This window comes from Polynucleobacter sp. 86C-FISCH (genome assembly GCF_018882415.1).
Classification (GTDB): Bacteria; Pseudomonadota; Gammaproteobacteria; order Burkholderiales; family Burkholderiaceae; genus Polynucleobacter.
This window is the reverse complement of sequence record NZ_JACVOL010000001.1, coordinates 396,253-453,370: the sequence shown is the minus strand read 5'-3', so window position 1 is coordinate 453,370 and position 57,118 is coordinate 396,253. Positions and strand designations below refer to the sequence as shown.

Annotated in this window: 55 protein-coding genes and 1 pseudogene (1 of these 56 cut by a window edge); 36 read left to right on the top strand and 20 right to left on the bottom strand. The window is 45.4% G+C overall.

Annotated features, from left to right (window positions below):
• The 5 genes from ICN10_RS02140 to ICN10_RS02120 form a co-directional block, all read left to right on the top strand.
• Positions 1-367 carry the 3' end of a histone deacetylase family protein gene (locus tag ICN10_RS02140; protein ID WP_216212037.1) on the top strand. Its footprint begins 554 nt before the window's first position, so the window shows 367 of its 921 coding nt (coding positions 555-921); its start codon lies off the left edge, out of view; the stop codon is at positions 365-367.
• Between the two features lie 42 nt (positions 368-409).
• Positions 410-2,062, top strand: coding sequence for an acyl-CoA synthetase (locus ICN10_RS02135; RefSeq protein WP_216212034.1), 1,653 nt, complete (start codon positions 410-412; stop codon positions 2,060-2,062).
• Positions 2,063-2,117: 55 nt separating this feature from the next.
• Positions 2,118-2,873 carry an electron transfer flavoprotein subunit beta/FixA family protein gene (locus ICN10_RS02130; protein WP_216212031.1) on the top strand — a complete coding sequence of 252 codons (756 nt, stop codon included), beginning with the start codon at positions 2,118-2,120 and terminating at the stop codon, positions 2,871-2,873.
• Positions 2,874-3,809: an electron transfer flavoprotein subunit alpha/FixB family protein gene (locus tag ICN10_RS02125; protein WP_216212027.1), complete on the top strand. Its 936-nt coding sequence runs from the start codon at positions 2,874-2,876 to the stop codon at positions 3,807-3,809. It abuts the gene before it with no gap.
• 62 nt (positions 3,810-3,871) lie between these two features.
• Entirely contained in the window at positions 3,872-5,659 is a 1,788-nt protein-coding gene (locus tag ICN10_RS02120; protein WP_216212024.1) for an acyl-CoA dehydrogenase, read from the top strand.
• 68 nt (positions 5,660-5,727) lie between these two features.
• On the opposite strand, the gene ICN10_RS02115 is transcribed toward ICN10_RS02120, so the two are convergent.
• Positions 5,728-6,174 (bottom strand): hypothetical protein, encoded by a 447-nt coding sequence (locus tag ICN10_RS02115; RefSeq protein ID WP_068324290.1) that lies wholly within the window; start codon positions 6,172-6,174, stop codon positions 5,728-5,730.
• Positions 6,175-6,200: 26 nt separating this feature from the next.
• Positions 6,201-6,725 carry an META domain-containing protein gene (locus ICN10_RS02110; protein ID WP_216212021.1) on the bottom strand — a complete coding sequence of 175 codons (525 nt, stop codon included), beginning with the start codon at positions 6,723-6,725 and terminating at the stop codon, positions 6,201-6,203.
• Between the two features lie 224 nt (positions 6,726-6,949).
• Here ICN10_RS02110 and rpsP point away from each other — a divergent pair, with 224 nt between their 5' ends.
• From rpsP to ICN10_RS02080, 6 genes are all read left to right on the top strand, one after another.
• On the top strand, positions 6,950-7,195 hold the full coding sequence (rpsP, locus tag ICN10_RS02105; protein WP_011902362.1) for a 30S ribosomal protein S16: 246 nt from the start codon (positions 6,950-6,952) through the stop codon (positions 7,193-7,195).
• Positions 7,196-7,287: 92 nt separating this feature from the next.
• Positions 7,288-7,854 (top strand): ribosome maturation factor RimM, encoded by a 567-nt coding sequence (gene rimM / locus ICN10_RS02100; protein ID WP_216212018.1) that lies wholly within the window; start codon positions 7,288-7,290, stop codon positions 7,852-7,854.
• A gap of 25 nt (positions 7,855-7,879) precedes the next feature.
• Positions 7,880-8,626: a tRNA (guanosine(37)-N1)-methyltransferase TrmD gene (trmD, locus tag ICN10_RS02095; protein ID WP_216212015.1), complete on the top strand. Its 747-nt coding sequence runs from the start codon at positions 7,880-7,882 to the stop codon at positions 8,624-8,626.
• A gap of 133 nt (positions 8,627-8,759) precedes the next feature.
• On the top strand, positions 8,760-9,155 hold the full coding sequence (gene rplS / locus ICN10_RS02090; RefSeq protein ID WP_068324277.1) for a 50S ribosomal protein L19: 396 nt from the start codon (positions 8,760-8,762) through the stop codon (positions 9,153-9,155).
• A 62-nt stretch (positions 9,156-9,217) separates the two neighbouring features.
• Positions 9,218-9,955: a CoA pyrophosphatase gene (locus tag ICN10_RS02085; RefSeq protein ID WP_216212012.1), complete on the top strand. Its 738-nt coding sequence runs from the start codon at positions 9,218-9,220 to the stop codon at positions 9,953-9,955.
• Positions 9,952-10,911, top strand: a complete 960-nt coding sequence (locus ICN10_RS02080; protein ID WP_216212009.1) for a CobD/CbiB family protein — start codon at positions 9,952-9,954, stop codon at positions 10,909-10,911. Before ICN10_RS02085 ends, ICN10_RS02080 begins: the two co-directional genes overlap by 4 nt.
• Here the strand turns inward: ICN10_RS02080 and rsgA are convergent.
• A complete protein-coding gene (rsgA, locus tag ICN10_RS02075) occupies positions 10,856-11,869 on the bottom strand; it encodes a ribosome small subunit-dependent GTPase A (protein ID WP_216212006.1) in 1,014 nt (337 codons plus the stop codon). The genes ICN10_RS02080 and rsgA overlap by 56 nt on opposite strands.
• A 2-nt stretch (positions 11,870-11,871) precedes the next feature.
• On the bottom strand, positions 11,872-13,125 hold the full coding sequence (locus ICN10_RS02070) for a M48 family metallopeptidase (RefSeq protein ID WP_216212003.1): 1,254 nt from the start codon (positions 13,123-13,125) through the stop codon (positions 11,872-11,874).
• 15 nt (positions 13,126-13,140) lie between these two features.
• Between ICN10_RS02070 and orn the strand changes: the two genes are divergently transcribed.
• The gene (gene orn / locus ICN10_RS02065) at positions 13,141-13,737 is read left to right on the top strand and encodes an oligoribonuclease (RefSeq protein ID WP_216212000.1); all 597 of its coding nucleotides are present in this window, start codon (positions 13,141-13,143) and stop codon (positions 13,735-13,737) included.
• A 75-nt stretch (positions 13,738-13,812) separates the two neighbouring features.
• On the opposite strand, the gene mog is transcribed toward orn, so the two are convergent.
• Positions 13,813-14,436 (bottom strand): molybdopterin adenylyltransferase, encoded by a 624-nt coding sequence (gene mog / locus ICN10_RS02060; protein ID WP_216211997.1) that lies wholly within the window; start codon positions 14,434-14,436, stop codon positions 13,813-13,815.
• Between the two features lie 26 nt (positions 14,437-14,462).
• Here mog and pmbA point away from each other — a divergent pair, with 26 nt between their 5' ends.
• Positions 14,463-15,809, top strand: coding sequence for a metalloprotease PmbA (gene pmbA / locus ICN10_RS02055; protein ID WP_216211994.1), 1,347 nt, complete (start codon positions 14,463-14,465; stop codon positions 15,807-15,809).
• Positions 15,810-15,880: 71 nt separating this feature from the next.
• On the top strand, positions 15,881-16,963 hold the full coding sequence (locus tag ICN10_RS02050) for a TRAP transporter substrate-binding protein (RefSeq protein WP_216211991.1): 1,083 nt from the start codon (positions 15,881-15,883) through the stop codon (positions 16,961-16,963).
• Between the two features lie 86 nt (positions 16,964-17,049).
• Here ICN10_RS02050 and ICN10_RS02045 read toward each other — a convergent pair whose 3' ends face one another.
• The gene (locus tag ICN10_RS02045) at positions 17,050-17,712 is read right to left on the bottom strand and encodes an alpha/beta hydrolase (protein ID WP_216211988.1); all 663 of its coding nucleotides are present in this window, start codon (positions 17,710-17,712) and stop codon (positions 17,050-17,052) included.
• 33 nt (positions 17,713-17,745) lie between these two features.
• Positions 17,746-18,387 carry a hypothetical protein gene (locus ICN10_RS02040; RefSeq protein WP_216211985.1) on the bottom strand — a complete coding sequence of 214 codons (642 nt, stop codon included), beginning with the start codon at positions 18,385-18,387 and terminating at the stop codon, positions 17,746-17,748.
• A 133-nt stretch (positions 18,388-18,520) separates the two neighbouring features.
• On the opposite strand from ICN10_RS02040, the gene ICN10_RS02035 reads away from it, so the two are divergent.
• On the top strand, positions 18,521-19,765 hold the full coding sequence (locus tag ICN10_RS02035; RefSeq protein ID WP_216211982.1) for a dicarboxylate/amino acid:cation symporter: 1,245 nt from the start codon (positions 18,521-18,523) through the stop codon (positions 19,763-19,765).
• 136 nt (positions 19,766-19,901) lie between these two features.
• Positions 19,902-20,276, top strand: a complete 375-nt coding sequence (locus tag ICN10_RS02030) for a hypothetical protein (protein WP_216211979.1) — start codon at positions 19,902-19,904, stop codon at positions 20,274-20,276.
• An 8-nt stretch (positions 20,277-20,284) separates the two neighbouring features.
• On the opposite strand, the gene ICN10_RS02025 is transcribed toward ICN10_RS02030, so the two are convergent.
• Positions 20,285-20,503, bottom strand: coding sequence for a hypothetical protein (locus ICN10_RS02025; protein WP_216211976.1), 219 nt, complete (start codon positions 20,501-20,503; stop codon positions 20,285-20,287).
• A gap of 125 nt (positions 20,504-20,628) precedes the next feature.
• On the bottom strand, positions 20,629-20,979 hold the full coding sequence (locus ICN10_RS02020; protein WP_216211973.1) for an HNH endonuclease: 351 nt from the start codon (positions 20,977-20,979) through the stop codon (positions 20,629-20,631).
• 76 nt (positions 20,980-21,055) lie between these two features.
• Between ICN10_RS02020 and ICN10_RS02015 the strand changes: the two genes are divergently transcribed.
• From ICN10_RS02015 to ICN10_RS02005, 3 genes are read left to right on the top strand one after another with little or no spacing between them, the layout of a single operon-like run.
• On the top strand, positions 21,056-21,319 hold the full coding sequence (locus ICN10_RS02015; protein WP_216211970.1) for a TIGR03643 family protein: 264 nt from the start codon (positions 21,056-21,058) through the stop codon (positions 21,317-21,319).
• Positions 21,316-22,851 carry a cryptochrome/photolyase family protein gene (locus ICN10_RS02010; RefSeq protein WP_216211965.1) on the top strand — a complete coding sequence of 512 codons (1,536 nt, stop codon included), beginning with the start codon at positions 21,316-21,318 and terminating at the stop codon, positions 22,849-22,851. Before ICN10_RS02015 ends, ICN10_RS02010 begins: the two co-directional genes overlap by 4 nt.
• A 5-nt stretch (positions 22,852-22,856) precedes the next feature.
• Positions 22,857-23,012 (top strand): DUF2256 domain-containing protein, encoded by a 156-nt coding sequence (locus tag ICN10_RS02005; protein ID WP_216211962.1) that lies wholly within the window; start codon positions 22,857-22,859, stop codon positions 23,010-23,012.
• Between the two features lie 91 nt (positions 23,013-23,103).
• Here ICN10_RS02005 and ICN10_RS02000 read toward each other — a convergent pair whose 3' ends face one another.
• Positions 23,104-23,457 (bottom strand): Rap1a/Tai family immunity protein, encoded by a 354-nt coding sequence (locus tag ICN10_RS02000; protein ID WP_216211959.1) that lies wholly within the window; start codon positions 23,455-23,457, stop codon positions 23,104-23,106.
• Positions 23,458-23,506: 49 nt separating this feature from the next.
• On the bottom strand, positions 23,507-24,718 hold the full coding sequence (locus ICN10_RS01995) for a DUF3300 domain-containing protein (protein WP_216211956.1): 1,212 nt from the start codon (positions 24,716-24,718) through the stop codon (positions 23,507-23,509).
• Positions 24,719-24,820: 102 nt separating this feature from the next.
• On the opposite strand from ICN10_RS01995, the gene ICN10_RS01990 reads away from it, so the two are divergent.
• A complete protein-coding gene (locus ICN10_RS01990; protein WP_370626186.1) occupies positions 24,821-25,456 on the top strand; it encodes a glutathione S-transferase in 636 nt (211 codons plus the stop codon).
• Here the strand turns inward: ICN10_RS01990 and ICN10_RS01985 are convergent.
• From ICN10_RS01985 to ICN10_RS01975, 3 genes are read right to left on the bottom strand one after another with little or no spacing between them, the layout of a single operon-like run.
• Positions 25,453-26,295 (bottom strand): DUF6671 family protein, encoded by an 843-nt coding sequence (locus ICN10_RS01985; protein WP_216211954.1) that lies wholly within the window; start codon positions 26,293-26,295, stop codon positions 25,453-25,455. The genes ICN10_RS01990 and ICN10_RS01985 overlap by 4 nt on opposite strands.
• 28 nt (positions 26,296-26,323) lie before the next feature.
• On the bottom strand, positions 26,324-27,292 hold the full coding sequence (locus tag ICN10_RS01980; RefSeq protein WP_216211953.1) for a sodium-dependent bicarbonate transport family permease: 969 nt from the start codon (positions 27,290-27,292) through the stop codon (positions 26,324-26,326).
• A 22-nt stretch (positions 27,293-27,314) separates the two neighbouring features.
• Complete coding sequence (locus ICN10_RS01975; protein WP_216211950.1) at positions 27,315-28,193, bottom strand: LysR family transcriptional regulator; 879 nt, start codon at positions 28,191-28,193, stop codon at positions 27,315-27,317.
• A gap of 123 nt (positions 28,194-28,316) precedes the next feature.
• Here ICN10_RS01975 and ICN10_RS10105 point away from each other — a divergent pair.
• The 7 genes and pseudogenes from ICN10_RS10105 to ICN10_RS01945 form a co-directional block, all read left to right on the top strand.
• A pseudogene (locus tag ICN10_RS10105) lies at positions 28,317-29,009 on the top strand (TerC family protein); the annotation flags it as partial.
• On the top strand, positions 28,983-29,588 hold the full coding sequence (locus tag ICN10_RS10100) for a universal stress protein (protein ID WP_370626212.1): 606 nt from the start codon (positions 28,983-28,985) through the stop codon (positions 29,586-29,588). The pseudogene ICN10_RS10105 and the gene ICN10_RS10100, both read left to right, overlap by 27 nt.
• A gap of 158 nt (positions 29,589-29,746) precedes the next feature.
• The gene (locus ICN10_RS01965; protein ID WP_216211946.1) at positions 29,747-30,079 is read left to right on the top strand and encodes a hypothetical protein; all 333 of its coding nucleotides are present in this window, start codon (positions 29,747-29,749) and stop codon (positions 30,077-30,079) included.
• 163 nt (positions 30,080-30,242) lie between these two features.
• Complete coding sequence (locus tag ICN10_RS01960; RefSeq protein ID WP_216211943.1) at positions 30,243-31,640, top strand: TolC family protein; 1,398 nt, start codon at positions 30,243-30,245, stop codon at positions 31,638-31,640.
• Positions 31,637-32,983 carry an efflux RND transporter periplasmic adaptor subunit gene (locus ICN10_RS01955; RefSeq protein ID WP_216211939.1) on the top strand — a complete coding sequence of 449 codons (1,347 nt, stop codon included), beginning with the start codon at positions 31,637-31,639 and terminating at the stop codon, positions 32,981-32,983. Before ICN10_RS01960 ends, ICN10_RS01955 begins: the two co-directional genes overlap by 4 nt.
• Before the next feature lie 15 nt (positions 32,984-32,998).
• A complete protein-coding gene (locus tag ICN10_RS01950) occupies positions 32,999-36,094 on the top strand; it encodes an efflux RND transporter permease subunit (protein ID WP_216211936.1) in 3,096 nt (1,031 codons plus the stop codon).
• Positions 36,091-36,414: a P-II family nitrogen regulator gene (locus ICN10_RS01945; RefSeq protein WP_216211933.1), complete on the top strand. Its 324-nt coding sequence runs from the start codon at positions 36,091-36,093 to the stop codon at positions 36,412-36,414. Before ICN10_RS01950 ends, ICN10_RS01945 begins: the two co-directional genes overlap by 4 nt.
• 22 nt (positions 36,415-36,436) lie before the next feature.
• Here the strand turns inward: ICN10_RS01945 and ICN10_RS01940 are convergent, their stop codons facing one another.
• The 4 genes from ICN10_RS01940 to ICN10_RS01925 all read right to left on the bottom strand — a co-directional run bounded on the left by ICN10_RS01940 (position 36,437) and on the right by ICN10_RS01925 (position 38,812).
• Complete coding sequence (locus ICN10_RS01940; RefSeq protein WP_216211930.1) at positions 36,437-36,973, bottom strand: isochorismatase family protein; 537 nt, start codon at positions 36,971-36,973, stop codon at positions 36,437-36,439.
• 112 nt (positions 36,974-37,085) lie between these two features.
• A complete protein-coding gene (locus ICN10_RS01935; RefSeq protein ID WP_216211927.1) occupies positions 37,086-37,511 on the bottom strand; it encodes a universal stress protein in 426 nt (141 codons plus the stop codon).
• A gap of 78 nt (positions 37,512-37,589) precedes the next feature.
• Positions 37,590-37,826: a hypothetical protein gene (locus ICN10_RS01930; protein WP_216211924.1), complete on the bottom strand. Its 237-nt coding sequence runs from the start codon at positions 37,824-37,826 to the stop codon at positions 37,590-37,592.
• Between the two features lie 68 nt (positions 37,827-37,894).
• Positions 37,895-38,812 carry a LysR family transcriptional regulator gene (locus tag ICN10_RS01925; RefSeq protein WP_216211921.1) on the bottom strand — a complete coding sequence of 306 codons (918 nt, stop codon included), beginning with the start codon at positions 38,810-38,812 and terminating at the stop codon, positions 37,895-37,897.
• A 111-nt stretch (positions 38,813-38,923) separates the two neighbouring features.
• Here ICN10_RS01925 and ICN10_RS01920 point away from each other — a divergent pair, with 111 nt between their 5' ends.
• From ICN10_RS01920 to ICN10_RS01895, 6 genes are all read left to right on the top strand, one after another.
• Positions 38,924-40,117 (top strand): CaiB/BaiF CoA-transferase family protein, encoded by a 1,194-nt coding sequence (locus ICN10_RS01920; protein ID WP_216211918.1) that lies wholly within the window; start codon positions 38,924-38,926, stop codon positions 40,115-40,117.
• 49 nt (positions 40,118-40,166) lie between these two features.
• Complete coding sequence (locus ICN10_RS01915) at positions 40,167-41,102, top strand: hydroxymethylglutaryl-CoA lyase (protein ID WP_216211915.1); 936 nt, start codon at positions 40,167-40,169, stop codon at positions 41,100-41,102.
• 16 nt (positions 41,103-41,118) lie between these two features.
• On the top strand, positions 41,119-41,511 hold the full coding sequence (locus tag ICN10_RS01910; protein WP_216211913.1) for a VOC family protein: 393 nt from the start codon (positions 41,119-41,121) through the stop codon (positions 41,509-41,511).
• A 44-nt stretch (positions 41,512-41,555) separates the two neighbouring features.
• Positions 41,556-41,705, top strand: coding sequence for a hypothetical protein (locus ICN10_RS01905; protein WP_216211910.1), 150 nt, complete (start codon positions 41,556-41,558; stop codon positions 41,703-41,705).
• 77 nt (positions 41,706-41,782) lie between these two features.
• Positions 41,783-42,652 (top strand): NAD(P)-dependent oxidoreductase, encoded by an 870-nt coding sequence (locus ICN10_RS01900; protein WP_216211907.1) that lies wholly within the window; start codon positions 41,783-41,785, stop codon positions 42,650-42,652.
• A gap of 266 nt (positions 42,653-42,918) precedes the next feature.
• A complete protein-coding gene (locus ICN10_RS01895) occupies positions 42,919-44,421 on the top strand; it encodes an autotransporter outer membrane beta-barrel domain-containing protein (protein ID WP_216211901.1) in 1,503 nt (500 codons plus the stop codon).
• Positions 44,422-44,501: 80 nt separating this feature from the next.
• On the opposite strand, the gene ICN10_RS01890 is transcribed toward ICN10_RS01895, so the two are convergent.
• Both ICN10_RS01890 and ICN10_RS01885 read right to left on the bottom strand, forming a co-directional pair.
• Positions 44,502-45,149 carry a response regulator transcription factor gene (locus ICN10_RS01890; RefSeq protein WP_216211898.1) on the bottom strand — a complete coding sequence of 216 codons (648 nt, stop codon included), beginning with the start codon at positions 45,147-45,149 and terminating at the stop codon, positions 44,502-44,504.
• Positions 45,146-46,582: a sensor histidine kinase gene (locus ICN10_RS01885; RefSeq protein ID WP_216211895.1), complete on the bottom strand. Its 1,437-nt coding sequence runs from the start codon at positions 46,580-46,582 to the stop codon at positions 45,146-45,148. The genes ICN10_RS01890 and ICN10_RS01885 overlap by 4 nt, the downstream gene beginning before the upstream one ends.
• Positions 46,583-46,853: 271 nt before the next feature.
• On the opposite strand from ICN10_RS01885, the gene ICN10_RS01880 reads away from it, so the two are divergent.
• The 3 genes from ICN10_RS01880 to ICN10_RS01870 form a co-directional block, all read left to right on the top strand.
• Positions 46,854-48,503 (top strand): ShlB/FhaC/HecB family hemolysin secretion/activation protein, encoded by a 1,650-nt coding sequence (locus tag ICN10_RS01880; RefSeq protein ID WP_216211892.1) that lies wholly within the window; start codon positions 46,854-46,856, stop codon positions 48,501-48,503.
• 9 nt (positions 48,504-48,512) lie between these two features.
• Positions 48,513-48,941, top strand: coding sequence for a hypothetical protein (locus tag ICN10_RS01875; protein WP_216211889.1), 429 nt, complete (start codon positions 48,513-48,515; stop codon positions 48,939-48,941).
• Positions 48,942-48,982: 41 nt separating this feature from the next.
• Positions 48,983-57,118, top strand: an 8,136-nt coding sequence (locus tag ICN10_RS01870; protein WP_216211887.1) for an autotransporter-associated beta strand repeat-containing protein, incomplete at its 3' end; no start/stop codon positions are given.

The window sequence follows — 57,118 nt, the reverse complement described above, 5'->3', positions numbered from 1 at the left end:
TTTCCAGCATCCTTTTTATCCCTACAGTGGTCTTGATCATGCTAACAATATGGTTAATGTACCTTTGCCAGCCTCCACTCGTGGCGATGTAGTCCGCTCGATTGTGGAAGAGAGATGGCTGCCTGCTTTGCGTAACTTTGAGCCAGAGCTCTTGATTATTTCAGCAGGCTTTGATGCTCATCGTGAAGATGACCTTGGTCAGATGGGTTTGGTCGAAGATGACTATGCCTGGATCACCAAGCGCTTAAAAGAAATTGCGAATGATTATGCGCAAGGTCGCATCGTAAGTTGCCTAGAGGGGGGTTACAACCTCTCAGCATTGGGGCGCAGTGTTGTGGCTCACGTTAAGGCGTTAGCAGACATTTAATACAGTAACTGTAACTTAGTAAAACGAAATCGAAAGCTGAAGATGGCAAATATTTATGAACAAGGTTTGGATCGCAATCCAGCCAATTACACTCCAATTACTCCGCTCCTCTTTTTAGAGCGCTCAGCAGAGATTTACCCAAATAAAACCGCCATCATTCATGGCAAGTCGCGCCAGACTTGGCAGCAAACATACGAACGTTGCCGTCGCTTAGCTAGTGCTTTGCAAAAACACGGTATTGGGTTGGGTGATACGGTGGCAGTGATGTTGCCCAATACCCCGCCAATGGTGGAGGCTCACTTTGGTATTCCGATGGCGGGCGCGGTATTAAATGCCCTCAACACTCGTTTAGATGCCGAATCAATCGCATTTATGCTCAATCATGGTGAGGCAAAAGTAGTCATTGTTGATCCGGAGTTTTCAGCTGTTATGAAGAAGGCTTTGGAGATTGCAAAGAAAGAATCAGGCCGTGAATTATTAGTAATAGACGTAGAAGAAAAAGAGTTTGATGTGCCCGGTGAGAAGTTGGGCAAACTGACTTATGAAAAATTCCTGTCTGAAGGTGATCCTAGTTTTGCATGGCAAGTGCCCGCTGATGAATGGCAAGCAATTTGCTTGAACTACACCTCTGGTACTACTGGCAATCCTAAGGGAGTTGTTTATCACCATCGCGGTGCTTCCATCAACGCCGTTTCAAATGTGTTGGACTGGGATATCAATAAGCATCCGGTGTACTTGTGGACATTGCCGATGTTCCATTGCAATGGCTGGTGTTTCCCATGGACCATTGCTGCTCGTGCTGGTGTAAACGTATGCTTGCGTCGTGTGGATGCGCAGCATATTTTTGCAGCTATTAAGGAGCATGGCGTGACCCACTATTGTGCTGCTCCTATTGTTCATAACCTCTTGGTCAATGCGCCTGATGAGCTGAAGGCTGGTGTGCCTGCGGGCGTCAAAGGCTTGATTGCAGGCGCTGCGCCACCTGCATCCATTATTGAGGGCATGGAAAAGTTGGGCTTTGACTTAACTCACGTCTATGGTTTGACTGAGGTTTATGGCCCGGCGTCAGTTTGCGTCAAGCAAGACGAATGGAATGATTTGGATATCGGTGAGCGCGCTCGTTTGAATGCTCGTCAAGGTGTGCGCTATCACATGCAGCAAGCAATTGCAGTGCTAGATCCAGAAACGATGAAACCAGTTCCCGCTGATGGTGAAACTATGGGTGAGATTATGTTCAAGGGCAACATCGCCATGAAGGGTTACTTGAAGAATGAAAAGGCCACTCAAGAAGCGTTTGAGGGTGGATGGTTCCATTCGGGTGACTTAGCCGTGATGAATCCTGATGGTTACGTCAAGATGAAAGACCGTAGCAAAGACATCATTATTTCTGGCGGGGAGAATATTTCTTCTGTTGAGGTGGAAGATGTGCTCTATCGCCATCCTGCAGTGAATGCTGCTGCCGTGGTTGCTAAACCAGATCCAAAGTGGGGCGAAACCCCTTGCGCCTTCCTGGAGATTAAGCCGGGGTCAACAGTAACGCCGGAAGAGATCATTGCCCATTGCAAGCAGCATTTGGCTGGCTTCAAGGTTCCTAGGGCGATTGTGTTCTGCGAGCTACCTAAGACATCGACCGGCAAGATTCAGAAGTTTGAGTTGCGCAAGCAGGCTGGATCTGCCGCCGCTATTGATGTCTAGAGATTGCTCTTCAGGGCGGATAAAATAGATCGTTAACCATTATTGAGAATTCCAAATGAAAATCTTAGTAGCTGTAAAACGCGTTGTTGATTACAACGTCAAAATTCGGGTGAAATCAGATAACTCTGGCGTGGATCTTGCTAACGTCAAAATGAGTATGAATCCCTTTGATGAAATCGCTGTTGAAGAGGCGGTGCGTTTAAAAGAAGCGGGCGTAGCGACTGAAGTGGTTGTAGTGACTGCTGGTGCAACCCAATGCCAAGAAACTCTGCGTACCGCATTAGCTATTGGTGCTGATCGCGCCATCTTGGTTGAGACTGCTCCTGATACCGACTTACAACCTTTAGCGGTTGCAAAGATTCTCAAGGCGCTCTCTGATAAAGAACAGGCGCAAATTATCATTCTTGGCAAACAAGCAATTGATGATGACAGCAATCAAACTGGTCAGATGTTGGCAAGTTTGATGGATATTCCACAGGCAACCTTTGCATCTAAAGTAGTTATTGCTGATGGCAAAGCTACAGTGACTCGTGAAGTCGATGGTGGTTTAGAAACTATTGCGTTGACATTGCCTGCAGTGATTACGACTGACTTGCGTTTGAATGAACCACGTTATGTCACATTGCCGAACATTATGAAGGCCAAGAAAAAGACAATCGATATTGTGAAGCCTGAAGATCTAGGTGTAGATATTGCTCCACGTCTAAAAACAATCAAAGTTGAAGAGCCGCCTAAGCGTAGCGCAGGCGTGATGGTTGCTGATGTAGTAGCCTTGGTAGAAAAACTCAAAAATGAAGCGAAGGTGATCTAAATGGCCGCACTTGTTATTGCCGAACACGACAATCAATCCTTAAAAGCAGCTACGCTTAATGCAGTAGCGGCTGCTTTGCAGTGCTCTCCAGAGGTAGACGTGCTGGTTGCTGGTAGCGGGGCTGATGCCGCCGCAGCTGCAGCAGCTCAAATTGCTGGTGTACGCAAAGTAATTCAAATCGATGCTGCTAATTTAGCTGACCAACTGGCCGAACCTTTGGCTGCGCAGATTCTCTCAATTGCGAATGGCTATAGCCATATCTTGGCTCCAGCAACTGCTAACGGTAAGAATGTCTTGCCAAGAGTTGCCGCTAAGTTGGATGTTGCTCAGCTATCTGACATTACTAAAGTGCTGTCAGCAGATACTTTTGAGCGCCCAATTTACGCTGGTAATGCAATTGCAACGGTGCAATCTGCTGACCCAGTAAAAGTGATCACTGTTCGTACTACTGGTTTTGATCCAGTAGCCTCGACTGGCGGTTCTGCTGCTATTGAGAAAGCGGCAGTCGCTGACAGTAAAGCTCAATCCTCTTTTGTTGGTCGCGAGTTAACCAAGTCAGATCGCCCTGAATTGACTGCTGCCAAGATCATCGTATCTGGTGGCCGTGGCTTAGGCTCTGGCGAGAAGTATCAAGAGCTCATCGCACCTTTAGCTGACAAGCTCGGCGCTGCTTTGGGCGCATCACGTGCTGCGGTAGACGCGGGCTATGTACCTAATGACTATCAGGTTGGTCAGACAGGCAAGATTGTTGCTCCACAGCTCTATATCGCTGTAGGTATCTCTGGTGCCATCCAGCACTTGGCTGGTATGAAAGACTCCAAAGTCATCGTCGCAATTAATAAAGATCCAGAAGCACCGATCTTTGGTGTTGCAGATTATGGTTTGGTTGCAGATTTAAATACCGCGGTTCCTGAGTTAACAAAAGCTTTGGGATAAGTGGCTGGCAGCAATGCTAGTCAAATAATTGAAGTATTCAATTTGAATTAAAAGGAGTTGTAATGCCATATGTAGCCCCAGTGAAAGATATGTTGTTTGTAATGAATGAACTAGCTGGGCTATCAGATGTTGTTGCCTATCCCTCTTATGCAGAAGCGGGTGCAGATGTGGATTTAGCGCCTGCCATTTTGGAAGAGTCTGCTAAGTTCAATCAAGATGTTGTTGCGCCCCTGAACTGGACTGGAGATCAAAATCCAAGCTCATTAAAAGATGGTGTTGTCACAACTACTCCTGGCTTCAAGAATGCCTTTGAGCAATACGCTGCTGCAGGATGGCAAGGTGTTATTCATCCAGCAGAGTTTGGTGGCCAAGGCTTGCCAAAACTGATTTCTACTGCATGTTTAGAAATGGTCAATGCGGCCAATCTCTCTTTTGCCCTTTGCCCATTGCTGACTGATGGGGCTATTGAAGCCTTGTTAACAGCGGCAAGCCCAGAACTTCAGGAGCAATACGTTCCGAAAATGATTTCTGGTGAGTGGACTGGAACAATGAATCTCACCGAGCCACAGGCTGGCTCTGATTTATCGATGGTGCGTTCGCGTGCTGTACCTGAGGGTGATGGTACATACAAGATTTTTGGTACCAAGATTTACATCACCTATGGTGAGCACGATATGGCTAAGAACATTATCCATTTGGTGCTTGCAAGAACGCCTGATGCACCTGAGGGTGTAAAGGGGATTTCTTTATTCGTAGTTCCTAAGTTCTTAGTTAATGCTGATGGTTCATTAGGTGAGCGCAATGATGTGCAGTGTGTTTCCATTGAGCATAAGCTTGGCATCAAGGCCAGCCCAACTGCAGTGCTGCAATTTGGAGATCATGGCGGCGCAATCGGCTACTTGGTTGGTGAAGAAAACCGTGGCCTGGAATATATGTTTGTCATGATGAATGCAGCTCGCTTTGCAGTAGGTATGCAAGGTGTTGCAGTAGCAGAGCGCGCTTATCAAAAGGCTGTTCAATACGCAAAAGACCGTGTTCAAAGCCGCGACTTAGCTGGCTCTCCTGGCCCTGTAGCGATTATTCATCAACCTGATGTGAAGCGTATGTTGATGACAATGCGTGCTTACACAGAAGCATCACGCGCCTTAGCTTATTACGCTGCTTCTGCCTATGACGCGCAGCACGCAGCGCCTGATGAGGCTGTACGCAAAGCAAACCAGGCTATTTATGAATTCTTAGTACCGATCGTTAAGGGCTTCTCTACAGAGATGTCGATTGAGGTTGCCAGCTTAGGCGTTCAGGTTCATGGCGGTATGGGCTTTATTGAAGAGACCGGCGCTGCCCAGCATTATCGCGATGCCCGCATCTTGACGATTTATGAGGGCACCACTGCCATTCAGGCGAATGACTTGGTCGGCAGAAAAACCGTACGTGATGGCGGCGCTATTGCAAAAGAACTTTCCCAAAGAATTGCTGCTACAGAAAAAGATTTAGCTGCTAGTGGTTCAGCGGATGCTAAAGCGGTGCTCAAGCAACTTACTTTAGCTCGTGCTGCATTCGAGCAAGCTGTAGCCTATATCGTGGCAAATGCTAAGACTGATATCAAAGCGGTCTACGCCGGCAGCTTTGCCTACCTACGCTTATCTGGTTTAGTGTTGGGCGGTTGGCAAATGGCTAGAGCACTCTTAGCAGCTGAGCGTTTGCGTGACGGAGATCCAAGTTTCTATGATGCAAAAATTGCTACAGCGCGTTTCTTTGCAGAGAACCTCATGCCTCAGGCGCAAGCCCTAGCCACATCGATTGTGGAAAGCGGACACTCTACTAATGCTTTAGAAGTGGAGCAGTTCTAGAGAGTCTTAAAAGAGAATAAAAAAACCGCTCCAAAGAGCGGCTCTTGCAAAAGAAAGGCTATCCGCAATTACTGGGATAGCTTTTTTGCTTCATGGATTTGAGAGATAAAGAATTGCTCGAATGAGACTGCTAAAAAAGTCATCATCACACCAGCACCAAAAACTAAAGAGAAAATCACAGTCAAGATCACGGGCCAGCCAGAGCGGCTGCGACGATGCTCTTCAATGCCTGGGTTAAATTGAGCATCCCACTTTTCATCTAAGCGCAGACCGAAAGCAATCGTCGTCAACCAACTTGCTTCAATCGCAATAAATCCAAAAGTCACAAGTACCCATCCTGGCGCAGAATGAAAATGTGCACCTTTTAAAATAACCCAACCCGCCACACCACCAATTAAGGCAAATAACTGCACCCATGCCCAAAAGGATTTGAGCCCCTGTAGATAAAAGCAGTTGAGACCGCTTCCAGGAAGGAGAAATCCCAGTGCACAAAATAGGAGTTTGGATTTTTTCATAAGTATTTCTGTAGAGTTGCCGATGTTTATTTATTTGGTTTTTGAGTAAAACTTAATACTTCGCGATCCGCGCCAATCATGAGTAGTTGATCGCCATTACGCACGATGCTGCGATAGTCGTTTAGCTGATAGAGAAAATCATTTTCTAGTTCCATGCGTTGCGGACTACAAGCCATTTTGGTGCTGGCAATTTTCTTGAGAGAGAAGCCACGCGCATCTTCATCGATCGTTGCAGTAAAGCGGTTGCATCCTGTTGAACCACTAAGGCGCTGGCCATTGACGTCAAAAATGATTTGGATGGGATTGCTAGCGTCACCTTGGGGGATCTGGCGGGCGCGAACCTCACCATTATTGTTTGGGGGCAAGTTCCAGCGGGTGAGCTCCCATTTGGTGTTTTTGAGCTCACTGCTCGGTGGGCTGATTTTGGCGCCACAAGGTGGGATAACGTTAGCGCAACCAACCAAAAGACCAAGACCTAAGCAAGAAAGCGCCAGAAATAGCCTATTTATTTGGCTTCTAAAGGCGGCTGAAACGCTGGATTTAAGGGTCATATTTTTCTAAGTTATTGTTTTTAATATACTTTTTACATCTGGCTACATTCTATTCTACTGGCTAGCCTGCTTAAATAGGTGGAAGAAGTAGGGGTTTTCGTCTAGAATATGAGGTTTTCCGCTCTACCGTATCTGTATTTGGTGAGCTGGAGCCCAAGATTTTTTGTAGAAATTTCATTGGGTTGTAATCAACCTGTTTTCATTTTAGATTTTAAGGAATAAGTATGGTCGTCATTCGACTGGCACGCGGCGGTTCTAAGAAGCGCCCTTTTTACAGCATCGTTGCTACTGATAAGCGCAACCGTCGTGACTCGAACTTTATCGAGCGTATTGGTTATTTCAACCCACAAGCAGCGGCAACTGAGCAAGCAATGCGTATTGCTCAAGACCGTTTGACTTACTGGACTGGTGTTGGTGCGCAAATCTCTCCAACAGTAGTGCGTTTGATCAAAAACAATCCAGCTGTTTAATATTCGATTACTAAAAGCTTCGTCGAAGTGATGAAGCTTTTAGTGGCAGAATTTCTAGTAGTTCTATTTTGGGAAAATAAGGTGTCTTACAAATGAGCACGCCTTCCCTAAATGATTTGATTGAGCTTGGTGCCATATCTGAGGCACAAGGTTTACAGGGTCAAGTGAAGGTTAGGCCTCACTCTTCAGAACCTGTAGCACTTCTTTCTTCTAAATCGGTTTGGTTATCTCTGATCCCGCGTAGGGATGCTGGCGTTTCTGCGTCTGTAGAGCAGGGTTCATTGACGCAATACAAAGTAAAGAGTGCCAAGATGCACAGTGGCAATGTGGTGATGGCTCTTGACGGCGTCAGCGATCGCGATCAAGCGCTTGCATTAAAGGGTGCCAGAATATTAGTTGCGCGCGATGCCTTTCCAAAGGCTGAGAGTGATTCCTATTACTGGGTAGACCTCATTGGATGTAACGCCATCAATTTGCAAAATGAAACTCTTGGTGAAGTGATTGATGTCACTGAGAATGGTGCGCATGGTGTGATCGCAATTGGCGATGCACAAACAAAGACAATCAAATATTTGGTGCCGTTTGTAAAAGAAGTAGTGCAAAACGTTGACCTGCCAAACAAACTGATTACGCTTGACTGGCAATCTGACTGGCAATAAAGCTCAAAGATAATTCGAGATAGATATGCGCTTTGATGTTGTGACCTTATTTCCGGAAATGTTCTCTGCTTTAACGCAGTGGGGTATTACTGGGCGCGCATGCGAACAATCTTTGGCCAGTGTCCATTTATGGAACCCTCGAGATTTTTGTTCTGACCCTCGTAAAACCGTAGATGATCGTGCCTATGGCGGAGGCCCAGGAATGGTCATGATGGCAAAGCCATTGGAAGATACCGTTGCCGGAATCAAGGCATCCCATGAGGTGGCAGGGATTAAAAGTGGACCAATCTGCTTGTTGGCGCCCCAAGGTGAGCGCTTTTCTCAGAAGATAGCGACAGATATCCTCAATTACGGCAATTTAAGCTTCATTTGTGGTCGATATGAGGCTGTAGACCAACGTTTTGTCGATCGAAACGTGGATTTGCAGCTGTCTATTGGCGATTTTGTGCTTTCTGGGGGTGAAATCCCCGCTATGGCCATGATGGATGCGGTAATCAGGCTTATTCCAGGGGCCCTTGGAGATGGCGAATCAGCCACCCAGGATAGCTTTATGAACGGCCTTTTGGATTATCCGCACTACACCCGCCCTGAAATATATGAAAATTTATCCGTTCCGGACGTGCTTTTGGGCGGACATCACGCTAAAATAGCGGATTGGCGTCGGCAGAAGTCTTTAGAGCTGACGTTGAGGTTAAGGCCGGACTTAATTGAATCGGCTAGAGCCAAAGGGTTGCTAACCCGAGAAGATGAACAATTTCTTCGCTCTCTGTAAATGCTTTTAGTGTTCAGTAGTGAATAGGTAGTTTAGTTTTTGGTTTAGTGAAATTGTTTTAACTGCATCCTCTATTAGGTCCGTTGATTTATATCTCGGGATTAAACGCTAATACGATGTTTAAGGATTAAAAATGAATTTAATTGAAAAAATTGAGCAAGAAGAAATTGCTCGCTTAAGTGCTAACAAAGTATTGCCAAGCTTTGCTCCTGGCGACACAGTAGTTGTTAGCGTAAACGTAGTTGAGGGTACACGTAAGCGTGCCCAGGCCTTTGAAGGCGTTGTGATTGCTAAGCGCAATCGCGGACTCAATTCCAGCTTTATCGTTCGTAAGATTTCATCTGGCGAAGGTGTAGAGCGTACATTTCAAACTTACTCACCATTGATCGCTGGTATTGAAGTGAAGCGTCGCGGTGATGTACGTCGTGCGAAGTTGTACTACTTGCGCGATCGTTCAGGTAAGTCTGCACGTATTAAAGAGAAGTTGCCTGCGCGTAAGACTGCAGCAGCAGCTCCAGCCGCAGAATAAATGTCGGCTTGAAGTAAAAAAGGCGGCCTCGGTCGCCTTTTTTGTTGCCTTAGAATATGAATATGCCCAAGACACCAAGCCCTGAAGACTACGCAATCAATGTTGCCGCACCTCCAGGATTTGATGCACAAGCAGTTCCGATTTATGAGACATGCGCACATGAAAAAAAGGTGGCAAAAGAATTCCTTGAGCCAGCCGGTTTAAAGCTGCGTTTGCAATCTCCACCAGAGTGGCAGCCAGAGATTACCGATGAAAACCGTCATGTGATTGCGGCAGATATTATTGCCAAACGTGAGTCTGCCGGAAAAGTGACTAAAGCTGCCGTACTCATTCCTCTTGTATTAAAAGAGGAGGGATTGTCAGTGCTGCTGACGCAAAGAACCAATCATTTGCGCGATCACGCAGGGCAAATTAGCTTTCCAGGGGGTCGCATGGATCCCGAGGATCAAAGTCCAAATGACACTGCTTTACGGGAGAGTCAGGAAGAAATTGGACTGGATCCCAAGAGAGTTGAGATTATTGGCCACATGCCTCAGTATTTAACGGTATCTGGCTATAGCGTGACGCCAGTAGTGGGATTGGTTCAGGCTCAGGCAGAATATGTCTTAGATGAGTTTGAAGTAGCGGATGTATTTGAAGTACCCCTGAGTTTTTTACTTGATCCTGCTAACCATCAGGTTAGACTGTGGCAAAGTGAGCAGGGCGGACGACGTTTTTATTCGATGCCTTATGAGAACCGCTTTATTTGGGGTGCCACTGCGGGAATGTTGCGTAACCTTTATCATTTATTAAAAGTATGACTTTCTTTTCTATTCTCTTCGCCCTCATTGCTGAGCAATATCGCCCAGTAACTTCAAGCCATTGGATTGCGCGTGTTTGCGCCCGCTGGTTAGATTGGGTTGCCGCTGAATTCGGTGGCAAGACTGAAGAAGGTGCAAGCCCTGTAGGCGCGCGTATGGCCTGTTTGGTTGCCTTCATCTTGCCAACCTTCCTAGTGTTCATGGTGTATGTCGTTTGCATGGTGACTTACCCCATCCTTGGATTTATTTGGAACATCGTCATCGCGTATTTGTTTTTTGGCTTTCGTCAGTTCAGCCATTCATTTACTGCTGTGCATGAAGCGATTGAAACGCATGACTTGCCTGGAGCTCGTGCTGCCTTGGGTGAGTGGTACGGCCCTGAGCTAGATACTTCCAACTTGACTGAGACTGAAGTGATTTCTTTGGCGCTTGAGCGTGCCATTATCGGATCACATCATCATGTCTTTGGTGTGTTGTTCTGGTTCATGATGCCAATGGGCCCTGCGGGTGTTGTGCTCTATCGCTTGGCAGACATTGCTGCGCAACGTTGGTCTGAGCGCGGCGACTTCAATCTAAGTGAAGCTGCACGTCATTTCTTCTACGTCTTGGATTGGGTTCCTGCACGCATTACCGCCATGGGCTTTGCGATTGTTGGTAACTTCGAAGGTGCTGTTTATGGTTGGCGTTACCTGACACAAAAATGGTCTGATTCTTTATCAGCAGTAATCTTGGCTGCAGGTAGTGGCGCTCTAGGTGTTCGCTTAGGTGAGCCAATGAGTGAGCCTGATAGCGATGAAGCATTGCGTATGGCAGAAGCTGGTGAGCCAGTTGTATACGAGGTAGGTCTTGAACCTACTGAGCGCACCATGCGCTCAGCAGTGGGATTGGTATGGCGTCTCGTTATCGCTTGGATGGCTTTGTTGCTAATGCTGACCATCGCTCTTTGGCTTGGCTAATTCCCTGAATTTGTACATCCGCCGTTTTTGAGTCGGAGTGTAATTGTCTAAATAGCGCCAGTCTTTCTGGCGCTATTTCGTTTCTGTCTACCGCTTCTCGCACCGCACAGTCTGGCTCAGATAAATGCGCGCAATTATGAAAGCGACACTTACCAAGTAGGTCTTTAAATTCTCTGAAGGCATGCTGAAGTTCGCTTACAGACATGTGAGCTAAACCAAACTCTTGAAAACCTGGTGAATCAATCAACGCACCTAGCTTGCCGGTTTCATCTCTGCCCCAGGCTTCAGGCAGTTCAAAGTAACGGCATGCAGTGGTGGTGTGTTTGCCGGTATCTAGACGGACTGAATACTCTTGAGTCAGCGCTGCGGCGTTGGGTATCCAGGCATTGAGCAAGCTAGATTTACCCATACCTGATTGACCAACAAAAACAGAAACCTTGCCTTGCAAGGCTGTACGTAGGGAGTCAATCGAGGCTGGATCAAATTTGGCGGAGACTTCACTCACCTGATAGCCCATGCGCGCATAAGGCGCGATGATTTTTCGAGCATGCTCCAGGTTATCTTTGAGATCGCATTTATTAAGCAGGATATGTAGACCAATTTGGTTGGCTTCTGCGGCTACTACCGCTCTGCCTAAAAGGTCTGGTGAGAAAGCCGGCTGTGTTGCGAGCACTACTAGGATTTGATCTACGTTTGAAGCAATGAGCTTGCTCTTAAATGCATCTGAGCGATAGAGAAGATTCTCTCGAGGCTCAATTTGAATAATGCGCGCCTGATCTGCAGAAGTCATTTCAAGCAACATGCGATCACCCACGGCGCCGATGTGTTGCTTGGCGGGTGTGCTTACTTGAATCAGTGGACCACTGGGTGACTCGCAGCCATTAGCATCTGCAGTTAAACGCTGCGCTAAATAATGCCTTCCGTAGGAGGCAATGAGTAGCGCATGAAACTGTTCCATCCTTATGAGCTAAACCGCTGTAAGTTAGCGATGCGTAATGGCGCAGGCGGATGAGAGCTATAAAAAGCCGTATAGATTGGATCTGGCGTGAGAGTCGACGCATTGTCTTGGTACAACTTCACTAGGGCAGTAACCAAATCTTTTGCGGAAGATTTTTCAGCAGCAAAGCCATCAGCCTCGTACTCATGTTTGCGTGATGCCAAGCTAGAGAGTGGTGTGAAGAAGAAACTAAATACTGGCGATACCAGCATAAATAGTGCCAATGCAAGTCCACCGTTATAGCCATTGAGGTTAGGCATTACGCCCAAGTCTGTATAGAACCAAACCTTAGTGCTAATCCAGCCTAAGAGAGCAAACATGGCAAAGCTCAACGCAAAGGAAACCAAGAGGCGCTTACGAATATGGTTGCATTTGTAATGACCAAGCTCGTGTGCAAGTACCGCCTCTACTTCGCCTGGATTGAGTTTCTCAATAAGGGTGTCAAAAAATACAATGCGTTTAGCTTTACCCATGCCAGCAAAAAATGCATTGCCATGAGCGCTACGCTTACTGCCATCCATAACAAATAGACCTTGGCTGGCAAAGTCGCAACGTTTGAGAAGCGCTTCAATCTGGGTTTTTAATGGGCCTTCATCTAGGGCTTGGAATTTATTAAAGAGTGGGGCGATAAAGGTTGGGAAAACCCACTGCATCAGCAAGCTAAAGACTGTTAATACTGCCCATGCCCATAACCACCATAAATCTCCTGCTTTTTCCATCAAGGACAAAATCACCCAGAGTAGTGGCACGCCAATCGCGCTACCTACTGAGATCCCTTTAAACATATCTGAGAAGAATAGTTTTTTGGTCATCCGATTAAAGCCAAAGCGTTCTTCTAGATGGAATTGCTTGTACCAAGAGAATGGAATATCGAGCACTCCAGAAATAAGCACAATTGAAACAAGCAGGGCCATTTGCTGGGGAATGCCTTCGCCGAGAAGTTGCAGTAAAGCCATATTCAATATCTGCAAGCCACCCAATAAGGTGAAGCCAATTAAAATGATGGCGCTGACGCCATTTTCTATAATGCCAAGGCGTAATTTGGCGATAGTGTAGTCAGCCGCTTTCTGATGCTCGGCTAAAGTCACTTTTTCAGCGAATTCAGCGGGTACGGCATCGCGATGCTTTGCCACATAGCGAATTTGACGTTGGGACAGCCAGTGGCGTAAGCCAAAACTAGCAATAAAGGCGATTAGAAAAACAATTGTGAATGTCATGAGATCATTATAGATATGAGCGAGCAAACTAACACAACAGCAACACCGGCAGTTAAGGCGGCACCAGCCAATGAGCACCTTATTTGGGTGGATATGGAGATGTCGGGTTTAAACCCCGAAACCGAGCGGATTTTGGAGATTGCCATCATCGTCACGGACGCCCATTTGAATACTATTGCTACAGCGCCTGTCTGGGTTGTGCATCAAGAGGATGCTGTCTTGGATGCGATGGATGCCTGGAATAAGGGAACTCATGGGCGTTCAGGCTTGATTGATAAAGTGAAGGCATCCACCTTGGATGAGGCTACCGTCGAAGCTGAATGCATTGCATTTCTGAAAAAATACATTAAGGCAGGTATTGCGCCGATGTGTGGCAACACGATTGGTCAAGACAGACGCTTTATGGCTAAGTACATGCCTAAGTTAGAGGCTTACTTTCATTATCGAAACATCGATGTCTCTACCTTAAAAGAGCTATGCAAACGTTGGCACCCCGAGTTGGTCAAAGGCTTTACCAAGAAGCAGGCTCACACAGCCTTGGCTGATATCGAGGAGTCTATCGAGGAACTCAAATACTATCGTGAGAAATTTATCGTACCCTTGCCGCAGTGATTGAATAAGTACTGCACAAGAAAAAGGTCCGCATTGCGGACCTTTTCATTTACTAACAGGCAACTATTTTTTAGATTACTTTTTAATCGCACTCTTGGGTCTAAAGACCTTAATCACTGATTCATCGGTTTCAATATACGGGCCACCAATTAAATCGATGCAGTAGGGTACGGCAGCAAAGATGCCGGGAACGATCGATTTGCCGTTTTCATCTTTGAGGCCTTCAAGTGTCTCCGCAATAGCCTTGGGTTGTCCAGGCAAGTTAATGACCAGCGCAGCATGACCATCGATCTCCCTAAGAACAGCGGTTTGTCGAGACAGAATTGCGGTAGGGACAAAGTTCAGGCTAATTTGACGCATTTGTTCGCCAAAACCAGGCATTTCACGGGTTCCGGCATCACGGGTAGCCTCAGGGGTGACATCTCTTCTTGAGGGTCCTGTGCCGCCTGTGGTGAGGACTAAGTCGCAGCCTAGTTCATCTACTAGTTCAACAATGGTCTCAGTAATAACCTCTGATTCATCGGCAATCAAGCGTTCATGAAAGGCGCAGGGGTTACTGATTGCTTTCATGAGCCAGGCTTGCAGTGCGGGGATGCCTTCGTCTTGATAGACGCCCTTACTGGCGCGATCCGAGATGGAAATGAGGCCAATTTTGACCTCATTTGGGCTATTTCGTTTTAGGGCTTCGGTATGCTTCATGTTTCTATTCTAGCTATTATTAGGGTATGTTTACATACACATCGAATCAGTTTCAAGAAATCATCGATTTCATGCTCAAAGAGGCCAAAAGAAGGGGAGCCTCAGACGCCGTAGCTGAGGTTTCGGAAGGGCAGGGTCTATCCGTCACCGTTCGCAAGGGCGAAGTTGAGACCATCGAGCAAAGCCTAGACAAGCAAGTGGGCGTTACATTATTTTTGGGCCACCACCGTGGCAATGCTAGTACTAGTGACTTTTCTAAAGAGTCTCTCAAGGCAACGGTAGATGCTGCGTTTCATATTGCTCAACATACGGCTGCAGATGTATGTGCTGGCCCAGCAGAGGCTGGGTTACTAGAAAAGCATCCACTGGATTTAGATTTGTTTCATCCGTGGAATATCGATGCAGCTGCTGCTGTAGAAATCGCGCGTAGTGCCGAAGGTGCAGCATTTGCCGTGAGTAAACAAATTCAAAATAGTGATGGCGCATCTGTATCAGCACATCATGCCCATTTCATGATGGGGACGTCTCTCGGCTTTATGGGCGGCTATCCATTTTCTCGCCACTATATTTCCTGTGCTCCGATTGCAAGTTCAGGCGGTAAGAAAGCGCATATGCAGCGCGATGATTGGTATTCAAGTTCACGCATTCCTGAGGAGTTGGCCGATCCTGCTGCGATTGGGCGATATGCGGCTCAGCGAGCTTTGTCTCGTCTCAAGGCAAGATCATTGAGTACTCGACGTTGCCCTGTGATCTTTGAGGCCCCTTTGGCTGCGGGCATATTGGGCGGCTTGGTACAAGCGGTTTCAGGAGGTGCCTTATATCGTCGCTCTAGCTTTTTGCTCGATAGCTTAGGTAAGCAGGTTTTACCAAAGCATGTCAGTTTGTTTGAAGACCCACACTTAAAGTCAATGACTGGCAGTGCGCCATTTGATGAAGAGGGTGTAAAAACATCTGCTCGTACGGTGGTAGACAAAGGAATACTGGAGGGCTATTTTTTATCAACCTATTCAGCGCGTAAATTAGGCATGAAGACTACCGGCAATGCGGGTGGCTCTCACCATCTCACTTTGCATAGTAAGAAAACGCCTAAGGGTGGTTTACCTGCCTTATTAAAAGAAATGGGCACGGGTCTATTGGTTACAGAGTTAATGGGCCAGGGCGTTAATTATGTGACGGGCGATTATTCACGTGGCGCATTTGGTTATTGGGTTGAAAACGGTGAGATCCAATATCCTGTCGAAGAGGTCACTATTGCTGGTAATTTGCGCGACATGCTGATGGATATTCAGCTCATAGGAAGCGATACGTTGATCCGCGGGACCAAAGAAACAGGATCAATTTTGTTGGGCTCAATGACAGTTGGTGGAAAATAATTAAAGAGCTGAAGACAGTTACTAAACAAAATCTATACACAAACTCATGATTTTTTAAGAGGGAGACAGTAATGCAAAGACGTTCATTTTTAAAGAAAGCAACTATTGGCGCTGGCGCTGCAGCTCTAGCTACACCGGCACTTGCGCAAAACTTACCAACTTTAAATTGGCGTCTGGTGTCCAGCTTTCCTAAATCATTAGATACCTTGTTTGGTACACCTGAAGTCTTTGCAAGTGTATTACGTAAGGCAACTGATGGAAAATTTAATGTAAAAGTATTTGCAGCGGGTGAAGTGGTTCCAGCCTTGCAAGTATTGGATGCGGTTCAAAACGGCACGGTAGAGTGTGGACATACTGCGAGCTATTACTACTTAGGTAAAAACAGCGCTTTCATCTTTGATACTGCCGCTCCATTTGGCATGACAGCCAGACAGCAGGCTGCTTGGATGCTCCATGGCAATGGTATGAAGTTAATGCGTGAGCTCTATGCAAGTTACAACATCGTCAATTTCCTAGGCGGACAGACTGGTACGCAAATGGGCGGATGGTTTCGTAAAGAGATTAAATCTCCAGAGGATTTAAAGGGTCTGAAATTCCGTATCGCAGGCTTTGCAGGGCAAGTACTTGCAAAGCTAGGTGTTGTTCCACAGCAGCTACCTGCTGGTGAGATCTATTCGGCCTTAGAAAAAGGCACGATTGATGCTGCAGAATTTGTTGGCCCATACGATGATGAGAAGTTGGGTCTAGCTAAAGTAGCTAAAAATTATTATTACCCTGCGTTTTGGGAAGGCGCCGCAGGATTATCTTTCTTAGTTAATAAGAAGCAGTGGGATTCATTACCACCTTCATACCAAGCGGCATGGGAAGCAGCCTGTTTTGAGGCGCATACCGATATGTGCGCCAAGTATGACGCGCTAAACCCGCCAGCATTACAACGCCTTTTGCAAAATGGTGCGGTACTGCGTAAGTTCAACACTACGATCTTGGATGCTTGCTTTAAGGCTAGCCAAGAAACCTATGCGGAAGAATCTGCCAAGAATCCACAATTTAAAAAGATTTTTGAGGACTATCGCGCCTTTAGGAATATGGAAGCCCAGTGGTTTAATGTGGCTGAACAAGCATTTTCACAATACAGCTTCAATAAAAAACTTTAATCAGAGTGCTGTCAAACAAAAGGGGTTCCTAATGAGCCCTTTCTATTTTGATTTTTACATTAATGAGTTAAGCGCTAATGGGATTATCAAGCTATCAGTACCCTCTGTAAAAAGCGTGAGATATCCATCAGCTCTTCGTGATTCACTGAGTGCTCCATTGGATATTCATTCAAATCCACTTGATAGCCCATGGATTCAAGCAGGGCATATGATGCTTGTGCCCGATCCAGAGTAACCACTTGATCATAAGTTCCATGCGCCATAAAGATGGGGGTAGCGGAGTTTGCAGAATGTTTTTCAATGTTGGCACTCATCGCTAGAGGTAGGTATCCCGATAACGCAATAATGCCTGCAAGCTTATGTGGAAAACGCAGGCCAATATGTAATGCCATTGCGCAGCCTTGTGAAAAGCCTGCTAGCACGATTTTTTCGTATGCAATTCCGCGACTAGCCTCTTTTTCAATAAGCTCAATAATTGCAGCTGCTGACTTCTGTATACCAGCCGCATCTTCTTGATCCATGAGGTTTCGGCCAATGATGTCATACCAGGCAGGCATTACATAGCCGCCATTCACAGTGACAGGCATGCTGGGCGCGCTAGGAAATACAAAGCGAATTCCGGGGCAGCCCGTGAGTTTTAATTCTGGAATGATTGGTACGAAATCATTGCCATCAGCACCAAGGCCGTGTAGCCAAATAACAGCAGCAGTTGGATTTGGACTTGTTTCTAGTTCAATGCAAGGGAGCATATCAATTTTCTCTTAATGAATTTGAATCGATCATTATCGACTCATATAAGCTTCTTCGTTGTAGGTTGACACCCAGTGTGGTCTGAAAATTAACATGATCGCCAAAAGCATTCCGGATAAAGAGCCTTCCATAAACGCAATAATAATGAGGCCTAAGAACCATCCCTCGAAATCTAGCTGATTTGCTTCACCCATTACCAACCTGATAACTAGCAGGAGGGTTCCCGATAGAATCACGCTCATAAAAGCAGCTACATAACCATTGCCAAGAATCAGAACAAATAAGTGCTTTGGTATGAATCGTTGAATAATTTGTATAGATAGATAAGCAAATAGCGTGGGCAGTACGCACACCATTAAATAGTGCTGTGATGCAGCTTCATAGTTCCCCTGTATTGTATAGACCCCCAGAAATGCCACTGGAAATAAAATGGTAAGAGCGATCGCTGGCCCAAACATCGCTGTTAGCAGTGAGGCGCCATAAAAGTGGAAGATCAATCCATAAAACTTTCCAGCAGGTTGGCCCGGGAGGTTTGGTGAAATATTCCAGGCGATCACCAAGAAGAGAATGGTGGCGGGAGCCAGCCAACATAGTGGTGGTTTTAAAAATGAGCGGGGTGGACTTGCAAACAAGGCTCCCAGAAAGATGGCTACTGCCAGGCTAAACCAAATCATATTGCCTCTATTTACTCAGATAGGTGAATGGCTCAGTCTAACTAAAGCCCAGATAAAACCTATCGGCACTTTCACTAGGGGTGGTGCGGAACTGAGTAGAATCTCCCAATACATTCTATTTATTAGGTCACTCATGAATTCCAAAAAGCTAACCAACTTCATTTTAGGGGCGATGGTCTTGGGTGTGCTGGCAGGTTATTTGGTAAACCTGTATGGGTCTGGAACAGCTTTCCCCGTCCAATATGTAACCTATATCTCCATCTTGACGGACGTATTCTTGCGCTTGATCAAAATGATCATTGCGCCATTGGTATTTGCAACGCTAGTTGTTGGTATTGCCAAGATGGGTGATGCCTCAACAATTGGTCGAGTGGGTTTAAAAACCTTTGCATGGTTTATCTCTATGTCTTTGGTATCTCTGTTGCTCGGCCTGGTAATGGTGAATATTTTGCAACCAGGCGTTGGGGTGGAGTTAACTCTGCCGGAGATTGCTGCTAATACTGGCTTGAATAAAAGTAGCCTCAATCTTCCTGAATTTGTGCGACATATTTTTCCTGTAAGCATCTTTGATGCAATGGCAAAAAATGAGATCCTGCAAATTGTTGTATTTGCCGTCTTCTTTGGTGTGGGCGCTGCTGGTATGGGGTCGCGTGCAGATGAATTTATTCGCAACCTCGATATGCTCTCGCACATCATGCTCAAGATTACAACGGCAGTGATGAAGCTTGCTCCTGTAGCGGTATTCTCAGCTGTCTCATCGGTAATTGCTGAGAATGGCGTTGGGATACTGATGACCTACGGCAAGTTCATGTTGAGCTTTTATGCCTCTATATTTGCGCTTTGGATAGTCATTATTTTGATTAGCTCCCTAGTTCTGAAAAATCGTACCTTGCAATTGGTAAAAATGTTGCGTGAGCCAGCATTATTAGCATTTACAACGGCGAGCTCTGAAGCTGCGTACCCCATGACCTTAGAAAGGGTAGAACGCTTTGGTTGTAAAAATAAGATTGCCTCATTTGTATTGCCCGTGGGTTATTCATTTAACTTGGATGGCTCGATGATGTATTGCACTTTTGCCGCAATTTTTATTGCACAGGTTTACGGCGTTGAAATGGAGTTAAGTCAACAGCTTCTAATGTTGCTGGTATTGATGATTACTTCCAAAGGTATTGCGGGTGTACCACGTGCTTCTTTGGTGGTAATTGCTGCAACCTTATCGCAATTTAACTTGCCTGAAGCTGGGGTTTTATTGATCCTTGGGGTTGATCATTTCTTGGATATGGCGCGTTCTGCAACCAATGTTTTAGGTAATGGTTTGGCTACAGCCGTAATTTCCAAATGGGAAGGTGAATTAGAGGGTAAGGCAGATCCTTCTTAAGGCCTCGCCAATCACAAAATGTAGGTGTAAGATCGTTTCATGGCTTGAGCCTGATAAAGAGGGTCGTGATGCGAGCGTTTCGTATCGATTGCCACCCAACGCATTTTGATGAAACCCATATTAATGAGGTGGATTGATGAAAACATACCCAATTGCTCTTGAGCTCACTGTATGGATGGATCTTGGTCTGAATCAATATGAAGTAACGATTGATGAGGTCTCTAAGATTTCCATTAAGCGAACGGACGATGTACTGCGTTCAAGAGAGCTGTCTGGCAATGAGGTTAGCACTTTAATAGCCGCCATTGAATCTTTAAGGGTGCCAGTCAGCGAAGAGCCAAAAGAGGCTTCAGCTAAGCCTTCTGCCAGTTACGAGTTGATTGTGGAGTCTGCTCACTTCTCTTTAGAATTCAATTGGGAAGACGCGGACTTAAAGGGAGTAAGTACAGAGGCATTTACATCTGTAGCAGCCCTTACTGCGGTAGTAGAAAGCTTGGACTTAGCTCACTAAGATCTTTTTTAAGCTTCCACCACAATAAATTCCCCCAGAGATATTCTGTCTCTAAATTGTGAGAACGAAAAGAGCGCCTTAATTTTCCTGGTATTGATGACCTCAATTTTTCCCTCTGGTGTGAGGTTGGCAAGATAGTCCCCTTCCGGAAACAGTGCTTCAGGAATACTTTCAGTCTCGAGCATTTGAGCTGGCAATACCAGACTCTTTGTAATTTTGATGCGCATGACTCATATTAAGTAATAAGAGTTAGAACGATTTTTCAAATTGCACAGTTTCTAAATCACATGCACCAAAATAGGGGTGAACTATCTACTGCAAGGTAATAGCTTGCACAGAAGGAGTGCAATATTTATTTGTTAGATTTAAGGCGACCACTTTTCCGAGTCTTTTCATAAAATGAATTCGGTTTACTCTCTACCCAGTGAATAAATTTCTTCATCTCTGGATGTTCTTTTAGTGCCTGAGCATGATGATATTGCTGGGCAAGTTCAGTTTCAGTAAACAAAGCATGTATTTGTTTATGGCAAATTCGATGCAGGTATTCCGTAGTTTTGCCGCCCTTGGATTTGGGAATGAGGTGGTGGGCATCCCTCTGTGACGCCGGAATGGGGCGATCGCAGATGGGGCAAATGATTTCTACCGGCTTTTGTATAGCCGGCACCTCCTGGGCAATCAGTTTTTGACGAATTTTTCCAATCATGTGAGGAGTTTGGCTGTGTTGCAGAACAATGTCATGGGCTCAAGCTAGTTTAGTAAATAAGTCTTAAACTTGCTGGGTGCCAAAATCCGTAACCCTCTCCGAACCCGACTTATCTCGCCTTATAGAAATGGCTTGGGAGGACCGTACGCCATTTGATGCCATTGAGAAAAGCTTTGGTCTGGGTGAGCCCCAGGTGATCGCCATCATGCGTAAAGAGCTGAAGCGCGGCTCATTTGAGCTCTGGCGTAAACGAGTGACCGGACGAGCAACTAAACATAGCGCTTTGCGTAGTGAAGATGTCACTCGGGCTTACTGCCCAACTCAATATAAGAATAAATGAAGCATCCTGAGCGCCTCATTCTGATTCTGGGTGATCAGCTTGATATACAGAGCTCTGCTTTGCGAGACATTGATCCCAAGGCAGATCAAATCATCATGATTGAGTCGGCCAATGAAGCTCAGTATGTTTGGGCGCATAAAGCCAAAATTGCCTTATTTCTATCTGCAATGCGTCATTTTGCAGTTGAGCTTGAAAAGCAGGGTTATCCGCTGACTTATATAAAAAGTTCGCCACTGCCGATCGTTGAGGTTCTGAAAGAGCAAATCCTCAAAAATAAAGTGAAGCGTTTGGTTTGTATTGAGCCAGGCGAATGGCGCCTCAAGCAGGCACTCGAGGTATTAGCAAAAGATCTTGGTATTGAATTAGAAATGCGGGAGGATGAGCATTTTTATTGTTCCCGCCAAGAATTTGTAGAGTGGGCAGCAAATAAAAAAGAGTTCAGGCTGGAGTACTTCTATCGCTTGATGCGTAAGCGGCACAATATATTGGTGGACCGAGAAGGTAATCCCGAGGGTGGGCAGTGGAACTTTGATCAAGATAACCGCAAGCCCTATCCAAAAAAGGGTCCAGGCATCATCGATGCCCCGGCATCGTTTGAAGTCGACGTAATTACACAAGAAGTGCTGGACTGGGTTCAAAAGACTTACCCAGATCACCCTGGTTCTTTAGATGCATTTAATTGGCCCGTTACTAGGGAGCAAGCAGTTCAAGCCTTGGGGTACTTTGTTGAGTATCGCTTAAGAAACTTTGGCGTTTATCAAGACGCGATGTGGACTGATACGCCTTTTGGATGGCACTCCATTTTATCGAGTGCACTCAATCTGAAGTTGCTTAATCCGCGCGAAGTGGTGGATGCAGTTTTGATAGCTTGGAAAAAATATTCTCTAGTTCTTTCAACTATTGAAGGCTTCATTCGGCAGATATTAGGGTGGCGCGAGTTTGTGCGCGGCATGTACTACCTAGATATGCCAAAGATGGCGCAGGATAATTACTACCAGCATCAACGCCCATTGCCAAAGTGGTACTGGAATGGGCAGACCCAAATGGCTTGCATGAAAGATGCCATAGGCCAAACACTGCAATACGGCTATGCCCATCATATTCAGCGCTTAATGGTGACGGGCAACTTTGCACTTTTGGCAGAAATCCTGCCGCAGGAAGTATGTGAGTGGTACCTGGCTATCTATGTAGATGCGATTGAATGGGTTGAACTTCCCAATACGGCAGGTATGGCCTTATTTGCCAATGGCGGTAGGTTTACAAGTAAGCCTTACATAGCCAGCGGCGCTTATATCAAGCGGATGAGTAACTATTGTGGGTCTTGTAAATATAAGCCTGAGGTTCGTTATGGAGAAGATGCATGCCCCATCACAACTTTGTACTGGAATTTCTTAATCAAGCATCGAGACCAATTTGAAGCCAGCCCAAGAACAAGACTTATGACGGCGAATCTGAAGCGCATTAGTGACGAAGATCAAAAAGAAATTACGCTGCATGCACAGAAAATATTAAATCACTTGAATGATCTTTAAAAATCATGGAAAAGACATCATTTAAGGGCAATAAAAGCTTTCTGCCATCGAAGATTTGTGCAGTTTGTAAAAAAGAGATGACTTGGAGAAAGTCCTGGGCAAAAAACTGGGAGTCAGTGAAGTATTGCTCAGATGCCTGTAGGGCAAAAAAGACGTCATAAGGTAGCGGGCAATGATCTTTTGCTGCACATAGTAAAAAAATAAGGCCACTCGAAAGTGGCCTTTACTGTTTTTGCGAATGCAATCTTCAGATTATTTTCCGCACGGGAATTTGCCTGCTAAGAATCTCAAAATAGTATCTGCCGCAGGCTCAGTGGCGTACTTGATATTCGCTTCGGCCCACTTGACGTATTCCTGAATTACTTCTTTGCGAGTTGGTGCAGGCTGCTTTACGCAAATGAATTCAGGAGCTGACTTAGGGTTGCGTGTAACCAAGTAGGTGTCGTATACGGCTTGACCATAGATCTCGCAAGTAATAAAGGTGCCGTTAGTACCTTTACAGTCCTGCAAAAGCTCTTGCGTACTAATCATATTGGCTGCTTGAGCGCCGGTTGAGAATCCCAAAACTGCGCTAGTCAATGCCATTAATAAAATCTGCTTTTTCATGATGATTCTTTCGTATTAGTCTTAAATGAAGTTTGTTATGGTTAGCTGATTAGCGTCTGCCTCTAAAGCCGCCACCGCCAAAATGTTCTCCGCCTGCACGGGCACCGCCACCACCAAAGCGATCACCACCGCCATTAAATTTAGCGCCACGGGCATCACCAAAGCCGCTGGAATCATTTCTGAAATTGCTTGGGCTGCTATCGCGAGCGCCAGAGTTGCGGTCACCTAGATTGCGATCACCAGAGCGATCGTTTTGTCCTGGGTTTCGATCGCCATCACGGTTGCCATCGCGATTACCTGGGTTGCCCCGATCATCGCTACTGATGCCATTCTTTTGAAGGTTCTGACGTAGTTGATCGCGTTCCGCATCGCGGTTAGCGCCACCACCGCCAACATTCGCATTGCGACGTTGCTGATCTGGCTTCCAATCGCTTGTGCCATTCTTGTTGCCGGACCAATTGCTATTGGTATTGCGGTTGAAGTTATTAAAGTTATTGTTATTTACTGTAAGCGAGCCGCCTCCATAGCCGCCACCCCAATGGCATCCACCCCATAAGGCGGCACCCACTGCCATGCCAACTCCAAATGAAAGGAGGGCAGTGCCAGCAACATAGCTAGGTGGATAGTAGGCAACTGGTGGATAGGCTGGATAGGGCCAGGCACCATAAACCACTGTTGGGTTATATGAAGGTACGTACACCACTTGTGGATTAGCTGGTTGAATCACAATCGTTTCAGAAGAGCCGCTTCCTTGGGAAGTTACAGTTTGCTGAGAGTTGGATTGCAATGCGCCAGTCTTCTTTGCTTTAGCGCGCAAAGCTTGAATCGCACTCATGGTGTCGGATTGCTGGGCTAATACAGCATTACCTAAATTTTGGGTCCAGCTTAATTGTGAGCCCATCATTTCTAAAACTGGAGGGAACGACACTAAAGACTTCACGCTCGCATCCCAATTCTGTTGCTGCAATGCTGTATTTAGGGCATTACCTTTTAGATTGCTATTGGCACGTAACCAATTAGTGGCCTCAGAAACCTCTAAGGGGTATGTTGATGCCATCAGAATTTGTGAGACCAAAGGATCTGGATATAAAGCAATTGGAGCAACGAGCGCCTCTAATTGAGCTTGAGATTGCTTGTTTGCCTGTGTTTGACTGCCGCCTTGGGCATAAGCAACAGGAACCACTGCAGGCAAGCTAAGTGCGGTAACCAGTAACCCCGCTAGTAATTGAGAGGGAATCCCCCGTTTTTTTGGTGCCAACATTAGCGCATCCTTTTGATTGAATAGAAAAATATTCTACTCAATCCTGGACCGTATGCTTCAATTTTCAGAAAATCTTCTCTGAGACATTCGAGATGATTTAAAGTGACCAGATTCGGTTTTGATGAGCGTAATCCAATGATTTTGTACTCCTATCGCAGATGCCCTTACGCAATGCGCGCTCGTATGGCCTTGAAATACGCAGGCATTGAGGTTGAACATCGAGAAATCGAGTTACGCAATAAGCCTCAATCGATGTTGCTGGCCTCTCCCAAAGGAACTGTTCCCGTACTTTGCATGGATGGCTTAGTTCTAGATCAAAGCTTGGACATCATGCATTGGGCAATCTCGCAATCTGATCCTGATGGGTGGGGTAGTGCAGATGATGCTATTGCTCAAGCATGGATTGCAAAAAATGATGGACCCTTTAAAGTCCTATTAGACCAATATAAATATCCCAACCGATTTCCGGAGCTGGATCAAGCACCGGTTCTCCAAGAGGTATTACAAATCATGCTGCTACCCATGGAGCAGTCTCTGCAAGCGACTCAATACTTAATGGGCGATACGATGACTTGGGTGGATGTGGCAATCTTTCCATTCATTAGGCAGCTCTCAATGGTTGATGCCAACAAATTTGAGCAATTGCCAATAACAGCTATAAAAAAATGGTTAGCCCAACATCTTGACTCTGAATTATTTCACTCTGTAATGCACAAGCACCCAGTTTGGCGAGATTAAGGATTGCAGTGCTTGCACTTTGAGGGATCTGCAAATCTAAAAACTTTCATACCTTCGGTTTGCTTGTGGTCACATTTAATGCAGCTCCAGATTTTGGCAATTTCCTCATCCGTTGCGAGGCCACAGGCATTACATGGCAAGCCAGGTTTTACATCTGTGATCCAAAATCCAGGGGTGTTGCACTGAGGGCAGACTGAATTCATCTTATTCGCCAGATCTATTGCAGCCTTACGAATGTTTTCCATCCGAGTTGGATTGGCAAAGGCACGTAAATCATTTTCGACGTAGACGATACCTTTTGAGGACAGGCTTTTTGCCCAATCAAAAGCATCTTTTAGCCCTGCTAAATCTTGAATCCCTTTTCTTGATTGCGGGTGATATTCATCGGTAGGTTTGATGACTAAGTGGTGCGATGGAAAGAGTGCGGAATCAGCAAATTTTTTGAGCTCCTCCCAATGCGTTACGTAGCTACTTTCATTTTGGGCTGGACCACTAGCAAATCCAGTTAGTTCAAGTTGGTGCTTTTGGTCTATCAGTACAAGCAATTCATTATTCCAGGGGATGGCACCGGTGTACGGATCGTTCATAAACGCGCCTTCATTGGCCAAGCCCAAGTCAAGCTTGAGCAATTCCATTCCGATGGTAGCTTTTTTGCGGGCTGCATCTAGTTGCGAGCCGTATCGAGCTGTTTCCTGTGTAAATGTGCCTAGCAAATCGGTATCGTAGGCATCCGTATGCTGTACAAAGCAATCTACTTCGGCATTGAGAACTTCGCCGATCACCTTTTCTTTGCCGTGCTTGGTTAATAAGCTGGCTGATCGTTTGGAAAAGATGCCCATCGGTTTTTTGCTTATCTATACAGCATTTCTACAGCAATGCTGTGGCAATCAGGGTGTAAAGCGGAATGCCCAAAATAATGTTGAACGGAAAAGTGATTCCCAAAGACATGCCCATATATAAGGCTGGGTTCACTTCGGGTAAAGCGTGACGCAAAACAGCAGGCACTGCAATATACGATGCACTAGAAGCTAGAACCATGAGAAGGATGGTGTTTCCTAAAGGGAGCCCAATGAGTTTGCATAAAACCAATGCTAAGAGCGCATGTGACAGAGGTGAACCAATCGCATAGAGCAAGGTAATGGGTGGTTTACCTCTTAAGCCCTTAAAGTTTCTGGCGGCCATAAGCCCCATATCCAGCAAGAAGAAGGACAGCATGCCTTTGAAGAGATCAATCGAAAATGGCGCCATTAATTTATGCCCAGCATCTCCGCTCACTAGCGCAACCGCCATTGAACCCAGTAATAGTAGTTGTGCACCATCAGTAAAAGACTCGTGCAGTATTTTGGAAACTCCTGCGGGCTCGTGCTTGACTGTTGAGCCAATTGACATCGCTGCCCGTGCTTTATTGGCCAAGACAATCGCCAAAATAATGGCAGGCGATTCCATCAGCGCCATCGCTGCCGCCATATGACCGCCATAAGCGATATCGAATTGATCTAAATATTGAGTTGCAGTAATAAAGGTAACCGCACTGACGGATCCATAAGTAGCTGCAATTGCAGCAGCATCAAATGCGCTTAACTTTCTTCTGAGAATCAAGTAGCCAATGATGGGAATAATGACGGCAAGAAATATCGCCAATCCCAAAGAGAAGGCAATCTCAGTAGTAAACCCAGACTTGTGAAGTGCGAAGCCACCTTTCAGTCCTAGTGCCATCAATAAATAAAGAGATAGGAACCTAGAAATTTGTGGTGGGATTTCTAGGTTCGACTTTACGGTGCCGGCAAAAACCCCAAAGATAAAAAACAGTATGGCGGGGTCTAAAAAATTAGTCATAGCTCAGGGGTCTATCAATACACTATTGCTTAATAATGGCCTGTACAAGGGGGTGCTGAATTTTCTTCTCAGAACGAATCGCGTAAAAGTATTCATGTATGTTTTCGCAGCCACCCAATAGCTCAAGGCCATAGGTATCTTTAAGATCATTTTCAATCAATAATCCAGCGGGGAAGGCGCCCAATCCACTGGCGGCAAAGGTCTTTAGCAAGGCACTATCTTCAAACTCCCCAACAATATTGGGCGTGATGTTGTGCTTATTAAGCCATTGATCTAGTAATACACGCACGGTAGAGTGTGCTGTTGGCAGGAGAATGGGCAGCTCTTTTAGGCATTCCGGAAATTTGCCTTTTGCCTTTTTTACAAGCTGCTTAGATGCATACCAACCTAGAACAGTTTTTCTCAGCTCCTGGCTGTATACGTTGAGATTTTTATTATTCGGTGCTGGGCGATCTGCTAATACGATATCAAGACGATGTAGCGCAAGGTCTGCCAACAAATCTTCAAACTCACCCTCATGGGCAATTAATTGAACATCCTTATGTTTCATGATGGGTTCTAATAATTGCCTAGTAATAAATTTGGGTAGGCCATCAGAAACCCCAACAGAAATTTTGATCTTAGGTGAGTTCGCGGCATCTCTAACAGCCTCAGGAAGTTTTTCGCCGATAGAGAAGATTTGATCGGCAATTTCTAGGGCCGCAAATCCAGATTCGGTGAGAGTGATCCCACGTCCAGCTGGTTTGAACAGCATATATCCCAGTGATTTCTCTAATTCATGTACTTGAGCGCTAATGGTTTGTATGGCCATATCGAGGCGCTCTGCCGCTTTAGACATGCTGCCTTCTTTGGCAACCACCCAAAAGTAATAAAGGTGCCGGTAATTGTAGGTATTGGTCATATTCAGCTTTTTCCGAAATTATTATCAATATATATCTGCTTTTAGCTAAAGACAAATACACCTAAATTAACCCCATGGTTAGTCATGGAATTTACAGGCTTCCTATTTAATTAACTTAAACAGATGGAGGTTGCCCAAGTGGAACTATTTAGTCCTGAGTTTTTTTCGGCGCTACTAGCGATAGTGGTGATTGATTTAGTTTTGGCTGGTGATAACGCCATTGTGATTGCAATGGCCGCCAGAAATTTGCCGGCCCATTTGCAAAAGAAAGCGATTGTCTGGGGAGCGGTTGGTGCCATTGCAGTGAGAAGTGCAATGACGCTGGTTGTAGTGTATTTATTAAAAATCCCTGGTCTGATGTTAATTGGTGGTCTGCTCTTAGTATGGATTGCCTACAAACTGCTAACGCCTGCCAAAGATGATGATGATGGTCACAGCAATGCCTCCACTAGTTTTTGGGGTGCAATGAAGACGATTGTGATTGCCGATGCAGTCATGGGTTTAGACAACGTTTTAGCGGTAGCAGGCGCATCTCATGGCAGCTATATCTTGGTGGTGCTAGGTTTACTCATCAGTATTCCAATTGTGATTTGGGGTTCAACACAAATCCTGAAGTTGGTTGAGCGCTATCCATCTATTACTTATGTAGGTGCTGGCGTGCTTGCATGGACTGCAGCCAAGATGATGGTGTCCGAGCCGATGGTTAAGGAGATGCAGGTATTCCAGAATGCTGCATTTGAATATGCCGTCCAAGCCCTTGTAATTGTTGGTGTTTTGTTTGGTGGTTTTATGAAGAGTAGGTTGGCGTTGGAGGAGACAATTGCGCCAGCTGTAGTTGATCCAGAGGTATCCGATAAGCAGTCTTATAACGTAGGAGAAAAGGTGATGAACAAAGTTCTAATTCCAGTTGATGATTCTAGTAACGCTTTAATGGCCTTGAAACATGCAGTCAATATGTACGGTAAAGATAGTCAAACACACTTCCATATCTGTAATGTGCAACCCACGCTGTACACACACATCAGAAAGTTTTTAAGTAAGCAAGAGATTAATGAGTGGCAAGCAGAGCGTGCTCAAAACGCTGCAAAGTCAGCATCCGAATTTTTGGAAAAAGCGGGCGCGAATTTCTCCTTCACTTATGTGACTGGCGACAAGGGAGAAGCTTTGCGAGATGAGGCACAACGCTTAGAGTGCAATCGCATTGTGATTGGTACTTCTAAGAAAAATACGCTCAGCCGCTTGTTTGAGAATTCCACAACAGCCAAGTTGCTGGAAATCAGTGATATTCCAGTTGAGGTAGTCACTGGCAAGTCTTTATCTACGCTTGAGCGTTGGGGCATCCCTGCACTCGGCGCTGGTGCAGCAACCGCCTTAATGGCGGCAGTAATCGACTAGTTTTACAACCTGCTGTTCTCTTTATGCCCTCTACCCGAGGGCATTTTTTTAATTTAATTATCAGTAAATAACAGAATTAATATCAATTAACATCTGCTTTATTAAGAATGAATATCGCTTTAAATTGAATTCAAGATATTCAACAAAGGAGATAAATCATGAATGTCATATTGGAAGCAAAAGAACAAATCGAGCCAGAATTTAAAACATTCACAGAGAATCGTGTGAAGTTCTCTCTGAAGAGACTCTTTTGGTTGGTGCGAAAAATTAAAGTGAAGTATTCCTCTGTAGCCCAGGCAAAAACAGGCTGTAATCAAAATTGCATTATTGAATTGCAAACTTTTGATAATCGCCAGATCGAGGTGAGCTTTACCGCAAGGGACCGAAGAACAGCTTTGGAGATGGGTTTAAAGAAAGTCTATAAGCACATGCAAAAGGCTTTTCATAAGGCCGAGAAATATGGCCGCTTATCCAGTCGAGTCTATGTTTGAGTTCGTACACATTTCTATTGCTTAACTGTGATCTAATAAGATGAATAAACGGGGAGTAGCCTGCCCAGCAATGGGTCTCACATATCGTCATTACGGCTTCAAAGCCCGGTATATGGGTAATTTTTAAGGCAAGACCATTTACTATTTTCTAAATGGCCAAATATTGACTTTCCACCTCAAAAACCTTCGTTCTGGCATTGTTTTGCCCGTTTACGCCCCAAATTGGGGACGTTTTCTTGCTCTTCCGCCTAGCTGGTTGGATAATTTGCGTTTAGATACTTTGCAAGTTGGACGTATGACGCGGTACCGATGGTTGGTCATTGCTTTTGCTAGCACCTTAATGGTGGCAAATGTCAGCGCACAATCTAAAAAAACGTTCACTATTAATGACTTGATCTCTATCTCCTTGGAGTCAAGCCCCCAAGTCTTGGCTGCCCGTGATCAAGCGAAGGCCATTAAAGGGCAGTTGTCGACCGCAAGAGCTATTCCTAATCCAGAGTTTGAGGTGGGTACCGGTCAGCAACGATCGGCTACTGGTCCTTTGACGGTAGGCAATGTTTCATCATGGGCTGTTACTCAACCATTAGATATGCCTTATAACCGCTACCCCAGAGTAAATGCTGCCGAGGCAAATTTACGTGCAGCTGAAGCAACACGTGTTGCATTTGAGGTGGAGACGATTTCAAGAGTGCAGCAGCGTTTTTATGAACTCATGCGTCGTGAAGCGGAGCAAAAAGCTGCTGAAGAGGATATGAGTTTGACGAAGCAGATTCGTGATCGTATGCAAATTCGGTATGACGTTGGTGAAACAGCGCGCTTCGAACTCATTCGAGTGCAAACCGAATTTTTAAATGCGCAAATCGCTGCAGAGTCTAGTAAGTTACGTGTAGAGCAGGCTCGTAGTCAGTTGCGCCAAGTGGTAGGCCATCAAGTACCCGCAGATTTTACGGTGGTGGCAGAGCAGCCAAAGCCTGAGGTCTTGCCTTCATTGACGCAATTGCTAAACGAGGTTCAGAGCCAAAGCCCAGAGCTACAAAAAGCAAAGGCAGAGGTTGAGGCAACGGAATCTAAGCTGAGTTTTGAAAAGAACTCGCGCTTGCCTCGTTTGGCATTTAAAGCCTCTCAATATAACGACCCTAACTTCACTGATCGTCTTTATGGCTTGCAAGTGAGCATTCCGATTTGGGACTTTAAGGGTGGTCAGATTGCAGAGGCAGAAGCCAATGCCTCTAAAGCAAAAAATCAATTGAATGCTCAAATCCAAACGTTAGATCAGCAAATGGAGACGGCTTATAAGTTGTATCAAATGAGTAGCTATCAAGTAAAAGTATTAAGCCAGGAAGTGGTTCAGTTAGCTGGTAGCGCGCAGCGTATTGCTGAAGTGTCTTATCGCTATGGTGAGCGCGGCATGCTCGAGTATTTGGATGCACAAAGAACCTTTAGGGCAGCGCGTAATGATTTGATTAAGGCGCGTTTTGATTTAGCTTCTGTGGTAACTGAGATTCAGAGATTAAGAGCGAGCCCTGAGTGGCTTGCGAAGATAGAAAGTGGAATGCAATGAACCAAGAGTTAGCAGCCATGCTGAAAAAGGTAAAAGTCTGGAAGACCTTTTTGGTGCGAAAGATTAAATTCCATAAGAAGGAATTATTCGGCCAAATTCTGCAGACTCAGAATCAGTTGTATGCACAAGCCCATCAATGGCTTGGTGAGCATGTGCCTGCAGTTACTGGTCGATATGACAAATCGCCGCATTGGTTTAAAAAAGGTATGTTCTATCTGCCTTGGTTCTGCGCATTCATCATTATTCTGAATTACTTCAACGTATTTGATAGAAGCCCAGCAATTAAATCAGTGCAAGATCCCAATATAGTTGTAGTGAATGAAGATCTTCAAAAGATGATTGCCGATGGCAAGGTTCAGATATCGCCTTTTGTAGAAGAGTTGCGCGCTTCTGGCCGAATTGATTTCAACGAGCTCTTTTTATCTCGTATTGGCGCTAACGTTACGGGTCGTGTTTCGGAAATTCTGGCTGTGCCTGGTCAGATTGTGAAGCAGGGCGATGTATTAGCCAAAATTACTTCTACTGAATTAACACAATCGCAACTGGCTTACTTAAAAGCGAAGAGCGCTAGTCAATTGGCTGATCAAGCTGCTAATCGTGCAAAAATTCTTTACAAGGAAGATGTGATTGCTCTTGCAGAACTGCAAAGGCGCGAAGCTGAGGCCAGTAGCGCTAAAGCAGAGTTCCGCGCTGCGAATGATCAGCTCAGGGTGCAGGGCATGGATCAAGCGAGCATTGATCGCCTTGCAAAGTCTGGAGTGATTGAGTCTATTAATAACGTGATCGCCACCATTCCTGGTGAAATCGTAGAGCGTAAGATCAATAAAGGTCAGGTAGTGCAGCCAGCAGACGCCTTATTTACTGTTGCAGATCTCAGCACATTGTGGGCGGTCTCGGAAGTTCCGGAGAGTAATTCTTATTTGATCCATAAAGGTCAAAAAGCATCGGTCATTATTCCGGCTCTACGTAATCAAGATATTGAAGGTGTGGTTGCTCACGTAGATTCGATTGTGAATCCGCAAACACGTACTGTGGTGGTGCGTATGGAATTAGCGAACAAAGAGGGCCAAATTAAACCCGGAATGTTGGCAACCATGTTAATTGAGAGTCAGCCGGTTGATAAGTTAGTAGTGCCTTTAGCCGCCATCGTTCGAGAAGATAACCATGACCACGTTTTTGTGAGATTGGATGATGACACTTATCGCATGGTGGCCGTCAAGCTCGGTCCAGAGGGCAAAGGATATCGTCCAGTGATATCAGGTCTCAAAGAGGGCCAAGAGATTGCTATTGAAGGTGCTTATCACTTAAATACAGAGCGTAAGCGTCAGCTTAGTGGCGGATAACGGGTGGATAAGTAAATGATTGAAAGAATCGTTCGCCTCTCGTTACAGCAACGCCTATTGGTGGTGATTATTGCCATCGTATTGCTCGTTGCCGGACTTTTGGCTACCAAACGACTGTCTGTTGATGCATTTCCGGACGTAACGAACGTTCAAGTTCAGGTTGCTGCAGAAGCTCCTGGAAAATCACCAGAAGAGGTTGAGCGTTTTGTAACCATCCCTATTGAATTGGCCATGACAGGTTTGCCTGGTCTAATTGAGATGCGTTCTTTAAACCGCAATGGTATCTCCGTCATTACCTTGGTGTTTACGGAAAAAACCGATATTTACTTTGCCCGTCAATTAGTCACAGAGCGATTAATTGAAGTTGCTTCAAGAATGCCAGTGGGTATCACCCCTGTATTAGCACCACCATCTACAGGTTTAGGTGAGGTATATCAGTACACCATTGATCATCCATCAGATCGACATCGCGAGCTTTCAGTGGACGAGCTTTCTGATCGACGTGCAGTGCAAGATTGGATTGTGCGTCCTATGCTGCGCTCTATTCCTGGTGTAGCCGAGATTAATACTCAGGGTGGTTACGCCAGAGAGTATCAAGTCTTGGTCAATCCTGAGCGCTTGCGTCACTATCAAATTAGCTTGCAAGAGGTCTACCAAGCACTTGCCAGGAATAATGCAAACTCTGGTGGCGGTCAATTACCCACTTATGCAGAGCGCTATCTCATTCGTGGTTTAGGCTTAATTACTAAGCCAGAAGATATTGGCAAGATTATTCTGAAAGAAGTGAAGGGTATCCCGGTATACGTTAAGAACGTTGCCGAAGTGAGGATTGGTAGTGAGATTCGTCAGGGTGCCGCTATTAAGAATGGCTACACGGAAAGTGTTGCCGGCATTATTCAGATGATCCGTGGCGGTAATGCGCGAGATGTAGTTAATCGCATTAAGCTCAAAGTTGAAGAAATTAACGAAGGTAAGCTGCTACCAGATGGCTTGCAGATCGTGCCTTTCTACGACCGTACCGATTTGGTGAATGCCGCTATGTTCAACGTGGCAAAAGTGCTGGTTGAAGGCGTAATTCTGGTGATTATTTTGCTATTCCTCTTCCTAGGGGATGTGCGTTCATCTCTGATTGTGGTCGCCACGCTGCTGCTCACGCCGTTGCTCACTTTCTTGGTCATGAACCGTTATGGAATTTCAGCGAACTTGATGTCATTAGGGGGTCTAGCCATTGCGATCGGCATTATGGTGGACGGCTCTGTGGTGGTAGTGGAGAACACCTTCGCAAAATTGGGTGAACGTCTTAAAGGCGGCGAATCTAAAAACAGGATCATCTTAGAGGCGGCATCAGAAGTTGGTAAACCTGTACTCTTTGGTGTGGGCATCATCATTCTGGTCTTTATGCCATTGCTCTCACTCGAGGGCATGGAAGGCAAGATGTTCGCACCGATGGCAATTACGATTGCTATCGCCTTAACGATCTCTTTGATTCTGTCATTTACCTTATCCCCGGTCTTATGCTCTTATATCTTGAAGGGTGGTGGTGAGGATGACACCAAGATAGTTAAAAAAATGCGCGCTCCCTACGAGCGTTGGCTGCATTGGTGTTTGGCTAATCCTAAATTGGTAGTCAAGCGAGCCATTATTGCCCTTGGCATTAGTTTGGTTGGGTTTGTAATGCTGGGTAAAGCCTTTATTCCGGTGATGCAAGAAGGCTCGATTACCCCGGTGATTGTTCGTGCGCCAAATATCTCTTTGGATGAGTCTATTAAATTAGAGTTCGAAGCGATTAAACGCATCATGACTATTCCCGGTGTTGAGATGGCAGTCTCCCGGCTGGGTAAAGGCGAGTCTCCTGCTGATCCAGGTCAGCCGAATGAGTCTGATCCTATCGTGACGCTCAAACCTATAGGTGATAGAGATTTAAGTCAGGAAGAAATTGCACAACAAATTCGTGAGAAGCTCAAAACCTTGCCCGGAATCGAATTGGCAATCTCCCAACCGATTGCAGCTAGGGTAGATGAGATGGTCTCTGGTGTGCGCTCACAAGTAGCGGTCAAAATCTTTGGTGACGAATTACCTGTCTTGCAAAAACTCGGTTCGCAAATTGGTCAAATCCTGACCAAGATGAAGGGTAGCAACGACTTACGTATTGAGCAGGCCTCTGGTCAGAACTATCTGAACATCAAAATTGATCGTGATGCGATTGCGCGCTACGGCATTAATGTTTCTGATGTGAACGAAGTTATTGAAACGGCTATCGGCGGTAAGCAAGCGAGCACTGTCTATGAGGGAGAGCGTCGCTTCCCATTGGTTCTGCGCTACCCAAGCCCTTACAGAAACAATATTGATGCCATTGAAAATATTATTTTGCATTCTCCGGATGGTGCACAAGTATTGATGCGTGACTTGGCTGAAATTTCCTTGGTAGAAGGTCCTGCCCAGATCTCCCGTGAGTCTGGCAAGCGTCGTTTGGTGGTTGGTGTGAATGTGGAGGGGCGCGATTTGGGTGGCTTTGTAAAAGAGGCCCAAGAGTTGATTGCGAAGAATGTGGAGCTACCCCAAGGCTATACCTTGCAATGGGGCGGTCAGTTTGAAAACATGCAAAGAGCGATGGCTCGCTTAATGGTCATTATTCCTTTGACGGTCTTAGCTATATTCTTCTTATTATTTATGTTGTTTAAGTCACTTCGTTTGGCAGGCCTCATTATTTTGGTTCTGCCATTTGCATCGATTGGTGGCGTGTTTGGCTTATTCATTACAGGTGAGTACCTCTCGGTACCAGCAGCGGTAGGATTTATTAACTTGTGGGGTATCGCCGTACTCAATGGTGTGGTGTTGATCTCCTTTATTAAGCAGTTACGTGAAGATGGTTACAGTATGGAAGATGCGCTTCTGCATGGTTGCGGCCATCGATTCAGGCCGGTCATGATGACTGCGTCAGTGGCGATGTTGGCATTAGTGCCAATGCTGTTCTCAGGCGGTCCTGGATCAGAAGTGACTCGCCCCCTGGCTGCTGTGGTGATTGCAGGATTGCTTACCTCTACAGCGCTCACTTTATTAGTATTGCCCGTTCTATACAGATGGTTTGAAGACAAAGAGGTGGAAGCATGATGGAAGTCAAGGCGGTCATACGCCCAAATAAATTACCTGCTTTACGAACAGCTCTGATGGAGGCCCCTGGGTTTCCGGGAATGACAGTCGCCAAGGTGGAGGGTTGTAGTGCGCCATCCAAAACCAGTAAAGCAAATATCAAAGATGAATTGACTGATTACTCAGCAAAAGTACGAGTAGAGATTATTTGTAATGATGAAGTTGCTGAAGTGCTGATGGATCGCATTGTGACGGTATGTCAGACTGGGCAAGTCGGCGATGGTGTGGTTTGGTGTACACCAGTACCAAAAGCATTCTTTATTGCTAAATCAACTGCCTGAGTTAACTAAGTTAATCACAAACCTAGGATTTAATGATCTCTAATGCATCCTTAAAGGATTCATTAGAGGCATTTCCCAGCCATTCAAAGGCTAGCATCTCAGTAGTAAGAAGTGTTGCTCCAGAAGAGCCAAGGCGATGAAGGGCGATATCTCGATCCAGGGATCTACGTGACCCAACTGCATCTACCAAAATAGAAACCTTAAAGTTCTGCCGCATTAGCTCTAAAGCGGTTTGCATTACGCATACGTGTGTTTCACATCCAGCAAGAATCAGATGTTCTCTATTTTTAGATAGGGCATTGATGAGTCCATCCTGGCAAGCATCAAAGTGTTCTTTTGCTACGGTGGTTTTGCAGAACTGGGTAATTACATCAACGTTATGCCCCAGACTTTGCGGACTTTGTTCTGTGCCAATAACAGGGATGTCTAGAAGCTTGGCGATTTTAGCGATCTTGATGGATTGCTTAAGCACCTCTTCTCCCTGATGAATGGAAGGCATCAAGCGACTTTGTAAGTCGATTAAAACAAGGGTCGAACGGTTTGGATTTATCTTCACCATCTGTTTTGCGATCAGGAGTCTCTTGAGGAGCTAACGCTTTGGAATCATGGTGTGATCAGAAGAGTTGGTTGCCGGTGGCAACCAACTAAGCTAGATACTAAAAATGCTGAAATTACTTTACCAATAAAACAGGTTGCTTTGCTGAGCTAGAAACGCGCTGAGCAACTGAGCCAACCAAAACATCCAAGATGCCGCTACGACCTTTAACGCCCATCACAATCATGTCAACTTTGTCTTTATTAGCCAAAGCAATGATTTCTGCTGAGATTTGACCGCGCCTAATAGCCATATTGTGTTTTACCTTGGCAGTATCCAATACTTTCTGCGCTGGTTTTAATTCTTTTTCGCTCACTTCACGAAGGTAGTCATCCACTACGTTTTTGGCTACGAATTGCTTAACGTGGCCAAGACCAATGTCATCATGGACACTGACTAGCGTCACTGTTACAGGGCTGCGTGAATTCTTAGCCATTTTGGCCACATATTTAGCGGCATTCAAGGAGGATTTGGAGCCATCCACAGGAAGTAGCACTTTCATTTTTACCCTTTCGTTATTTATGAATTCTTTACTCAGTTTAAGTCAAATAGAGCGAGTCAACAATGATTCCAGACTGTTTTATGGTCTGTATGGTCGAACAGCTGATTCAAGGCCAAAGGCATCCTTCTTTTCCTCTAATTCTTCGATCTGCTTGCGAAGTTTGGTGACTTCCCTGCAGCTCAGCTTTCTGAGTTTTTTGGAGTCAATGCCATAAGTGTCTACAAGGCGCCTACGGCGAGCACTGCAGATCTGAAATCGAACAATCCAGAACAAAGCAAATAATGCGGGAGAAAGCAGTAGAAATAAAATTGTCATAAGTTCATCTTATGCCTATTTGTATGACATGTCATACAAATGAGCGCTTGATAAATTCACTCAAGAATTTACATAGAGTGCTGTTTGCCCAGTAAATGCTGGCTCAGTAGCTTAGTTGCTGGAGAATGGTTAATCCCCGCCTTGGTCGCTACTAATAAGTTACGCTTTGCCCAGGCATCTTCTAATTCAACCACCTTTAATCCCATGGCCTTAATTTGAGCTGCGCAAGCCTGAATGGGCAATACACCAATTCCTAAATTGACAGCAATCATTTGGCACATCGCATCGTAGCTACGAACCTGAATACGTAAACTCATTTGCTTGCCCAACCTCTCGGCACTACGAGATGTGAGCTCAAGTAGGGAGCTACCCCGATTAAGTCCTACAAAATCATATGCAAGACACTCTTCAAATGAAATGCTTTTTCTTTTGCTTAGGGGATGATCTTTGCTGCAAGCAATGACCAACTGGTCTTTGCCCATAATGTTAGTTTCTAATCCAGTGGTAATAGGGCCTTCAGCAAAAACACCAATGTCAGCAATGCCATCCATGAGTGCTCTCACGATATCGCCGCTGAGTTGCTCTTCTACTTCGACTCGTATCTCTGGATAGTCTTTTAAAAAGCTTGCTAAAGCTGATGGCAGAAACTCCGTTAGGGCAGACATGTTGGCCCAAAGTCTCACATGACCTTTGACACCTTTGGAGTATTCGCCCAACTCATTACTCAATTGTTCAAAGCCCTGAAATAACCTCAGAGCATGTTGCATGACAGCGTGACCTGCATGTGTCAGCGTGACCCCTTTGACCGATCGATCGAGGAGTGCCATGCCTACAGTCTCTTCAAATTCAGAAATCCGTCTACTGGCTGCTGAAAGGGCTAAGTTGCATTCACTTGCGCCCTTGGTAATGCTGCCAGATTGGACAATGGCGCAGAATAGCTTGAGGGTAACAAAGTCGACTCTGGCGGGGTTTAGCGGGGATTTCATGGGGTGATTCTACCTATACCTTCGCAAAATGAGAAGGATATGCCCATTAATAGCAATTTTCAGCTTTTATGAAGAAGGGTAAATTGGCATAAAAGTAATTCAGGGGAATGTATGGAGCCGTTAGCAAAGTTAAAGGTCGTCGAGATGGGGCAGCTTATTGCTGGGCCATTTGCTGCTAAAACATTGGCAGATTTTGGAGCTGATGTTATTAAGATCGAGCCGCCCAAGGTTGGCGATGCCTTGCGTAAATGGCGACTGTTAAAAGACGGCACATCAATTTGGTGGCAAGTGCAATCGCGCAATAAGCGTTCACTCTCTTTGGATTTGAGAGAGGCAGAAGCTCAAGATATTGTCAGAACCCTACTAAAAGAAGCAGACGTATTAATTGAAAACTTTCGCCCTGGAACATTAGAGGGTTGGGGCCTTGATCCAGAAAAATTACTCGAGCTCAATCCTAAACTGATTGTTCTGCGTATTAGCGGTTACGGTCAGACTGGTCCATACAGAAATAAACCAGGATTTGGTGTTGTCGCAGAAGCCATGGGTGGCTTACGTCATCTCACTGCTGAGCCTGGCAGAGTACCTGTTCGTGTGGGTATCAGTATTGGTGATACCTTGGCCTCTTTACATGGTGTGATTGGTATTTTGTTGGCACTGCAAGAGCGACACAATAGCGGGAAAGGCCAAATCATTGATATCGCTTTATATGAGGCGGTATTTAACTGTATGGAAAGCTTGTTACCTGAGTACAGTGCTTTTGGTGAGGTACGCCAGGCTGCTGGCAGTGCTATGCCGGGCATTGCTCCAACCAATGCCTATCAATGTGCTGATGGTGGTTATGTATTGGTTGCTGGTAATGGCGACAGTATTTTTAAACGCCTCATGACAGTCATCAGTCGAGATGACTTAGGTAATGATCCCCAGCTAGAAAATAACGATGGTCGTGTAAAACGGGTTGCTGAACTAGACCAGGCGATTGGTGAATGGACCAAGACAGTTAGCACTACGAAGGCATTGGAGACGCTGGACTCCGTTGCAGTGCCTGCCGGCAGAATTTATACCGTTGCTGATATAGCCAGTGACCCCCATTACAAAGCCAGGGAAAATATTCAGACTATTCAGATGCAAGACGGAACCAAGGTGGATGTGCCTGGAGTGATTCCAAAGCTATCTCGCACACCGGGATCTATTAAGACACTTGCCCCAGACATTGGCCAGAACACTGATGAGATTCTAAAAAGCATCGGCCTAAGTAATGATCAAGTCGCATCCTTAAAAGAGCGCGGTATTGCATTTACGAAGTAAAAATAAGAAAAAAGACAAAGAAACAAATAAAAATAAGCAAAGAGAAAAAATGATCAGAATTTATTTCAATGACGTAGTAATGAGGGATGGCTTGCAGATTGAAGCTAACTTTGTGCCAACAGACGATAAGGTAAAGTTGGTTGATAAGTTGAGTGAATGTGGATTTGCCAAAATTGAGGTGACCTCATTTACTTCTCCTAAGGCAATTCCCATGCTGCGTGATGCAGAGGAGGTGATGGGTCGTATTAAGCGAGTGCCAGGAGTGGAGTACACCGTATTGGTGCCCAATTTGAGGGGTGCCGAGAGGGCATTTGAATCCAAGGCGGATGAATTCAATCTCGTGATGTCGACTTCAGAGACACATAACCTCGCCAATCTGAGAATGGGTCGAGAGAAAAGCTTTGCGGGGCTTGCTGAAGTTATTAAATATGTTGATGGCAGAACACCAATCAATGTTTCGCTATCGACATCCTTTGGTTGCCCAATGGAAGGTGAAGTTCCTCAAGCTGTAGTTGAGCAATTTGCACAACGCTTTGCTGATCTCGGTGTAAGAGGGTTAACGATTTGCGATACAACAGGCATGGCTAATCCCGAGCAAGTCAAAAAGATGAGTGAGGCAATGCAAAAACGTTTTCCTAATTTGCAGCTGACCTTACATTTCCATAACACCAGAGGCATGGGTCTAGCCAATGTCCTGGCTGCAGTTCAATCTGGCATCGTGCGCTTTGATGGTTCCTTGGGCGGTCTTGGTGGGTGCCCATATGCACCGGGAGCAAGTGGCAATATCTCCAGTGAAGATGCCATTCATATGCTTGATGCGATGGGATATGACACTGGAATGAATATCCCTAAGTTATTGCAACTGGCAAAACAATTGCCAAAGATTGTCGGGCATGAGGTGCCAGGCCAAGTAGCTAAGGCGGGTAGCACTTATACATTGCATCCAGAGCCAACCTACGTAGATGAATTACGTCGTGCTCAATAAGCGGAAGGATTAGATCATGATTGACCATTTAGATCACTTAGTACTCACTACTGCAAAGGAGGCAGAGTGCGTAGATTTTTATACCCGCGTTATGGGGATGAAACTGGAGTCTTTTATTGGCGGCACTCCGTCAGTCGAGCGTAAGGCATTTAAGTTCGGCAACCAAAAAATTAACTTGCACATTAAGGGTAAAGAGTTTGAGCCCAAGGCCGATATTCCAACGCCCGGAGCATTGGATCTTTGCTTTATTGCTGATCGCCCGCTGGTGCAGGTAATTGAAAAACTCAAAGCCGAAGCTTGGCCAATTATCGAGGGCCCCGTGATCCGTACCGGAGCAACACAAAAGATTAACTCTGTGTATGTGCGCGATCCAGATCAAAACCTCATTGAAATTTCTGAGCTTATTTAATCATGGCCAACCACTTGAATTCAGAGCCTGAAAAGGAAAGCCCGATGACAGAAGGGGCGGAGCAAGAGCAAGCAAGCGCCCCAAAGCAGCAGGGCGAAAATCAAGAAAGCTCGTATAGCTCTAGAAAAGCGGCTAAGAGTAAGCGTGAAATCATGGAGGATTTGTCTCGCGCCAGATTCCCTTGGGACGAATAAACACCAATTCCCCTTAGAACAATATAATCACTAGGTACAGAAATTACCTAAAAAATACTACAAAAGGGACGAAACAAATGAGCAATAAATTAAGAGTAGGCTTTATTGGCCTAGGCATCATGGGTCAAAGCATGGCAGGGCATTTGTTGGCTGCCGGCCACCCTTTAAATGTATTTAATCGCTCAAAAGCCAAGACCGATGATTTAGTTGCAAAAGGCGCTAAGTGGTTTGACACTATTGGCGATCTCGCTGCTGAGTCTGATGTCATCATCACGATGGTTGGTTACCCATCCGATGTTGAAGATGTTTACTTTGGCGCCGGCAATATTTTGGATCGCGCCAAGAATGCGTATCTCATCGATATGACAACTTCTAGTCCATCTTTGGCTAAGAGAATTGCAGAAGAAGCAGAAAAGCGTGGCTGCCATAGTTTGGATGCGCCTGTTTCTGGTGGAGATATCGGCGCACGCAATGCCAAACTCTCGATCATGGTGGGCGGCAAGCAGGCTGACTTTGATGCAGTGCTCCCAGTTCTTAAAATCATGGGTACCAATGTAGTGTTGCAAGGTGGTCCTGGCGCTGGACAACATACCAAAATGTGTAATCAGATTGTGATCGCTGGAACCATCATGGGTGTAGGTGAAGGTCTGGGTTACGCTAAATCAGTAGGCCTCAATCCCGAAACGGTAATGGAATCTATTGGCGGCGGTGCTGCATCTGGATTTCAGTTGATAAATCTTGGCGCGAAGATGATTGTTGGTGACTACGCTCCAGGATTCTATGTAGAGCACTTCTTAAAAGACTTGGGTATCGCATTAGAAGAAGCGGACAAGGTCAAACTGGAATTACCAGCCTTAGCCTTAGCTAAAAAACTCTATGATGAATTAGTTGCTAAAGGTTGCTCACGTGATGGAACGCAAGTGATCTATACGAGATACATCAAATAACAATCCTTAAAAGTAGAAAACACAAAAGCCCCTGAATGAAAGTTCAGGGGCTTTTTCAATTCAAGATGCTAAAGACGTTGAGGGTCGCCGAAAAATGAGAGGCGGATATCCATCGGTGATGCCGATGGGTGGTATTTGTGGTTAATTTGCCAAGGGGGCCAATAAATGCAGGCTACCTGTACCAAGGTACATTGTTTGGCTACCGCCATTAAAGGAAAATTCGGGCAGTAAATTTAATCCCCGAATTGGGAAATCCAAGGTAAAAAATGAAATTATTAAATCTTAAAAAAATCGCTTTTGCATCTGTATTAGTTGCTGGAGCGACGACATCAGTAAGCGTGTATGCGCAGACTAATCTCATTACATCTTTAACCCCATCGGATGGCACGGCTTCGGGATTATCCGTAGCATCAGCTGTGTCGGGGTTTGGCCCAAATGCCACCAACAGCACTACTTTCGTGACCAATAACTTCAATATTGTCTCAGGGCAAAGCTACACCTTAAGGTTTAGTTTGGATCGCGCAATTTTCACCACTGACGCCTCTGGACAAAATATTAATTTCAGACCAGCCCCTTTTACTATTATTGTTGGTGGATTTACTACTTCTGCAATTGCAGCAGGAACCAGTACTTACTCCCTCTCTGCAGCTGCTGTTTCGGCAATGATTGGTAGCAACCGAAGTCTCAGATTTGCTCTTTCAAATGATGCCTCTGCATTCACCATAAGCAACATACTATTTACTGATGGTAGTGGTCCAGCACCAACACCATCCGGCCCAACCGCTGAAGAAATTGCAGCAGCTCAAGCTGCAATTGCCGCCGCGCTTCTTCAGGCCTCAACTCAGCAATCTATAGTCAACACTGCCCAAGCATTGCAAGGCACTTATGCATTGCAAAACTCTGTATTGGCCAATAGCTTTACTTATGACTGCACTTTGTTTGATAAGAACAATATTTGCGTATCTGCTGGTGGTCGTAACACTGCAGTACAAGCTGCTAATGGTTTAAATAACACTAGCGCATTGTTAATTGCGGCTTACCGTCCAATCACTTCAGTGCGTATCGGTGCTTATGCTGACCAGAACTTGTCAGTTAATAACGGTGGCTCTACTGTGAACTTGAGCAACAACACGCCATTGATTGGTTTGTTTGCTGCTTGGAATCAAAGACAAGATGACACTGGTACTGAAGTACGTGGTTCTATTGCCTATGGTCAAAAGGACACTACGATTAACCGTCAAGTAGTTGGCACTTCACAAGCTGGTACAGGTTCTTCTACCTTAATTAGCCAAGGTGCTCAGTTAACTGCTAAATATGGCTTTGGTTTAGGTCAATCTTTTGTAGTTTCTCCATATGCTGGTGTTCGTTATAGCCAGAACAATATGGGTGGTTATACAGAGGGTGCTTCAGCTGGCGTAACAGCTCCATTGACATTTGGCGCTGTGAATACCAACGCAACGACATTGTTGGCTGGTGTTGGGGGCTCATTTAGAGGTATTCCAAAGACCAACTTGTTTGCAAGCGCTGGTATTGAATCCGATACTAATACTGCTGCAGGAACAGTGAGCGGGACTAGCTCAACCATTACTGGTTTAACTCCAGTTAACTTTAATGCTAACCCAGTGAAGAATCGCCCAACAGCTACTGTTGGCGCTACTTACGATGTAGAGAAGAACCAGCGTCTTGGTGTAACTGGCATCTATCGTCAAGAAGCATACCAAGCTGTATCAACCACTACTGTGATGGCAACATATACAGTTGGTTTCTAAATAGCTAGCTACTCAGATAAAAACCCGCCTCATCAATGTGGCGGGTTTTTTGTTTTCTGCTAGGTTGACTGTTAGATCTTTTAGCTCTTTGCTATTTTCTCTATAGAGGATGCATATAGATCACAGTAGCGAGTGAGATCAAAGAGGGTATTGAGTCCTAGCTTATTCTTCAGATTGGCCCTATGCATCTTTACGGTACGAAGAGTAATGTTTAGTTGCCTTGCAACCTCTACTTGGCGATTCCCTGTACCCAAAAGCAGTAATACCTCAGCTTCTCGTTGGCTAATCGGAATATCAACTGCAACCTTAGGATCTTGCTGTGGTTTATCAAGTTTAATTTTTGTCGATTTATTGAAGATTGCCGTAAGGGCTTGGCTAACCTGGGCTCCAGAGAATGGCTTTAGGAGGAAATCTATTGCGCCACCTCGCCATGCATCAACAATATCTGCTTGCTGCGCATTGCCACTCATGAAGATGATGGGGTAGTCAATATTCATAAGCTTGAGAGTGGATTGAAGTTCGACACCAGTCATGCCCGACATTTGAAAGTCGAGCAGAATGCAGGTGGGGATGCCATCTTCGAATTCAAAGTCATTTAGAGCATTTAAAAAGAGCTCTGCAGAATCGAAGTTACTTACTTCATAGTCTGAGCTAAGCCAGTCAGTAAGGCTTTGCTTGAGGGCAATGTCATCTTCAACAATAATGACTCGAGATTTATTTGTTTTCAATGATTTAGTCCTAAATACAGCGGAATTTCAATCTTAAATATGGCTCCACCATGTGGATCATTGGATGCGGAAATAAAGCCATGGTGGCGCTCTATGATAGTTTTGCAAAGCCATAAGCCAACCCCAAGCCCAGATTTCTTGGAAGTTTTATAGAGTTCAAACATCGTGGAGAGTGCTGATGAAGAGATACCGGAACCATTGTCAGCAATAGTGATAATGGCAAATTTTTCATTACTCTCAAGTCGAATTGAAATGATCTTATGGTTTGGTTGATTTTCAGTTAACTCATCAATTGCATTGTTGAGAATGTTAATTAGCACCTGCTGAATTTGAATGCTATCCCCATAGATCTCTTGATTACCAATGTATTCTTTATTAAGAATAATTTTTTTAGCCTGCAAACTTGGTTCAACAATATCAATAATTTCATCAGTAATTTTTTGGAGATTGACCGAGGTAAATTCATAGCTTCTAGAGCCAAATAATTGCCTGAGATTTTGAACAAGCAGCGCAAGTTTGGTCGATTGCTCTGAGATTTCATCCAAAGATGAAACAAATTGTTTGTCATCGGTGGATTTGGTTAAGTCTCTTCGGATGGTATCAGCGCGTAATGCGATTGTTGTTAGGGGCTGACTGAGTTGATGGGCAAGTGAGCTTGCTAGCGCGCTAATACCAATAACTCTATTGGATGCGATTAAGCCTCTCAGTAGCTGATCCTTTTCTTCAATTGCATTTACAAGAGGTCTATTCAGAGGGTTCTGGGTGGGGCTTGCAGGGTTTATCCAACTTATGCGAAGCCCAATATAGGAGATATAACGAAAGGTCCCCAAAACTAGATAGAACGAAAAGGCAATGAGTGCGATCGCACTAGGCGTTTCCCATGGGCGAATGGGGGTCGGTGAAAAATATCCCAAAATTCTCATTGCGCCATAGACAACCATACCTAACTCAAACCAGGTAAACCATCGCATAAATTGATTTTGACCAAGCGCTACTGGCAGCTGAAATCTACACACCCAGTAGTTAATGCTAAATAGGGTGGTCAAGCATATTGAGATCATCAAAATGACTAAGCGCGGTTCTAAATCAGCACGCATCATTTCAATAAAAACAGTGATGGAGGCAATGATGAGCATCACCAAAATGAACCACTTCTTTTGAATATTTTTAGCTAAAGATAAGATGCTAAATAGAATGGCTGCCTCTGCTCCCAGGGCTGATAGGATTGGGATTCCTGTCCATGGAGAGCTGGCGCTTAAGGTGTTAATGTTGATTAGAAATATGGTCCCAGAAGTAATGCCCATACATATTTCAGAAATTAAAAAATAAATTGCGGATTCATCCATTTTCTTTTTGAATGACAAGCACAAAATGCTGATAGATATGAATGTGAAAAGGGTGTAAATGAAGGTGAGTGTTGCGTATGAATTCATATCATTTGCTTAAGATTTGTAGATATTTTCAGAATTAGCCATTTTCTACCTATTGACAACTCACTGTCCAAAATTTTCATTTAGACCCAACTTTGGCACTTCACTGTAGTCAAATGCTAAATAAAGAGAGTTTTTTGGTGTACACCTGTACCAAGGTACATTATGAAAATCCCTGCACTTTTTTAAAATCGCGTGCATGTGTACGCGCGTCATTAAAATTGTCAGCAAAAGCCTTAGACCTATGAAAATCCCTACAGGGATCCTCATAGGGATGCTTGTTTGTCTTAATTTTGCGCATGCGCAGACTTCTGCGGGTCAGCTACTCCAGCAAAACCGAGAATTAGAGCCCGGCCAGAATATTCTCCCTGAGCCAGTCCCAAATCCCAAAGTCGCCGAGCCTGCTCCTGCAGAGCCAAAACCAGGGCAAGTTACCTTTGTCGCTAAAGAGTTTGTATTCGTTGGAAATACCAAGGTGCCTAGTAGCCAATTACAAAAGTTGGTTGCTTCGTTCTTAGGTAAGCCAATTACATTTGATGATCTCAATACCATTACTGATGTCATCGTTGAGTACTACCGCGAGCAGGGGTGGTTAGTACGCGCCATTCTTCCCAAGCAAGACATCACTGCCGGTGTGGTGACCATTCAGATTGTTGAAGCCAAGCTTGGTGGCATCCGTATTGATAACCGCTCAAAGCGAGTGAGCGATCAACGTGTTGAGGAATGGATATATGGGCGCATTCCAAAACTCAGCGAGCTTTCGCTGGAGCAATTAGATCGCGCGCTCTTAACTCTCAATGATTTGCCGGATGTAACCGTGAGCGGTACTTTGCAAAGCGGTCTCAAGCAGGGTGAAACTGTTTTGCTATTAACAGTTGAAGATAAGCCGCTCTTTGGTGGGCAAGTTGCAGTTGATAACTATGGCGATAGCAATACCGGAAAGATTCGTAGCTCTGCTCTCGTTAACGTGAATGGCCTCTTCGGTTCTGGTGATCAACTATCAGCGTATGGCTTGTACTCTGAAGGCAATAGTTACGGTAGGCTGAGTTTCACAGCGCCGGTTGGCACTGATGGTTTGCGCGTTGGTGTGAATGGCAGCACGATGGCGTATCGAGTGCTCAACCAAAGCTTTCAAAGTTTGTACGCCAACGGTATTGCAAACACGGGTGGCGTAGAAGCAAGTTACCCAGTGATACGTAGTCGACCTGCAAACTTAGTTTCAGTATTTAACTGGAACTACAGTGATTTTAAAAACTGGACGATTGCTGGAGTCAATCGGGACCAAACGTACACCACGAGCGTTGCTCAAATTGGTCTCAGCGGAAATTTATTAGACGGCATCGGTGGTGGCGCCATTAATAACGGATCGGTGATGTTGTCTGGTGGCGATATTAGTCGCAATGTTGGCGGTTTTTATAACAGCAGCTACGGTGTTGCCGGTAACTTTGCCAAGATGCGTTACGCGTTTAATCGCAATCAAGCTGTGATTGATGGTTTAACTGCGTATGTATCTGTCTCTGGTCAGTTGGCCAGCAAAAATATGGATAGCTCAGAGCAAATGTATCTGGGTGGGCCACTTAACGTGCGCGCTTATGGCTCCGGACAAGGTGCTGCTAGCCAGGGCAATCTCACTACAGTTGAGTTGAGACAAAACTTGCCATTCAATTCTCAGCTCGCCGGCTTTTATGACTTAGGTAATGTGCAGACCTGGAAATTTAATCCCGCCATTAACACTGTCTCAAACAACTATGTATTGCAAGGCTATGGCTTGAGCTTGATGTGGGTTGGTCCATACAACATCAATATCAAAGGAACCTGGGCGCAAAGATCTGGTTCCTTATCACCAAGCGTTTCAAATTACCTCAATCAAAACGGTGGCACCAGTGCCAACCGCTATTGGTTGACTGCTTCAATTCCAATTTAAGGTGAATGCATGACTATCAAAACTCGCACTCCTGTTAAGTCGGCAAAGCCTGCTGCTACACCAAGCCCTAAGCCTGCGGCCAAGGTTGCTTCAAAGTCTGTGAAAAAAGTGGCAACACCAAGTCGCTCCACAGTATCTGGTGCTAAATCAGGTAAGCAGGAAGACCTTTTGGAATTGGCTGATCAAGAAGTTAGCGAAGTGATTCAGGCGCAAGATGCGCAAGCGCCAGCTGAAGGTCAATCCATTACTGGTCGCGGTGTATTCGCAGTACGCACTTTAGGTAATGCGGTTTCTGTTGAGTCTGCATTTCTTGTTGAGGATGGAAATATCTTGCGTTTGCCTGCGGTATTTCCGAATCGTGAGTACGCGATGGCTCAGGTAGATGAGTTACGTCAAATTCTGAATCAGCATTTTGATGAGCTTGATGCAAACAGCTAAGAGAAAACTTCTTTCTTAATTAATTATTTTTAGATACCACCTTGAATCATTCGCTCAACCGCATCTTTAAAGTTATCTGGAGTAAAGTCCAGATGACTTGGATCGCCGTGAGTGAAATTACTCGAGCGCATGGTAAGCAGCAATCATTAACCCGCATTACTCGCACAATCACTACAGTGGCTGTGATGTCTGGCGGAGCAGCTATCGCAGCACCTCCTGCCGCAAATCAATTGCCTACTGGTGGACAAATTTCTGCTGGTGTTGCTGCCATCATGAATAACGGCAATGCGATGACAGTGACACAGTCATCCAATCGTGCAGCCATTAATTGGAATACGTTTGATATTGGTAGCCAGGCAAGAGTGAACTTTGTTCAGCCTAGCTCAAATGCAGTTGCATTAAATCGCGTTAACTCACCCAACCCAAGCCAAATTTTTGGTCAGCTGTCTTCTAATGGCCAGATTTATCTTTTAAATTCAGCGGGCGTGTACTTTGCTCCAGGGGCTCAGGTAAACGTTGGCGGAATAGTTGCCACTACGCATGCCATGAGCGATGCCGCATTTATGGCGGGCAGCACAACCTTTAGCCGCAATGGCAGTACTGGCAAGGTTATTAACGAAGGTACCATTCAGACGAGTTTGAATGGATACATTGCCATGTTGGCGCCAGAGGTGCGTAACACTGGTTTATTAGTAGCGCAGTCCGGCACGGTAGCACTTGCTGCTGGTGAGTCTATTACCCTCAACTTTGGCCCATCAAGCAAATTAGAAAGTTTGACAGTCACTGGTGGTCAGTTAGATGCATTAGTTGAAAACCGTCATGCGATTAAAGCTCCTAATGGCTTAGTGATTCTTTCTGCACGCGCTATGAATCAATTGGCTGCTAGTGTGATTAATAGCGGTACGATTGAAGCAAAAGGTATTAGCCAAAGGGGTGGCCGTATTCTGTTAGAGGCTAGTTCCGTAACAAATACGGGTACTCTTGACGTTAGCAGCGATAGCATGGAAGCGGGCACTATACAGATCAACGGTAAGAGTGTTTCTATATCAGGCCGTGTCATTGCAACTAGCCCAGTACAAGGCGGTGCAATTAATGTACAAGCAACTCAATCTCTCAATGTTGCAGGAACGCTTGATGCAAGCAGTACTGGTCGTGGTGGACAAGTACAGCTAACAGCATCCCAAGTAGCGATTGCTGACGGAGTGATTAACGCGGATGGTGATACACGCGGTGGTGTTGTTGAAGTTACTGCAACGGCAGCACAAAGCACCAATCCATTTAGTGATCCTTTTAATCCACCAGGCATTCCTTTAACCGTCGCGCTAACGGGCTACACAAGCATTAGCTCTCGCAGCAGAAGAGGTCAGGGCGGTAACTCCACCATCTTAGGCGACTCGATCACACTTGATGGCAACACCAATATCAATGTCAGCGGCGCAACAGGCGGTGGTAATGTTTTAGTTGGTGGCGATTGGCAAGGATCAAACGGTACTTACCAAGCAACTGTGGTGCTCATGACTCAGAACGCCAGCATTGATGCGAGTGCTACAGAAAATGGTAATGGCGGTACGGTAGTGTTGTGGTCGGATATCACAAACCAGAATAGCTGGACGCAGGTCGACGGAACGATTAGAGCTGTGGGGGCCAATGGTACGGGTGGTCAGGTTGAAACATCAGGTCATCAGCTTGGGGTTGCCAGTACAGCAAAGGTGGATGTTGGTGCCGGTGGAAATTGGCTTCTTGATCCTGCGGATGTAACTATCGTTGATGGTTCAAGTGAGGTTAATATTTCTTCCCCTGGCTACACACCCGTTAGTAACGCAGATAGCGCTACTATTGGCGCTAGTGTAATCGCGAACTCACTAAATGGTGACGGCGCAACTGTCAATATCAATACTATTAATAGTGGAACGGCCGGAAATTCGCAGGGCAATATTACTATTAGCGGCAATATTATTCTTAATAAGAGTACCTCGGCTACATTAGTTCTTAATGCAAATGGTACGATTACTGGCACCGGCAACATTGGAAATAATGGTAATGGGGCATTTAATGTTGTATTCAACGTTGGCTCCCGCCTTGGCACATACGGAGGTAACTTCAGTGGCAGTGGAAGTCTTACAAAAAGGGGTGCAGGCACTTTAGTTTTATCTGGTGCAAATTCCTTCTCTGGATCCACTACTGTTGAAGCTGGAAATACTGTAATCCGTGCGCTCAACTCCGTTTCTGGTAATAGTACGTCGTATGCAACTTTGCTGCCTAACGATATGCGACTTGATGCCGAGCAATCGGTTACGGCTAATGGCCTCACCTTGCTGATGCAATCTGAGGGCAATTTAGTTCTTTACAAAAATCTTAATCGCCCAGGTCAGCAAGTTATTTGGGCTACGCCGGGATCATACGGTGCGGGCACCTATGCAATCATGCAAGGTGATGGAAATTTTGTTGTCTATCGTGCGAATGGATCGGCCGCCTGGGCCTCGGATACTGGCGTACCCGGCGCTTCTCTCACCGTCAGTAATGCAGAGCAGCTTTCAGTAAGTCAAGCAGGTACATTGAGACTTTTATACGGCTCAACAGGCACGCTTGGTAATAGTAAGGCTTTGAATGTTGATGGAACTTTCTATATTGATGGCGGCACCACTATCAACGTATCCTCAATATCGGGCTCGGGAACAATTTGGGGAAGAAATGCAGGCATTACTGTCAGCGGTAATGGCGATAGCACTTTTAATGGACCAATATTAGATATCAAGGGACAAACATCTCTTTCAATAACAAAAAGTGGTAATGGAACATTAACACTTGCTGGCTCAACAGAATATAGCGGCGCCACCAATATCAACGCTGGTAATTTGACGATTCAAAGTGACTCGCCATATACAAAATCCTCAGGGTTTAATGGCTCAGGAAACCTAACCATTCAGTCTACTGGTACCAGTTTTAGCTCTGCATTCAATACAAGTGGTTGGAACTTTGGTTCATCTTTGTCAGGTTTAACGATTGGTAGATCCAGCAATACACAAGACATAATTATTGCTAATGCCATAAATCAGGTTGGTTGTATTACGGTATACGGCGGTAATATTTCTGCTAACACAAGCTTAACCACAACTGGCAATGCTAGCGGCAATATTCTGCTGAAGGGAGTTGGGGGCATATGGGTTGCCTCTAGCGTTACATTGCAGACAAACAATAGCAGCATTGCTCTATGGACCAATTCTGACGGTAGCAATAATGGTTATGTCACGCTGAATGATTCAGTGGTAGTAAATACCGCCAACGGAAGTACAACGCAAACAGCTGGTGGCGGTAACCTTGTCATTGGTGGAGGCCAAAACTCTGGTAGCTTGCCGACTGGATACGTCAGCAGTAACTCAGACTTTGGAATGTCATTTGGCAATTCGACTGCGATTAATACTGGTGGTGGCTCCGTATCAATGCTCGGCTGCTCTTCAATATACTCGGGCGTATATGTTTGGAATACCCTTTCCTTGAATTCAGGTCAGGGTGCCATAACCATTAGTGGTACTAGCACCAGTAGTCAAAGTTCTGTCGATTTTAATACTGGCGTTTACTTGGGCAATACCGGTACAACAATCCAATCAGCCAAATCGAGCGGTGTTGCAATCAACATTACTGGGATAAGCTCTTGTGGAACCGGCATCACCAGCTATATTAATCAGCAAAAATATATTATGGCTACCGGTGGTGGCGATATTTCTATTACAGCCTCAGGAGCTGCTTATGGCATTAATATTAATTCACTAAATTTTTTGGCAAGCAGTGGCTCAATTACTGTTAATGGTAGCGGCTCAACGGCAGGAATTTATAGTGACATGCCATTTGGTGGCTCAAATTTTGGCCAGCTTGCTGGCACAGCTGTGACTAGTAGCAGCGCTAACGTAACTTTGAATGCTGACATCATTGCAATACCCACAACCGCTAATCCTGTAAATTTCAATACAACTGGCAATATAACCATTCAGTCTAATGGAGATAGTTTTTCGTCAGCGTTCAGCACATATGCCCTCTTATTCAACTCGTCTCTATCAGGATTGACAATTGGTAAATCGACTAATACGCAAAATATCACTGTTTTTAGTGGTTATGGCGCCAATATCTCAGGTCCGATCACCATCAATGGCGGGAACATCACCCTTAATGCTAGTCTTGTAACGACAAACGCTACGACCGGTGACATAAGTCTGGTTGGTAATATCGCAGGAAGCAATAATATTGCCTTGGCAACAGGGCGAACTTTGACTGTTAATCAGAGTGGATCAACTGCCTACAGTGGATGTATTAGCGGTAGCTCGGCAAAATTAGTTAAAGCTGGTAGCGGGACTGTGACGCTGACTGGGACCAATACCTATAGTGGATCCACTACGGTTGATGCCGGCACGCTCCAAATAGGCAACGGTACGGCAAACGGATCAATTGCCAGCTCTTCCTCTGTTGTAAATAACGGCACACTTGCTTTTAATCGAAGTGATGCGGTCACGTTTAGTCAAAATATTAGCGGGAATGGCAGTCTTAGTAAACTCGCCACTAATACGCTGACGCTGACTGGCAACAATACATATAGCGGCAGCACAAACATTACTGCAGGCAATCTGCAAATTGGCTCTGGCGGCACACTTGGCTCTCTCGGTGGCGGCGGTGAAGTCAACATTAGCAGTGGTTCGGCTCTGATTATTAATCGCAGCAATAACATCACCCTGGCGAATGCCATTAGTGGCACTGGCAATCTCAGTACGATTGGCAGTAATGTAACTACACTCACAGGTTCTGCTACCTATACGGGTACAACTAATGTTACTAACGGCGGCATTGCCTTTACCAATAACGCTACTCCAGCAACTAGTGGCTTTATTGGTAATGGCACAGTTACCATGGCGCCTAATGGCGATACATTTAGCGGTACAACAACATTAGATTACACCTATGCTAGTACCCTCAAAGGGTTGACGGTAGGTAATGCAACGAGCACTGCCAATAGCGACCTTATCGCAAATAGTGCTATCAATATCTCTGGCCCGATTAGTTTATATGGCGGTAATGTATCGCTGTATTCAAATATTAAAAGCATGGGTAGCGGCTCTGCAATATTGACAAAGGCTATTGGTAGGATCAGCATTAATCCAACTCTTACCTTCCAAACTAATAATGGTTCATTAGCATTCTGGTCAAACGCAAATGGTGGAATTGCTGGTGGCGTGACGTTTGGCAGCAATGTCACCCTGAATACCGCTAATGGCAGCGCTTCTCAAACGACGGGCGGCGGAGATATTGTTATTGGCGGTGGTACTGGTGCTGGTAGTGTTCCGGTGGATTATGCAAGCAATAACTTTGGCATTGGCGTTACCTTTGGTTCAGCCGATAGCAGCACCACAAACATTAAGTCAGGTGGCGGTAATGTCACAATCAAAGGTAGCTCCGCACAAAATTCTGGGTTCTTTTCCAACGGTAATCTTGATATTAGGGCAGGTCAAGGTGCTGTAGCGATCAGCGGTATGGCTGGCGGTGTTTTGGCTGGTGTTAATTTTGCACAAGGAACAACAGTAGGCTCAACTGGATTGGTGATTGAGTCTTCCAAAACTACAGGAACTGCCATTAGCATAGTTGGTGTCTCCTCTAATGCTAATACCTATGGCGTTGTTTTTAATTGGGATGGCGACAAGTATCTTATGGCCACTGGCGGAGGAAATATTTCTGTTAGTGGTACAGGCGGCGGATCCAATGCTGGGATATTTTCGCAAAATGCCAATTACTTGGCGACGACCGGCTCAATTAACCTTGACGGGGGAACTACAGGCATTCGTTTTGTAGGTTCTACAGGCGTCTTTGGTCAGTTGGCGGGTACAAATGTAACAAGTAGCTCCGCTAATGTCACGCTTACTGGAGATGTAATAACCAGCAACGCGTCAACCACGTTCAGCTCTAGCGGTAATTTGACGTTGCAGTCAAACGCAAGCAGTTTTAGTTCTGCCTTTTCAACGGCAAATATGAGTTTTGGCAGCTCGTTAACAAGTTTGACAATTGGCCGCTCTACTGAAACGCAAAACATCACGGTTGCCAGAGGTTATGGGGTAAATATTTCTGGCCCGATTAGTTTATATGGCGGTAATGTCAGCATTAATAGTCAGTTGATTGCCAGAAATAGCAGCGCAATCAAGTTAAAAGCTAATAGTGGAAACATTACGCAAGATGCAAATGGTTCGCTTGTGGCGACTGGTTTAGCTCTATTGGGCGGAGCTGCTAATCTCACTAATACCAACAATAATATCACCACCTTGGCTGCTGACAGCATGGGTAATCTGACCTATGTAAATACTGGTAATTTAACTATTGGTGTGGTCAACCCAACCGGCATTACTGCCACAGGCCTTGTAAATATTACAGTTCAGTCTGGGGATATCAGTCTGACGGAAGCTATTACTACCACCAGTAATTCATCAAGCGCGATTGTTCTAAACGCAGGATCGTCAACCGCTGCCGGTACATCTACCGGTGGAAATATTGTGATCTCTGGTTGCGGTACGGTTTCTGTTGGTTCGGGCGGTCGAGCCACTTTATTTACTGGCAGTGTGGCCGGTAGCACTGGTGTAACAGCATTGGTTGGAAGTGGATCGGGTCGATTCCGTTACAACAGTAATAGTGGGACCAGTAATTACAACACTACAGCAGCTCCTCTTGGTGCTGGCATCAACGCCGTATATCGCGAGCAGCCGACACTCGCGCTTAGTGTAACCAATGCTTCGCTTGTGTATGGAAATGCTGTTGATACAAGCATTACATCAACGGCTGTCAATGGCGATACTTTAGGTCAAATATTTTCTACCGCTCCGACTGTGAGCGTCAGCGGTACTACATCTACTGCAGGTTTTTATACGGCTGGCAACCATACTCTCAATATTTCTGCTTCAACTAATATCCTTGGATATGCCTCGCCAACTATTACAAACGGCACTGCAAATATTAGCAAGGCCACACTTACGGTAGCGGGAACAGTTGTTTCTAATCTTACTTATTCTGGCGATACGGTAGCTAGCTTTAGTAATGCTGGCACCCTAAGTGGTGTTAAAACCAATGGTAGTACTAGCGATGTTGTTACTCTGTCTGCAAGCGGAAACTTCAGCGGTAAGAATGTTGGTAGTAACCTTACTGTAACTATGACAGATAGCATCAGTGGTGCTGATGCTGCAAACTACAATCTGAGTCAGCCTACTGGTGTTACTGGCAATATTACGCCGCGCACTGTAACGCTTAGTGCTACCCAACCATATAGTGGTAGCACTACGCTGACCAATGTCACGATAGGAAATTTAGTCGGCACTGAAAGTCTGACCTATAGCGGTGCCTTAGCTAATTCCGGGAATGTTGCTGATAACAGTATTAATTACATTACTGCAATAACCCTTTCTAACCAAAGTGGCGCCAATCTTACCTCTGGCGGTCTAGCTAGCAACTATCAGTTACCCGTCACCCTCAATCACACCAGTGCGCCTGTAACAATTACCGCTGCACCATTAACCATTACTGCCAACAGCACCAGTAAGCAATATGGTGTGGGTGCTACCTTAGGTACGACTGCCTTTACCAGCAGCGGCCTAGCCAATAGTGAAACCATTGGTAATGTAACTTTAGCTAGTACCGGTAGTGGTGCTACTGCCGATGTTGGTAGCTACAACATTACGGCAGCAAGCGCTTCTGGCGGTACCTTTACGGCAAGTAACTACAACATTAATTATGTGAATGGCAGCTTGAGTGTGACTGCTGCGCCAATTACCTTAACGGCGACTAATTTAAGTAGGGCGTACGGCGCTGCCAACCCAACCACAGACACTGTGACAGTGACTTCGGGTAGCTTGTATAACGGCGCTACCTTAGGTAACGCTTCAGTGACTACGACAGCGACCGCAACGACTGCAGCTGGTCAAACGGCGAACCTGACTCCAAGCACCGTTGCCTTTACTAATGGCTCTGCTTCTAACTACGACATTACCTACGCCAACGGTAGCTTGAGCATTACGCAAGCGAACCTCACCATTACTGCCAACAGCACCAGTAAGCAATATGGTGTGGGTGCTACCTTAGGTACGACTGCCTTTACCAGCAGCGGCCTAGCCAATAGTGAAACCATTGGTAATGTAACTTTAGCTAGTACCGGTAGT

Excerpts from the sequence above, each read along its gene's own strand:
- trmD (WP_216212015.1), top strand. The coding sequence starts at position 7,880 with ATGCGCTTTGATGTTGTGACCTTATTTCCGGAAATGTTCTCTGCTTTA.
- ICN10_RS01965 (WP_216211946.1), top strand. The coding sequence starts at position 29,747 with ATGAATGTCATATTGGAAGCAAAAGAACAAATCGAGCCAGAATTTAAA.
- ICN10_RS01945 (WP_216211933.1), top strand. The coding sequence starts at position 36,091 with ATGATGGAAGTCAAGGCGGTCATACGCCCAAATAAATTACCTGCTTTA.
- ICN10_RS02035 (WP_216211982.1), top strand. The coding sequence starts at position 18,521 with ATGAATTCCAAAAAGCTAACCAACTTCATTTTAGGGGCGATGGTCTTG.
- rsgA (WP_216212006.1), bottom strand. The coding sequence starts at position 11,869 with ATGGAACAGTTTCATGCGCTACTCATTGCCTCCTACGGAAGGCATTAT.
- ICN10_RS02020 (WP_216211973.1), bottom strand. The coding sequence starts at position 20,979 with ATGATTGGAAAAATTCGTCAAAAACTGATTGCCCAGGAGGTGCCGGCT.
- ICN10_RS01920 (WP_216211918.1), top strand. The coding sequence starts at position 38,924 with ATGGAGCCGTTAGCAAAGTTAAAGGTCGTCGAGATGGGGCAGCTTATT.
- ICN10_RS01885 (WP_216211895.1), bottom strand. The coding sequence starts at position 46,582 with ATGAATTCATACGCAACACTCACCTTCATTTACACCCTTTTCACATTC.
- ICN10_RS01985 (WP_216211954.1), bottom strand. The coding sequence starts at position 26,295 with ATGGGCATCTTTTCCAAACGATCAGCCAGCTTATTAACCAAGCACGGC.
- mog (WP_216211997.1), bottom strand. The coding sequence starts at position 14,436 with ATGAAGCATACCGAAGCCCTAAAACGAAATAGCCCAAATGAGGTCAAA.
- ICN10_RS02130 (WP_216212031.1), top strand. The coding sequence starts at position 2,118 with ATGAAAATCTTAGTAGCTGTAAAACGCGTTGTTGATTACAACGTCAAA.
- ICN10_RS01930 (WP_216211924.1), bottom strand. The coding sequence starts at position 37,826 with ATGACAATTTTATTTCTACTGCTTTCTCCCGCATTATTTGCTTTGTTC.
- rimM (WP_216212018.1), top strand. The coding sequence starts at position 7,288 with ATGAGCACGCCTTCCCTAAATGATTTGATTGAGCTTGGTGCCATATCT.
- ICN10_RS02125 (WP_216212027.1), top strand. The coding sequence starts at position 2,874 with ATGGCCGCACTTGTTATTGCCGAACACGACAATCAATCCTTAAAAGCA.
- ICN10_RS01910 (WP_216211913.1), top strand. The coding sequence starts at position 41,119 with ATGATTGACCATTTAGATCACTTAGTACTCACTACTGCAAAGGAGGCA.
- ICN10_RS01905 (WP_216211910.1), top strand. The coding sequence starts at position 41,556 with ATGACAGAAGGGGCGGAGCAAGAGCAAGCAAGCGCCCCAAAGCAGCAG.
- ICN10_RS01880 (WP_216211892.1), top strand. The coding sequence starts at position 46,854 with ATGCTTGTTTGTCTTAATTTTGCGCATGCGCAGACTTCTGCGGGTCAG.
- ICN10_RS01940 (WP_216211930.1), bottom strand. The coding sequence starts at position 36,973 with ATGGTGAAGATAAATCCAAACCGTTCGACCCTTGTTTTAATCGACTTA.
- ICN10_RS02000 (WP_216211959.1), bottom strand. The coding sequence starts at position 23,457 with ATGAAAAAGCAGATTTTATTAATGGCATTGACTAGCGCAGTTTTGGGA.
- rplS (WP_068324277.1), top strand. The coding sequence starts at position 8,760 with ATGAATTTAATTGAAAAAATTGAGCAAGAAGAAATTGCTCGCTTAAGT.
- ICN10_RS02085 (WP_216212012.1), top strand. The coding sequence starts at position 9,218 with ATGCCCAAGACACCAAGCCCTGAAGACTACGCAATCAATGTTGCCGCA.
- ICN10_RS01925 (WP_216211921.1), bottom strand. The coding sequence starts at position 38,812 with ATGAAATCCCCGCTAAACCCCGCCAGAGTCGACTTTGTTACCCTCAAG.
- ICN10_RS02110 (WP_216212021.1), bottom strand. The coding sequence starts at position 6,725 with ATGACCCTTAAATCCAGCGTTTCAGCCGCCTTTAGAAGCCAAATAAAT.
- ICN10_RS02030 (WP_216211979.1), top strand. The coding sequence starts at position 19,902 with ATGAAAACATACCCAATTGCTCTTGAGCTCACTGTATGGATGGATCTT.
- ICN10_RS02115 (WP_068324290.1), bottom strand. The coding sequence starts at position 6,174 with ATGAAAAAATCCAAACTCCTATTTTGTGCACTGGGATTTCTCCTTCCT.
- ICN10_RS10100 (WP_370626212.1), top strand. The coding sequence starts at position 28,983 with ATGAAGAGTAGGTTGGCGTTGGAGGAGACAATTGCGCCAGCTGTAGTT.
- rpsP (WP_011902362.1), top strand. The coding sequence starts at position 6,950 with ATGGTCGTCATTCGACTGGCACGCGGCGGTTCTAAGAAGCGCCCTTTT.
- ICN10_RS01915 (WP_216211915.1), top strand. The coding sequence starts at position 40,167 with ATGATCAGAATTTATTTCAATGACGTAGTAATGAGGGATGGCTTGCAG.
- ICN10_RS02070 (WP_216212003.1), bottom strand. The coding sequence starts at position 13,125 with ATGACATTCACAATTGTTTTTCTAATCGCCTTTATTGCTAGTTTTGGC.
- ICN10_RS01980 (WP_216211953.1), bottom strand. The coding sequence starts at position 27,292 with ATGACTAATTTTTTAGACCCCGCCATACTGTTTTTTATCTTTGGGGTT.
- ICN10_RS02120 (WP_216212024.1), top strand. The coding sequence starts at position 3,872 with ATGCCATATGTAGCCCCAGTGAAAGATATGTTGTTTGTAATGAATGAA.
- ICN10_RS02135 (WP_216212034.1), top strand. The coding sequence starts at position 410 with ATGGCAAATATTTATGAACAAGGTTTGGATCGCAATCCAGCCAATTAC.
- orn (WP_216212000.1), top strand. The coding sequence starts at position 13,141 with ATGAGCGAGCAAACTAACACAACAGCAACACCGGCAGTTAAGGCGGCA.
- ICN10_RS02025 (WP_216211976.1), bottom strand. The coding sequence starts at position 20,503 with ATGCGCATCAAAATTACAAAGAGTCTGGTATTGCCAGCTCAAATGCTC.
- ICN10_RS01875 (WP_216211889.1), top strand. The coding sequence starts at position 48,513 with ATGACTATCAAAACTCGCACTCCTGTTAAGTCGGCAAAGCCTGCTGCT.
- ICN10_RS02045 (WP_216211988.1), bottom strand. The coding sequence starts at position 17,712 with ATGCTCCCTTGCATTGAACTAGAAACAAGTCCAAATCCAACTGCTGCT.
- ICN10_RS01935 (WP_216211927.1), bottom strand. The coding sequence starts at position 37,511 with ATGAAAGTGCTACTTCCTGTGGATGGCTCCAAATCCTCCTTGAATGCC.
- ICN10_RS01975 (WP_216211950.1), bottom strand. The coding sequence starts at position 28,193 with ATGACCAATACCTACAATTACCGGCACCTTTATTACTTTTGGGTGGTT.
- ICN10_RS02080 (WP_216212009.1), top strand. The coding sequence starts at position 9,952 with ATGACTTTCTTTTCTATTCTCTTCGCCCTCATTGCTGAGCAATATCGC.
- ICN10_RS02040 (WP_216211985.1), bottom strand. The coding sequence starts at position 18,387 with ATGATTTGGTTTAGCCTGGCAGTAGCCATCTTTCTGGGAGCCTTGTTT.
- pmbA (WP_216211994.1), top strand. The coding sequence starts at position 14,463 with ATGTTTACATACACATCGAATCAGTTTCAAGAAATCATCGATTTCATG.
- ICN10_RS01895 (WP_216211901.1), top strand. The coding sequence starts at position 42,919 with ATGAAATTATTAAATCTTAAAAAAATCGCTTTTGCATCTGTATTAGTT.
- ICN10_RS01950 (WP_216211936.1), top strand. The coding sequence starts at position 32,999 with ATGATTGAAAGAATCGTTCGCCTCTCGTTACAGCAACGCCTATTGGTG.
- ICN10_RS01900 (WP_216211907.1), top strand. The coding sequence starts at position 41,783 with ATGAGCAATAAATTAAGAGTAGGCTTTATTGGCCTAGGCATCATGGGT.
- ICN10_RS02050 (WP_216211991.1), top strand. The coding sequence starts at position 15,881 with ATGCAAAGACGTTCATTTTTAAAGAAAGCAACTATTGGCGCTGGCGCT.
- ICN10_RS01995 (WP_216211956.1), bottom strand. The coding sequence starts at position 24,718 with ATGTTGGCACCAAAAAAACGGGGGATTCCCTCTCAATTACTAGCGGGG.
- ICN10_RS02005 (WP_216211962.1), top strand. The coding sequence starts at position 22,857 with ATGGAAAAGACATCATTTAAGGGCAATAAAAGCTTTCTGCCATCGAAG.
- ICN10_RS01955 (WP_216211939.1), top strand. The coding sequence starts at position 31,637 with ATGAACCAAGAGTTAGCAGCCATGCTGAAAAAGGTAAAAGTCTGGAAG.
- ICN10_RS02010 (WP_216211965.1), top strand. The coding sequence starts at position 21,316 with ATGAAGCATCCTGAGCGCCTCATTCTGATTCTGGGTGATCAGCTTGAT.